Source organism: Paenibacillus sp. 1182 (assembly GCF_017833915.1).
GTDB classification, from domain to species: Bacteria; Bacillota; Bacilli; order Paenibacillales; family Paenibacillaceae; genus Paenibacillus; species Paenibacillus polymyxa_D.
Genome location: NZ_JAFICR010000005.1, coordinates 403,700 through 461,370 on the forward strand (window position 1 = coordinate 403,700; position 57,671 = coordinate 461,370).

At 46.5% G+C, this 57,671-nt stretch carries 53 protein-coding genes and 1 riboswitch (1 of these 54 cut by a window edge); of the genes, 36 read left to right on the forward strand and 17 right to left on the reverse strand.

Annotation, left to right across the window (positions count from 1 at the left end; translation table 11 throughout):
* Window positions 1-582: the 3' portion of an NAD(P)H-binding protein gene (locus JOD82_RS13225; RefSeq protein WP_069011272.1), read on the forward strand. Its footprint begins 306 nt before the window's first position; only the last 582 of its 888 coding nucleotides appear in the window; its start codon lies off the left edge, out of view; its stop codon occupies window positions 580-582.
* A gap of 482 nt (window positions 583-1,064) precedes the next feature.
* Here the strand turns inward: JOD82_RS13225 and JOD82_RS13230 are convergent, their stop codons facing one another.
* Both JOD82_RS13230 and JOD82_RS13235 read right to left on the reverse strand, forming a co-directional pair.
* The gene (locus tag JOD82_RS13230) at window positions 1,065-1,994 is read right to left on the reverse strand and encodes an AAA family ATPase (protein ID WP_090738462.1); all 930 of its coding nucleotides are present in this window, start codon (window positions 1,992-1,994) and stop codon (window positions 1,065-1,067) included.
* 346 nt (window positions 1,995-2,340) lie between these two features.
* Window positions 2,341-3,162, reverse strand: a complete 822-nt coding sequence (locus tag JOD82_RS13235; protein WP_069011274.1) for an AraC family transcriptional regulator — start codon at window positions 3,160-3,162, stop codon at window positions 2,341-2,343.
* Window positions 3,163-3,336: 174 nt separating this feature from the next.
* On the opposite strand from JOD82_RS13235, the gene JOD82_RS13240 reads away from it, so the two are divergent.
* A complete protein-coding gene (locus JOD82_RS13240) occupies window positions 3,337-5,529 on the forward strand; it encodes an alpha-galactosidase (RefSeq protein ID WP_069011275.1) in 2,193 nt (730 codons plus the stop codon).
* A gap of 24 nt (window positions 5,530-5,553) precedes the next feature.
* A complete protein-coding gene (locus tag JOD82_RS13245; RefSeq protein ID WP_069011276.1) occupies window positions 5,554-6,987 on the forward strand; it encodes a PTS transporter subunit EIIC in 1,434 nt (477 codons plus the stop codon).
* A gap of 181 nt (window positions 6,988-7,168) precedes the next feature.
* Here JOD82_RS13245 and JOD82_RS13250 read toward each other — a convergent pair whose 3' ends face one another.
* Both JOD82_RS13250 and JOD82_RS13255 read right to left on the reverse strand, forming a co-directional pair.
* Complete coding sequence (locus tag JOD82_RS13250) at window positions 7,169-7,660, reverse strand: DinB family protein (protein WP_069011277.1); 492 nt, start codon at window positions 7,658-7,660, stop codon at window positions 7,169-7,171.
* A 134-nt stretch (window positions 7,661-7,794) separates the two neighbouring features.
* Window positions 7,795-8,409: a superoxide dismutase gene (locus JOD82_RS13255; protein WP_029515786.1), complete on the reverse strand. Its 615-nt coding sequence runs from the start codon at window positions 8,407-8,409 to the stop codon at window positions 7,795-7,797.
* 520 nt (window positions 8,410-8,929) lie between these two features.
* Here JOD82_RS13255 and JOD82_RS13260 point away from each other — a divergent pair.
* The 7 genes from JOD82_RS13260 (at window position 8,930) to JOD82_RS13290 (ending at window position 14,409) form a co-directional block, all read left to right on the forward strand.
* Window positions 8,930-9,355, forward strand: a complete 426-nt coding sequence (locus tag JOD82_RS13260; protein ID WP_029515785.1) for a GNAT family N-acetyltransferase — start codon at window positions 8,930-8,932, stop codon at window positions 9,353-9,355.
* 131 nt (window positions 9,356-9,486) lie between these two features.
* Window positions 9,487-10,071, forward strand: coding sequence for a signal peptidase I (lepB, locus tag JOD82_RS13265; RefSeq protein WP_029515784.1), 585 nt, complete (start codon window positions 9,487-9,489; stop codon window positions 10,069-10,071).
* Between the two features lie 38 nt (window positions 10,072-10,109).
* Window positions 10,110-10,547, forward strand: a complete 438-nt coding sequence (gene rnhA, locus JOD82_RS13270; RefSeq protein WP_023986996.1) for a ribonuclease HI — start codon at window positions 10,110-10,112, stop codon at window positions 10,545-10,547.
* Between the two features lie 95 nt (window positions 10,548-10,642).
* Complete coding sequence (gene queG / locus JOD82_RS13275) at window positions 10,643-12,391, forward strand: tRNA epoxyqueuosine(34) reductase QueG (protein WP_209949421.1); 1,749 nt, start codon at window positions 10,643-10,645, stop codon at window positions 12,389-12,391.
* Window positions 12,392-12,498: 107 nt separating this feature from the next.
* Window positions 12,499-12,753, forward strand: coding sequence for a YneF family protein (locus JOD82_RS13280; RefSeq protein ID WP_013308742.1), 255 nt, complete (start codon window positions 12,499-12,501; stop codon window positions 12,751-12,753).
* Window positions 12,754-12,807: 54 nt separating this feature from the next.
* Complete coding sequence (folE, locus tag JOD82_RS13285) at window positions 12,808-13,401, forward strand: GTP cyclohydrolase I FolE (RefSeq protein WP_013308743.1); 594 nt, start codon at window positions 12,808-12,810, stop codon at window positions 13,399-13,401.
* 162 nt (window positions 13,402-13,563) lie between these two features.
* The gene (locus tag JOD82_RS13290; RefSeq protein ID WP_069011279.1) at window positions 13,564-14,409 is read left to right on the forward strand and encodes a lipoate--protein ligase family protein; all 846 of its coding nucleotides are present in this window, start codon (window positions 13,564-13,566) and stop codon (window positions 14,407-14,409) included.
* Window positions 14,410-14,613: 204 nt separating this feature from the next.
* On the opposite strand, the gene JOD82_RS13295 is transcribed toward JOD82_RS13290, so the two are convergent.
* Together JOD82_RS13295 and JOD82_RS13300 are read right to left on the reverse strand one after the other, a co-directional pair.
* Window positions 14,614-15,993, reverse strand: coding sequence for a Fe-Mn family superoxide dismutase (locus tag JOD82_RS13295; protein WP_029515780.1), 1,380 nt, complete (start codon window positions 15,991-15,993; stop codon window positions 14,614-14,616).
* A gap of 256 nt (window positions 15,994-16,249) precedes the next feature.
* Window positions 16,250-17,287 (reverse strand): alpha/beta hydrolase, encoded by a 1,038-nt coding sequence (locus JOD82_RS13300; RefSeq protein WP_029515779.1) that lies wholly within the window; start codon window positions 17,285-17,287, stop codon window positions 16,250-16,252.
* 300 nt (window positions 17,288-17,587) lie between these two features.
* Between JOD82_RS13300 and JOD82_RS13305 the strand changes: the two genes are divergently transcribed.
* Together JOD82_RS13305 and thiC are read left to right on the forward strand one after the other, a co-directional pair.
* The gene (locus JOD82_RS13305; RefSeq protein WP_039270658.1) at window positions 17,588-18,331 is read left to right on the forward strand and encodes an IclR family transcriptional regulator; all 744 of its coding nucleotides are present in this window, start codon (window positions 17,588-17,590) and stop codon (window positions 18,329-18,331) included.
* A gap of 155 nt (window positions 18,332-18,486) precedes the next feature.
* Window positions 18,487-18,599, forward strand: a riboswitch (TPP riboswitch).
* Between the two features lie 187 nt (window positions 18,600-18,786).
* On the forward strand, window positions 18,787-20,631 hold the full coding sequence (thiC, locus tag JOD82_RS13310; RefSeq protein WP_069011280.1) for a phosphomethylpyrimidine synthase ThiC: 1,845 nt from the start codon (window positions 18,787-18,789) through the stop codon (window positions 20,629-20,631).
* A 122-nt stretch (window positions 20,632-20,753) separates the two neighbouring features.
* Here thiC and JOD82_RS13315 read toward each other — a convergent pair whose 3' ends face one another.
* Window positions 20,754-20,906 carry a hypothetical protein gene (locus tag JOD82_RS13315; RefSeq protein ID WP_010348453.1) on the reverse strand — a complete coding sequence of 51 codons (153 nt, stop codon included), beginning with the start codon at window positions 20,904-20,906 and terminating at the stop codon, window positions 20,754-20,756.
* Window positions 20,907-21,414: 508 nt separating this feature from the next.
* Between JOD82_RS13315 and JOD82_RS13320 the strand changes: the two genes are divergently transcribed.
* The 3 genes from JOD82_RS13320 (at window position 21,415) to JOD82_RS13330 (ending at window position 23,605) form a co-directional block, all read left to right on the forward strand.
* A complete protein-coding gene (locus JOD82_RS13320) occupies window positions 21,415-22,251 on the forward strand; it encodes a YitT family protein (protein WP_029515776.1) in 837 nt (278 codons plus the stop codon).
* Window positions 22,252-22,574: 323 nt separating this feature from the next.
* Window positions 22,575-23,213 carry an SdpI family protein gene (locus JOD82_RS29620; RefSeq protein ID WP_069011281.1) on the forward strand — a complete coding sequence of 213 codons (639 nt, stop codon included), beginning with the start codon at window positions 22,575-22,577 and terminating at the stop codon, window positions 23,211-23,213.
* A gap of 44 nt (window positions 23,214-23,257) precedes the next feature.
* Window positions 23,258-23,605, forward strand: a complete 348-nt coding sequence (locus JOD82_RS13330) for a DUF1648 domain-containing protein (RefSeq protein WP_069011282.1) — start codon at window positions 23,258-23,260, stop codon at window positions 23,603-23,605.
* A 73-nt stretch (window positions 23,606-23,678) separates the two neighbouring features.
* Here the strand turns inward: JOD82_RS13330 and acnA are convergent, their stop codons facing one another.
* Complete coding sequence (gene acnA / locus JOD82_RS13335) at window positions 23,679-26,390, reverse strand: aconitate hydratase AcnA (protein ID WP_029515773.1); 2,712 nt, start codon at window positions 26,388-26,390, stop codon at window positions 23,679-23,681.
* A gap of 419 nt (window positions 26,391-26,809) precedes the next feature.
* Here acnA and JOD82_RS13340 point away from each other — a divergent pair, with 419 nt between their 5' ends.
* From JOD82_RS13340 to JOD82_RS13405, 14 genes are all read left to right on the forward strand, one after another.
* A complete protein-coding gene (locus JOD82_RS13340; RefSeq protein ID WP_069011283.1) occupies window positions 26,810-27,805 on the forward strand; it encodes an amidase domain-containing protein in 996 nt (331 codons plus the stop codon).
* A gap of 73 nt (window positions 27,806-27,878) precedes the next feature.
* The gene (locus JOD82_RS13345; protein ID WP_039270664.1) at window positions 27,879-28,967 is read left to right on the forward strand and encodes a D-alanine--D-alanine ligase; all 1,089 of its coding nucleotides are present in this window, start codon (window positions 27,879-27,881) and stop codon (window positions 28,965-28,967) included.
* Window positions 28,968-29,068: 101 nt separating this feature from the next.
* Complete coding sequence (locus tag JOD82_RS13350; RefSeq protein WP_013308754.1) at window positions 29,069-29,392, forward strand: hypothetical protein; 324 nt, start codon at window positions 29,069-29,071, stop codon at window positions 29,390-29,392.
* A 139-nt stretch (window positions 29,393-29,531) separates the two neighbouring features.
* Window positions 29,532-30,533 (forward strand): UV DNA damage repair endonuclease UvsE, encoded by a 1,002-nt coding sequence (gene uvsE, locus JOD82_RS13355; protein ID WP_069011284.1) that lies wholly within the window; start codon window positions 29,532-29,534, stop codon window positions 30,531-30,533.
* 174 nt (window positions 30,534-30,707) lie between these two features.
* Window positions 30,708-31,574, forward strand: coding sequence for an inositol monophosphatase family protein (locus JOD82_RS13360; protein ID WP_013308756.1), 867 nt, complete (start codon window positions 30,708-30,710; stop codon window positions 31,572-31,574).
* Between the two features lie 39 nt (window positions 31,575-31,613).
* Window positions 31,614-31,856, forward strand: coding sequence for a hypothetical protein (locus tag JOD82_RS13365; protein WP_029515768.1), 243 nt, complete (start codon window positions 31,614-31,616; stop codon window positions 31,854-31,856).
* A 124-nt stretch (window positions 31,857-31,980) separates the two neighbouring features.
* Window positions 31,981-33,711 carry a sensor histidine kinase gene (locus JOD82_RS13370; RefSeq protein WP_209018226.1) on the forward strand — a complete coding sequence of 577 codons (1,731 nt, stop codon included), beginning with the start codon at window positions 31,981-31,983 and terminating at the stop codon, window positions 33,709-33,711.
* Window positions 33,689-35,248: a response regulator transcription factor gene (locus JOD82_RS13375; RefSeq protein ID WP_029515766.1), complete on the forward strand. Its 1,560-nt coding sequence runs from the start codon at window positions 33,689-33,691 to the stop codon at window positions 35,246-35,248. The genes JOD82_RS13370 and JOD82_RS13375 overlap by 23 nt, the downstream gene beginning before the upstream one ends.
* A 175-nt stretch (window positions 35,249-35,423) precedes the next feature.
* Window positions 35,424-36,716: an ABC transporter substrate-binding protein gene (locus tag JOD82_RS13380; protein ID WP_069011286.1), complete on the forward strand. Its 1,293-nt coding sequence runs from the start codon at window positions 35,424-35,426 to the stop codon at window positions 36,714-36,716.
* 238 nt (window positions 36,717-36,954) lie between these two features.
* Window positions 36,955-37,863: a carbohydrate ABC transporter permease gene (locus JOD82_RS13385; RefSeq protein WP_023987015.1), complete on the forward strand. Its 909-nt coding sequence runs from the start codon at window positions 36,955-36,957 to the stop codon at window positions 37,861-37,863.
* A gap of 5 nt (window positions 37,864-37,868) precedes the next feature.
* Window positions 37,869-38,708: a carbohydrate ABC transporter permease gene (locus JOD82_RS13390; protein WP_209949423.1), complete on the forward strand. Its 840-nt coding sequence runs from the start codon at window positions 37,869-37,871 to the stop codon at window positions 38,706-38,708.
* Window positions 38,709-38,821: 113 nt separating this feature from the next.
* Complete coding sequence (locus JOD82_RS13395) at window positions 38,822-39,934, forward strand: rhamnogalacturonan acetylesterase (protein ID WP_209949448.1); 1,113 nt, start codon at window positions 38,822-38,824, stop codon at window positions 39,932-39,934.
* Between the two features lie 72 nt (window positions 39,935-40,006).
* On the forward strand, window positions 40,007-41,041 hold the full coding sequence (locus JOD82_RS13400; RefSeq protein WP_209949450.1) for a glycoside hydrolase family 88/105 protein: 1,035 nt from the start codon (window positions 40,007-40,009) through the stop codon (window positions 41,039-41,041).
* Window positions 41,042-41,094: 53 nt separating this feature from the next.
* Window positions 41,095-41,508, forward strand: coding sequence for a sensory rhodopsin transducer (locus tag JOD82_RS13405; protein ID WP_209949425.1), 414 nt, complete (start codon window positions 41,095-41,097; stop codon window positions 41,506-41,508).
* A 93-nt stretch (window positions 41,509-41,601) separates the two neighbouring features.
* Here JOD82_RS13405 and JOD82_RS13410 read toward each other — a convergent pair whose 3' ends face one another.
* From JOD82_RS13410 to JOD82_RS13420, 3 genes are all read right to left on the reverse strand, one after another.
* A complete protein-coding gene (locus JOD82_RS13410) occupies window positions 41,602-42,561 on the reverse strand; it encodes a DMT family transporter (RefSeq protein WP_209949427.1) in 960 nt (319 codons plus the stop codon).
* 208 nt (window positions 42,562-42,769) lie between these two features.
* A complete protein-coding gene (locus JOD82_RS13415) occupies window positions 42,770-44,086 on the reverse strand; it encodes a glutamate-1-semialdehyde 2,1-aminomutase (protein ID WP_269465967.1) in 1,317 nt (438 codons plus the stop codon).
* Between the two features lie 83 nt (window positions 44,087-44,169).
* Window positions 44,170-45,291, reverse strand: coding sequence for an LCP family protein (locus tag JOD82_RS13420; RefSeq protein ID WP_069291107.1), 1,122 nt, complete (start codon window positions 45,289-45,291; stop codon window positions 44,170-44,172).
* A 103-nt stretch (window positions 45,292-45,394) separates the two neighbouring features.
* Between JOD82_RS13420 and JOD82_RS13425 the strand changes: the two genes are divergently transcribed.
* The 4 genes from JOD82_RS13425 to bcp are packed head-to-tail and all read left to right on the forward strand — an operon-like array spanning window position 45,395 to window position 48,534.
* The gene (locus JOD82_RS13425) at window positions 45,395-46,435 is read left to right on the forward strand and encodes an ABC transporter ATP-binding protein (protein WP_028540997.1); all 1,041 of its coding nucleotides are present in this window, start codon (window positions 45,395-45,397) and stop codon (window positions 46,433-46,435) included.
* Window positions 46,428-47,222, forward strand: coding sequence for an ABC transporter permease (locus JOD82_RS13430; protein WP_053324641.1), 795 nt, complete (start codon window positions 46,428-46,430; stop codon window positions 47,220-47,222). Before JOD82_RS13425 ends, JOD82_RS13430 begins: the two co-directional genes overlap by 8 nt.
* 4 nt (window positions 47,223-47,226) lie before the next feature.
* Entirely contained in the window at window positions 47,227-48,015 is a 789-nt protein-coding gene (locus JOD82_RS13435; protein ID WP_025718032.1) for an ABC transporter permease, read from the forward strand.
* A gap of 42 nt (window positions 48,016-48,057) precedes the next feature.
* Complete coding sequence (gene bcp, locus JOD82_RS13440; protein WP_209949429.1) at window positions 48,058-48,534, forward strand: thioredoxin-dependent thiol peroxidase; 477 nt, start codon at window positions 48,058-48,060, stop codon at window positions 48,532-48,534.
* A 68-nt stretch (window positions 48,535-48,602) separates the two neighbouring features.
* Here the strand turns inward: bcp and JOD82_RS13445 are convergent, their stop codons facing one another.
* From JOD82_RS13445 to JOD82_RS13465, 5 genes are read right to left on the reverse strand one after another with little or no spacing between them, the layout of a single operon-like run.
* A complete protein-coding gene (locus tag JOD82_RS13445; protein ID WP_209949431.1) occupies window positions 48,603-49,718 on the reverse strand; it encodes a GerAB/ArcD/ProY family transporter in 1,116 nt (371 codons plus the stop codon).
* A gap of 17 nt (window positions 49,719-49,735) precedes the next feature.
* A complete protein-coding gene (locus JOD82_RS13450; protein WP_029515754.1) occupies window positions 49,736-49,972 on the reverse strand; it encodes a hypothetical protein in 237 nt (78 codons plus the stop codon).
* 29 nt (window positions 49,973-50,001) lie between these two features.
* On the reverse strand, window positions 50,002-51,111 hold the full coding sequence (locus JOD82_RS13455; RefSeq protein WP_209949433.1) for a GerAB/ArcD/ProY family transporter: 1,110 nt from the start codon (window positions 51,109-51,111) through the stop codon (window positions 50,002-50,004).
* A 5-nt stretch (window positions 51,112-51,116) separates the two neighbouring features.
* The gene (locus JOD82_RS13460; protein ID WP_209949435.1) at window positions 51,117-52,325 is read right to left on the reverse strand and encodes a Ger(x)C family spore germination protein; all 1,209 of its coding nucleotides are present in this window, start codon (window positions 52,323-52,325) and stop codon (window positions 51,117-51,119) included.
* Window positions 52,322-53,863, reverse strand: a complete 1,542-nt coding sequence (locus tag JOD82_RS13465; RefSeq protein WP_029515751.1) for a spore germination protein — start codon at window positions 53,861-53,863, stop codon at window positions 52,322-52,324. The genes JOD82_RS13460 and JOD82_RS13465 overlap by 4 nt, the downstream gene beginning before the upstream one ends.
* A 195-nt stretch (window positions 53,864-54,058) precedes the next feature.
* On the opposite strand from JOD82_RS13465, the gene JOD82_RS13470 reads away from it, so the two are divergent.
* Window positions 54,059-54,292, forward strand: coding sequence for a hypothetical protein (locus JOD82_RS13470; protein ID WP_029515750.1), 234 nt, complete (start codon window positions 54,059-54,061; stop codon window positions 54,290-54,292).
* A gap of 6 nt (window positions 54,293-54,298) precedes the next feature.
* Here the strand turns inward: JOD82_RS13470 and JOD82_RS13475 are convergent, their stop codons facing one another.
* Complete coding sequence (locus tag JOD82_RS13475) at window positions 54,299-54,955, reverse strand: DedA family protein (protein WP_029515749.1); 657 nt, start codon at window positions 54,953-54,955, stop codon at window positions 54,299-54,301.
* Between the two features lie 145 nt (window positions 54,956-55,100).
* Here JOD82_RS13475 and guaA point away from each other — a divergent pair, with 145 nt between their 5' ends.
* Window positions 55,101-56,639: a glutamine-hydrolyzing GMP synthase gene (guaA, locus tag JOD82_RS13480; RefSeq protein ID WP_013308777.1), complete on the forward strand. Its 1,539-nt coding sequence runs from the start codon at window positions 55,101-55,103 to the stop codon at window positions 56,637-56,639.
* 394 nt (window positions 56,640-57,033) lie between these two features.
* Window positions 57,034-57,651, forward strand: coding sequence for a peptidase E (locus JOD82_RS13485; protein ID WP_209949437.1), 618 nt, complete (start codon window positions 57,034-57,036; stop codon window positions 57,649-57,651).
* The last annotated feature ends 20 nt before the right edge of the window (window positions 57,652-57,671 follow it).

The window sequence follows — 57,671 nt, forward strand, 5'->3', positions numbered from 1 at the left end:
GTAAAAAACGTCGTCAACCTCAGCTCAGTCGGCGCCGACAACCCAAACGCCGGCATTCTCTACAGCTATCATTTTGCAGAAGAAGCGCTAAACTCGCTTGAAGACGTGAACGTTGTCCACATCCGCCCTGTCGGCTTTTACAGCAATCTTTTTGCCGACATGCAAAGCCTAAAAACCCAGCAGACCATCTTCAGCCCAATTTCAGTTGACATCCCACAAGGCTGGGTCAGCCCCGTTGATATCGCGGACGTCGCTTACGCCCTGATTTCTCACACCCCATCGGGTAAAAGTGCGAAGTTCATTGTTAGTGACTGGGCCACAGGTAACGACTGGCTCAATGCCCTTGCTGAGAATGGTATCGAGGCCAAATACCAACAAATCACCGTTGAAGCTCTTGCTGAGAATATGAAAAAAATCGGCTTCCACGAAAACACTGCCAATGCCTTTGCCCAAATGAACCGCGCCTGCGAGAACGCCGACGAGTTCTACGTCAGCCTCCGTGCCACCGACTACCACCTCGGTAAAGTCAAGGTCGAAGACTTTGCAAAAGTTTTTGCAGATGTGTATATTAAATCTGTTTAAACAGCGAGAATATTGTTTAACCTGCGGATGAGAACGCGCCTAAGTGCGCTATTTCTTTCGATAACTTGAGACCTCGAATAGGGTTTACTATGACTTGGTTTTGACATATAAAGAACAAAGCTCGCTGAAGTGACAGCGAGCTTTGTTCTTTATTGATGAATGCGCACAAAAAAATAACCTTACCTGTGATAAGGTTCATATCGATTGACTTTAAACTAATCTGCTCGTTAGCTTAATTAAATAGCGTCAGTCTAATGTAGTGTAGTGCTTAGGAGAAAGAAAATAAGCCCATCACTTTGATTTGGAGGTTAAATCATTTCCAATTAATAAAGGGATAGGCTCTCTTTGGTATTAAATAAGGCGTGGTAAAAGCCAATTTATTGAGCTATCGTTTCCCCGTTAGCGTAATCAGCGATAAATAAATAAGCTCAAATTTTTTTTAATATACGCGGCGGATATATTTTTGTTCAAATCTTGTTTCTTTACTTATTGTGTAGAAACAGCCCTTTATGCTTATTGAAAAAATCAAAGTACACTTTTGGGTTTTCTAATTCCCACCATTGCTTTATGTCGACTGGATTAGCTTCTAAATCATATATTTTTGTAAACTCCATCGCCAGTAAAAACGGTGAGTGCGTTGCAATGATAAATTGACATCCGCAATAGTGAGCCATTTCCTCTATCATTTTGACAAGTTCAAGCTGCATTTTAGGAGATAGACTGTTCTCCGGTTCATCCAAACAATATAATGTGTCATTTTTAAATTTGGAATTAAAATAACTCAGGGCTGTCTCCCCATTGCTGTTCAGTTTAATTTCGGTGCCGGCGACTCTGCGAATAAACTCCCTGCGTGAAATTGATTTTTTTCTTGAGAGCACCTGTAACCTCAATGCTTCATAATCATCCATGCTATTCATTTTCACTGTATTGCCGAATTTCAGATTTCCCCATTCCGATCTTATATCTTCTGTGCTATCCACGATTTCATCGTTGTTTGTGCGGACTGTAAGCATATAATCAAAAATATCGTCACTTGTGATTATCCTACTTCCATTTGGAATTCGATGTTTAAATCCCTCGTCGTCAAGTCCAAGTTCAAATTTACAATGTTCAACATATGAACTGAACAATTCACTTGAATTGAATGGTGCAATACGATTTAGTTCCAATTTATTCGCTATGAGATTTAGAAGTGTGCTTTTCCCCGAGCCGTTTCCTCCATATAAAATTGTGATTTTTGAAAAGCTCAATTCGGAAAACCGATTTTTTGAGAAAATGCCACATGGGTAAGTTTCGTCGACATATCCAAACCTACCGCCATTGTATGCCATTCTTTGTTCTATCAATGAGGATTCTTCATCTATAGGCAATATGAATTTATCTAAATACATTTTCATTCCTCCGTAATTCATCTAACCTGCTCTTATGTTTTCTCTTCCGTTTCAATTTGAAGTTTTCAACTAGTAAACCTCCCTCAATAATGTGGGAGCTTCCTCTTCTAAAAGCATTGATTGCTCAATCCCCTTCCATTCATAGTCGATGTAGGTATTATAGCAGACGAAATCTACTTATCTTATCTTGGTTGTGCTAATCTGCTCGTTAGCTTAATGAAGCAACGTCAGTCTAATACTTTATTTTTCAGTCTAGAACTTTATTATCTTTTGACAATAGCGACAGTATGGACATGAGGTTGATCCATACTACCGCTATTTTTTGTTTCTGGAACGAATATGCCTAACTTACTTGCGAGCGAAGGTGTTATTTTGGAGAATTTTTTCGGTATTCGGATGGAGTTACCTTGTTGACCGTTTTGAACATTTTGGAGAAAAGGAGTACATCTTTATACCCTACAGACCGAGCAATATCTCCGATTTTAAGGGAAGTATTTCTTAATAGGGAGCACGATTTTTCAATCCTCAAATGCAATAAAAATTCCTGCGGTGACTTATTTAGTTGCTGTTTAAATAAACGATGCAAATACGAACGGTCAATTGAAATGTACTTGGCAATATCACTTACGGTAATGAAGTGTGAATAGTTTTGTTGAATGAAGAGAAGCGCTTCTTTAATATACCGCTGCTGTCTTACCTCAGGGTTGACTTCCTGATTAGGGTAAAGATCAAACATCAGATACAGAAATTCATACAGCTTGGATGCAAGCAACAGGTCCTTGTTGGTTTTCAGCGTAGAAGAAACCACGATGCTCTCCATACAGCGGGCAAGGCTGCCCTCCGCTTCAAACCGGAAAATGGGATTGTCCCTATGGATACAGGTCCGGCTTAGATATTCTTTTGCTTGCACCCCATTAAAACCAATCCAGGCATATTCCCATGGGTCGAGCTCATCCGCTTCGTAGTAAATTAAAACTTTCGGTTCAATAAAGAAAGCATCGTTTTTCTCCAAATGATAGATTTTATCGTTGACTTTAAAGATCCCTTTTCCTTTTAAAATAAAATGCACCATATACCCGCTTCGAATGGCTGGACCATAAGAGTGTTTGCTGGTACAGCTCTCTTTGCCACATGTGTATAGATTGAGATCCAGATTGTTATAGGAATGATTGGAAAAATGCGAACTCATTTGGTTTCACCCCTTAATTCATCTCTGCATATTATCACACTGTTTCATATAGAGTCTACATTATTCCATATAATTATTAAAACTATTCAATTATTATTAGAATGTAAACGATAAGCAAACAACATAATTTATAATTTTGGGAAATCGTACTATTAGCGCTATAAGGGGGTTGCTATGGCTATATACATCGATAAAGAGAAGCTTCTATTCCATTTACAAGGTAGCAATACAAGTTATGTCATGCAGGTTATACGAGGTGGTTATTTATCCCATTTGTATTGGGGAAAGAAAATTCAGAACTATCGGGGGAGCAATAAAATCATCTTTATGGATAGAGGATTTTCGCCCAATCCCGATGGCGAGGATCGAGCCTTTTCACTGGATACCATCCCGCAAGAATATCCGTCATTTGGGAATAGCGATTTCAGGATTCCTGCGTATCAGATTCAATTGGAGAATGGTTCTACCGTGACCGATTTCCGGTATAAAGAACATCGGGTTTTCCAAGGCAAACCAAAATTGAAAGGGCTTCCTTCTACGTATGCAGAGGATGATGGCGAAGTAGCAACACTGGAAATCGTCCTTGAAGACCCATTAATTGATGTAAAGGTTGTACTATCCTATAGCCTATATCAAAAGCGGGATGTCATTACCCGTTCAGTCCGTTTCGAGAATGAAGGTCGGCAACAGCTAAAACTGCTTAGAGCGTTAAGTGCTAGTGTGGATTTCCGTGATGATGAATACGAGCTCATTACCTTGTACGGTGCGCATAATAATGAGAAAAATATAGCAAGGCGAAAAATTGTACCCGGAATTCAAATGGTAGACAGCTGCCGTGGAGCTAGCAGCCCTCAACAGGCACCCTTTATGGCACTTGTAAGAAAAGGGACAGATGAAGAACAGGGTGAAGTGTACGCCTTTAATCTGGTGTATAGCGGGAACTTTACGGCCCAGACTCAGGTAGATTCCTATCGGAACACAAGAATCACGATGGGGATTAATCCTTTTGATTTTACATGGCTGCTTGAACCAGAGGAATCGTTCCAAACGCCAGAAGTGGTCATGGTATACACCGAAAATGGCTTGGGCGGTATGTCGAGAATTTATCATGATTTATACAGGAACAGATTATGCCGTGGGCCTTTTCGTGACAAGGAGCGGCCGATCCTGATTAATAACTGGGAAGCTACCTACTTTAACTTTGATGCCAACAAGATTGAGCAGTTGGCGAAGGAAGCTCAAAGTGTGGGAGTGGAGCTGTTTGTATTGGATGATGGGTGGTTTGGAAAACGAGATGATGACAATACTTCATTAGGCGATTGGGTGGTGGATCGTCGCAAACTTCCAGATGGATTGCCGGATCTTGCAAACCGCATTCGAAATCTGGGTATGGAGTTTGGTTTGTGGTTTGAACCTGAAATGGTATCCATAGACAGCGACTTATACAGAAAGCATCCCGATTGGTGTATCCATGTCCCTGATCGTCCGTATACGTTGGGAAGAAATCAGCTGATGTTGGATTTATCGAGGAAGGAAGTGTGTGAATACGTTATTAAATCGGTTTCCGATATTTTATCGGATGTTCCAATTACTTATGTAAAATGGGACATGAATCGTCACATGACGGATGTGGGTTCGGCAGCCTTGCCACCTGAGAGACAAAGGGAGACTGCGCATCGTTATATCCTGGGACTCTATAATATTATGGAAGAGCTTACATCAAAGTTCCCCAATGTCTTATTCGAGAGCTGTTCTAGCGGAGGAGGCCGTTTTGATGCCGGCATGCTCTATTACATGCCTCAGACCTGGACGAGCGATAATACGGATGCCATTTGCCGACTGAAAATTCAATGGGGAACAAGTCTTGTCTACCCGCCAATTACCATGGGGGCACACGTTTCCACAGTACCCAACCATCAAGTGGGTAGAATAACTCCCTTGGAGACAAGAGGTTATGTCGCCATGGCCGGGAATTTAGGATATGAGCTGGATTTGACGACATTAACCATTGAAGAAAAAGAAGTGGTGAAAAAACAGATAGCTCTATATAAAGAAATGAGATCGCTCATTCAGTTTGGAAATTTTTACAGAATGATTAATCCGTTTGATGAAAATGAAGCCGCATGGAGCTTTGTGTCAGAGGATCAAACGGAAATGGCGGCCAGCTATTTCAAGGTTTTATCCCAACCCGCTGCCGCGATTAAAACGTTAAAATTCAAAGGTTTGAATCCAGACTACGTTTATAGAAATGTAGAAACCGGTGAGCTGTTCGGCGGTGATGAATTAATGCATGTTGGCATAACGCTTGCCAGGGTGAAGCAGGACTTTTTAGGCATGTTCTGGAGATTTGTTAAAGAAGAGATCTGATTCAGCTAGAGGAGGGTTTACTAGATGGAAGCAAAAGAAAAGCGGTATAAGCACATTTCTCAAGAAATTTTAAAATATATCGGTGGTGAAGAGAACATTATCGGTGTGGCCCATTGTGCCACAAGATTAAGAATTGTACTTGAGGACAATGAAAAAGCGGAATTAAAGAAGATTGAAGATATTGATCTGGTTAAAGGTGTTTTCATAGCGGGGGATCAACTGCAGATCATTTTTGGAGCAGGGTTGGTCAATAATATATATGCCGTGTTCTCCAAACTGACCGGAACAGAAGATATGTCATTAAGTGATGTCAAATCAAAGTCCGCACAAAAGCAAAATCCTTTTCAAAAAGCCATTAAATCGCTGTCAGATGTCTTCATTGAGATCATGCCGGGAATTCTCGCCGCCGCATTGTTAATGGGGATAACCGGGCTGTTAGGTCAGAAGGGGTTATTTGGTCCTAAATCGATTGTGGAGATGTATCCAATTTTTCAAGGGATTAATCGCTTTGTTCAAATCGTTTCCACGGGTATTTTCACCATCCTGCCGCTGCTTGTTGTTTATTCTGCAACCAAGAGATATGGCGGTCGTCCTATTCTGGGGCTTGTGCTGGGTGCGATTATGCTGCATCCGGCCCTGGCGGATGCCTTTGAGGTAGCTAAAGGGAGTCAAAATCCGGAATCGATCAGTCTTTTTGGCCTTCCCGTACAGTTGGTTGGATTTCAGGGTGGTATTATTATTGCTCTGATGATGGGGTATGTGGTAGCCAAATTGGATCAATTTTTTAACAAAAAGGTTCCAGACATGATTAAATTATTTTTGGCTCCTTTGCTGACGGTCTTTGTTTCTTCCCTGCTATTGTTCACGATTATCGGCCCTCTTGGGCGAGAGTTGGCCAGTCTGGTCACCGTTTCGCTGCTTTGGATGACGCAAAATCTTGGAATATTCGGTTTTATGTTTTTTGCAGGCATTCAGCAGATCATTGTTATTACAGGCTTACATCATGTTATGGGTGCGGTAGAAGCGCAGCTGTTAACCGATACAGGCAGAAATTTTATCAACCCATTGGCATCAGTAGCTTTGATGGCTCAAGGGGGCGCCGTTTTGGGGTATATTCTTTTGAATCGCAAAGACACTAAAGTTAAAGAATTGGGTTACTCTGCATTCGGGTCTGTACTTTTTGGAATCTCGGAACCAGCGATCTTTGGGGTCACTTTAAAGTATAAGTTCCCCTTAGTTGCTGGATGCCTCGGAGGAATGGTTGCGGGAGCATATGTATATTTAAGTAAACTGACAGCCATAGGATTCGGAACCACGGCTCTTCCGGGCTTTGCAATTGCAGCGTCGGATAATCACGGTCATATCAATTATCTTATCGCTCATCTTATTGCCCTGTTATGTGGAGCATTATTTACATTGGCTTACGGTGCTATCAAGAGCAAGAGGTCACGAGCCTGAACCAAAAGAACATTAGCAGGTTGAAAAAATTAAGCTTTTATGAAAACGGTTAAAGGAGAGAATATTTGTGGAATGGACAAGAGAGCATAGATGAAAAAATTAAAAGGGCCGTCCTCCGTCGTTATAAACGACCGAGGATGGCCCTAAGTTTTACATAGGTATGCATGTACATTCGTTAAAGCTAATCGATGCCACCATCGCTTTCAATCAGCCCTTTGCCGATTACATTGGCCGAAACCGGAGGCTTGCCGAGCTCCCGAGACCATATGGACAATTGCCCAATATGGTGGATTTGGTGGGCAATGACATGGCGCATCACCTCGCCCCAGGCATCCATTACAATTCTGCCGTCCGGGAGGTGATCTTCAAACCTTTTCCGTTCCAGACCATCATGCCAGGCGAGCACGAACGGCTCGACATCGAGTCGAAACTTCCCATCCAGCTCACGGACCTTGTCGAGCGTATCATACAGAGAGAAGTCCTCCTGAAAGTCGGGTTTGCCCTGAATCGTTTGAATCCAGCTCCACTCCACGTCAACGATATGGAAGAGTGTCTTTAGAATGCCGCCGACTCCGCCGACGCGTTGTTTCAGTAATTCCTCCTGCGACACCTCTTCACACCAGCGGTACCATTGTTCCCGAATCAACCAGTTGTAACGAAAAAAAGTCTGCATCCATCAACCTCCAGAGCCATATTTGAGAATCATCTCCACCAGTTTACCATAGGATGCCAAAAGGGCTGTCTCATTCGTAGAAAATCTACTTTTGAGACAGCCCTTTATTATAGGATTAGAATGTTGCTACTGGCTTATTTCTTTGCAGCCGCGTAACGTTTGTTGACTTCATCCCAGTTGATTACATTGTAGAAAGCTGAAATGTAGTCTGGGCGTTTGTTTTGATATTTCAGGTAGTAAGCATGCTCCCAAACGTCCAGTCCAAGTACCGGAGTCAGACCTTCAAACAGCGGGCTATCTTGGTTTGGAGTGCTAGTGATCGCCAGTTTGCCGTCTTTGCCGACAACCAACCAAGCCCAGCCGCTACCAAAACGAGTTGTAGCTGCTTTAGTGAAGTCTTCTTTAAATTTGTCATAGCCGCCCAGTTCATTGTTGATTGCTTCAGCAATTGCACCTGTTGGCTGTCCGCCACCGTTAGGACCGATAACTTCCCAGAACAGGCTGTGGTTGTGATGTCCACCACCGTTATTGCGAACCGCAGTGCGGATGCTTTCTGGAACGCTGTCCAGATTAGAGATCAGATCCTCCAGGCTTTTGCTTTGCAGTTCGGGAGCGCTCTCCAGAGCTGCGTTCAAGTTTGTAACATATGTGTTATGGTGACGATCATGGTGAATTTCCATTGTCTGTGCATCAATGTGCGGTTCCAGTGCGTCTTTTGCGTAAGGAAGTTCTGGTAATTGAAATGCCATAGTAAATCCCTCCTGGTTATATGGTTGGGTAAGTGTTCCTATGTAATAATACCCTCGACAGTTATATTAAACCGCATTCAGCCTATTTAATCAACATTTTTGTTTGTAAAATAGCAAACTGGGCAATACGGCCTGGTAGCTAGCATGTCCAAAAACCCGCTTGAAATACACAATATATAGGTAATAAGAGGTAAATTGTGAACATTAAAATGTAAACGCTTTATATACAGCGCTTACATGAGAAAAAGGGATGTATTCCGTCAAAAAGTATGGTTTAATGGTCAAGGAAGCAGAAATTTCGGCTTTTTTGTCGTCTGCTATAATCTGTCATGTCTATGACATGACGAACTTGAGGGCATACACCCTTTTCCTGTTCTTCATTTCATATATAGCAGATCGTATGCATTTTTATCATAATGCCTTGTGATTAACACCATGATAAGAAATTTAAGGATTTATGTAAAAATGACGGTGCTGTCTCAATTTTTTTATTATGCTTACGAAAAGGGAGATATTACTTATGCACGTTCGTTCCTTTCAATTAAGTGATGTGAACTCAGTAACGGAACTCATGCAAATTGCCTTGTCAGAGGAGTGCTACAAAGAGACGGTGAAAGCATTTGCCCGTCAGCTTTCGTGGGATTCCGGTTTGATTATCGTTGCAGAAGAAGAGGGAGAGATCGTGGGTGCTTTGATCGGCACGATCGATCAGAATGATGGTTGTTACTATCGTATCGCTATTCACCCGGATCGTCGTCGGATGGGAATCGGCAAATCGCTTGTGGAGTCCATGGAGCAGCGTTTTCAGCAACGTAAGGTTAGCCGTATTTGGGTAGCAGGGGACAAGCATAACAGTGTGGCCATGCCTTTGTACGAAGCGATGGGCTATGGAGCAAGCCAGATTTTACAGGCTTTTCAGAAGCTGAGTATTTTGGCGCCTCATTAATTGGGAATCGAAATAAAGAGAATTGAATAACATTAAGTATAATATTTACATTTAGAGCATATCTGAGTAACCGTTGCAATCGGGTACGGGATATGCTTTTCTATTTATAACAGGGTTGAGGAGGTTTAATTATGGACGCTTTGGCTCCTTCGTCAGGCCCGCCTCCCTCGCCGGAAACGTCCAAACAAGCAGGTCGCTCTGGTTACATACGCGATTGGTTAGTCACTCTTCTGATCGCTATGGTCGTCTTGCTGCTTCTGAACCTGTTTGTATTTAACTTGTCCACGGTTAGAGGACATTCGATGCAGCCGACGCTAATGGAAAGCCAGCATTTGTTCGTTAACAAGCTGGTTTATAATTTTCATGATCCGGGCAGGGGGGACATTGTGATTTTAAAAGATCCCGATTCCAAGCTGTCGAGCCCAAGATTTTTAGTGAAAAGAGTCATAGGTATTCCCGGAGATGTAATCCGAGTTGAACATAATCATTTGTATGTGAACGGTGAACTGCTAAATGAACCTTACACCAACTCTGACGTGGAGGATGGTGATTATGGTCCTTTTACGGTGGAGCCGGGGCACTTTTTTGTCATGGGAGATAATCGCCATACTGCAGCAAGCAAGGATAGCCGCTATTTTGGCAGCATTAAATCTCAAGATTTACTGGGACGTGCAGAATTTATATTTTGGCCGATATCTGAGTGGAAGTGGCTATAGAGCAACTAAAGTCTGAAATCAAGGAAAGGAAGAGGATGATGAAAGAAGTGATGGTATATACCGACGGTGCTTGTTCGGGAAATCCGGGTCCTGGGGGCTGGGGGATCGTTCTGCTGTATGGGGAGCATCGTAAGGAGCTGTCAGGTGCCGAGAAAATGACGACAAACAACCGTATGGAGATTAAGTCCGTGATTGAAGCACTGAAGCTGCTCAAGGAGCCTTGCCATGTGAAAGTACACAGTGACTCTGCCTATGTCGTCAATTGCTTCAAACAGGGCTGGATTAAGAACTGGCTTCGTAATGGCTGGCGCAACAGTAAAAATCAGCCAGTGGAGAATAAGGAATTATGGGAAGAGCTGTGGGAACTGATGGGTAAGCATGAGGTTGAATATGTGAAGGTTAAGGGGCACAGTGACAACGAACTGAATAATCGTTGTGATTTTCTAGCGACCAGTGCTGTTAAAAATTTACGGTAGCATCTGCTGCTATTTTCTGTTGAAATTTGAGATATGAGAATTTTGCAAATTCTCATATCTGTAATGATAAAAAGTGGAAGAGAGGTGAGTATCGGATGCAACGCGGATTGACTCAGGCGGCTGCCGGAACCGCTTCGACTTGGGCTTCGCTCAAGCAGGAAATTATTGAGGCGGCTCCAGGGCTGGGTATCGACTCCATCGGGTTCGCATCCGCCGACCCCTTTCTGTCTCTGAAAGCTATATTGGAAGAGCATCGTGCGAAAGGCTATGAATCCGGCTTTGAGGAGCCAGATATTGATAAGCGGATCTACCCGGAGCTGTATGGCTCACAGCCTGCATCTCTGATTGCTATTGCAGTGGCGTATCCTTCCAAAATGAAGGACCCGCCGAAGTCGGACAAGGGGAAGTACCGTGGTATTTTGGCCCGTTCAGCCTGGGGGAAAGATTATCATCTGGTACTACGCGAAGCGATGGAAAAGCTTGAGGCTTTTATAAGCGAGCGGGTGCCTGATGCCATTATGAAAAACATGGTGGATACCGGAGAATTGTCGGATCGGGCCGTTGCGGAACGGGCAGGGATTGGCTTTAGCGGCAAAAATACGATGATGATTTCACCGACGCTGGGTTCATGGATCTATCTAGGTGAGCTGTTGACGAACATTCCTTTCCAGCCAGATGAACCGGTAACGGAGGGTTGCGGCGAGTGTACCAAATGTTTGGATGCCTGTCCTACGGGCGCGCTTGTGGGTCCTGGACAGCTGAATGCCCAACGGTGTGTGTCCTTTTTGACGCAAACGAAGGGCTTTCTGGATGAGGAGTTTATGCGGAAGATAGGGAATCGGCTGTATGGATGTGATACCTGCCAAATGGTATGCCCTAAAAATCGGGGTCTCAACTGGGATCACCATCCCGAGCTTACACCCGATCCTGAAATTGTGAAGCCGTTGCTGCTGCCGTTATTGGATTTGAGCAATCGCGAATTTAAAGACCGATTTGGTCAAAGTGCGGCGGCCTGGCGGGGGAAGAAGCCGATTCAACGCAATGCAGTCATTGGTCTTGGCAATTTCAAGGATGTTAGCGCGGTGCCCAAATTGACGGAGGTTTTATTGGATGATCCGCGTCCCGAGCTGCGAGGCACGGCGGCGTGGGCTTTGAGTCGAATAGGAGGGGAAAACGCTATGACAGCGATCAAGCAAGCATCAGAGAAGGAACAACATGAGCAAGTACGCGAAATGATCGCACAGGCGCATTCCAAGCTAGAGGAACAAGAGCAGGCAGAAGAGCTAAAGGCATCTGAATTATCAAAATCAGAAGTAACGGCCGGGGATTCACAGAGTCCAACCACCATTTATTATGATGAGATGGAGACACCTGTGGGCACGTTAACGCTGTGCGCTACGGATCGGGGGCTGTGCCGAATAGACTATGGCGTTTTTCATGCGAAGGAAGCACTGCTTCAGCAATGGGCCCGAACATGGATTGGGGAATATGTCTATGTGCAGGAGCCGGAAAAGCTGCGCGAAGCTGCGGACCAACTGCGTGAGTATTTTGCCGGAGAACGGCGGGAATTTAGTATAGCTTATGATTTGAGAGGGACTCCTTTTCAAGAGCAGGTGTGGCGTGCACTGCAAAATATTCCGTACGGACAAAGTGTGTCCTACAAAGATATTGCGGAATCGATCGGACGAGCCAAGGCAGTACGTGCTGTGGGTGGAGCCAATAACAAAAATCCGTTACCCATTCTGTTTCCATGTCACCGAGTATCGGGTGCTAACGGAAGTTTGGTCGGTTATGCTGGAGGCTTGCCAGTCAAGACGAAGTTGCTGGATTTGGAGAAACAATAAGGACATATGTTTGCAAAAAGTGATTTGCTAGCTGTCCCATGTTTTGCTATGATAGGTTCGTGTGTAATTCAAGATGTTTCATATAAATATACAGAGGTGACGACTTCGTGGTGTGGAATATTGTCATTCCGATTATTACCCTGATTGCTGGTTTGGTTGGGGGATTTTTCATCGGTGCTTATTATCTTCGTAAACAGCTTGAGAAGATGCAAAACGACCCTGAAACGCTGCAAAAAATGGCTAAACAGATGGGTTACAACCTGAATGGGAAACAAATGCAAAAAGCCCAGCAGATGATGAAGAACCAACAGTTCTCCAAAAATCAGCCTGGTCCGCGTAAAAATCAGGGCCGTCGGAAATAATGAGCAACGTGAGTACGGATGCCGCATGAGGTTGCTGCATAGAGGAGGATTACTGTGGCTGGCGTAAAAGATTATATTAACCGCAAAGCTGCGGATAACCGGGATAAAATCGAGTACCATGTGGAGCAGATTTTACAACTGATCGGTGAGGACCCCAAGCGTGAAGGGTTGTTGGAAACACCGGCACGCGTTGCGCGCATGTATGAGGAAATATTTGCGGGTTATGAGGTTGATCCCCGGGATGCGCTGGGTGTGACATTTGACGAGAATCACGAGGAGCTTGTGATCGTGAAGGACATCGTCTATTACAGCCAGTGTGAGCACCATATGGCTCCTTTCTTCGGAAAAGTGCATATCGGCTATGTACCCAGCGGCAAAATTGTAGGATTGAGCAAGCTTGCACGCCTGGTAGAGGCAGTGACCCGCCGATTGCAGGTACAGGAGCGTATTACTTCACAGATCGCTGATATTTTAAATGAAGCGGTCTCCGCTCACGGGGTTATGGTAGTCGTAGAAGGCGAGCACCTGTGCATGTGTGCAAGAGGTGTCAAAAAGCCTGGTAGCAAAACAGTAACGTCTGCGGTACGCGGTACGTTTCGTGATGATGCAGCGCAGCGCGCAGAGTTTCTGTCGCTGCTTAAGGATTGATCGAACATCGCAAGACGTTTATGTGATGAACAAAAAAGGGTGGTTTACGCATAGGCGTAGCCACCTTTTTTTGTTAACATCAGATATAAACGACGGGATAGCCGCCTTAAAATTACGATTAGCCTATGGATAACAGTTATTTTTATAGATAGGGGATAACGTATGGAGAATGTACATAGATCAACAGAAAAAACAACAGCTTTGCCTGAGTTGCAGTGGTTTGAAGCACCACTTGCGGACACTCAGGAGGACGTTTTGTCTCCGCTGGCTTGGGAGGAGCTGGCCTGTCGGCAAGTAGGGAAAGGAGCTGCACCCATTTTGCATCTTTGGCGGCATCCGTCAGCGCTTGTGATCGGTCACCGGGACCGCAGGCTCTCTTACGCCCCACAAGCGATGGAGCGAGTGCGCAACGCGGGAACTTCGGTATGCGTACGCCCCTCAGGTGGAGCAGCCGTCATGCTGGACAGGGGGGTGCTGAACCTGTCCTTGATCCTGCCGAATCCACAGCGGGCCATCAGCCTGCATGAAGATTTTCGGCTCATGGCAGCGCTAATTGCCGATGCGCTGGTTCCGTGGTCTGGCGAGGCGCAGACCGGAGAAATCCCCGGGTCCTTCTGTCCCGGGGATTACGATGTCAGCGTCCGGGGCCGCAAGTTTTGCGGCATTGCACAGCGACGTCAAGCCAAGGCGTATATCATCACAGCCTTCGTGATGATTGAGGGCAGCGGTGCAGAGCGTGCACAGGCGGTACAGCAATTCTATACAGAGGCAGCCGGAGATACTTCGACAGGCGTGCAGCAGCAGGATTACCCCCGGGTGAATCCAGCAACGATGGGTAGCCTGGCAGAGCTGGCTGGAGTGCCGTCTGTTGAGGCGTACACGGCATCTTTGCGCCGTGTCGTCGAGAGCCAGACAGCCATTTCACCTGCCGATAGCTGGCTGGTACAACCGGAAGGATGGACCGAACAAATGGCAGCGCTCAGAGAGCTATACGATTTGCAGGTGTAGTTTGTCTTTAGCTTAGAAGCCTATTAGTGCGTGTTCAAAAAGTCGGCTTTTCAGGACCGAGAAAGTTGGATGAAGCTAGGGACTGAGTAGCGGAGCGTAGACAGATCTACGTGAGCAACGGAAGGCCCGGCTGAATTCAAGATTCGACGTCGAATCCGCTTCTTGAATAGCTTCGTTATGGAAAGACGACTTTTTGAACAACCTCTAGAAGGGTTGCCATCTCAGCTTGGAGGCTTGATCGTAGCGTGCTTCCACTTCAGGCCAGTTAACGACATGCCACCAATCCTCAATGTATTTGTTGCGCTCGTTTTGATGCTTTAAGTAATATGCGTGTTCCCACACATCTATCGCCAGCAGCGGAATGGACTCCCATTGAGTCAGATTCTGGTGCTTTTCGGCCTGCAAAATTTCAAGCCGTCCCGCGCGCGGACTCCATACCAGGATCGCCCAGCCGCCACCCTCGACCTTTTCGGCTGCCGAACTGAATTGTTTTTTGAATGCATCGTAGCTGCCAAAATCTTTTTTAATCTGTTCAGCCAGCGGTCCGCTTGGGTTTCCACCGCCTTGAGGACTCATGATCGTCCAAAAAAGAGTATGCAGATAATGGCCTGCGCCGTTGAATGCCAGTTCGCGTTCCCAATGTTTTACGAGATCAAAATTACCTGTTTTTCGGGCTTCTTCCAGCTTCTTTTCCGCTTTATTCAGGTCATTCACATAGCTCAAATGATGCTTGTCATGGTGAATGCGCATCGTTTTTTCATCAATATACGGTTCAAGCGCATTATAGGGGTAAGGGAGCGGTGGGAGTCGATGTCCTCCAATAGGAACCGACCGGCCGATTGAGGTTTTTTCCGTTGCCGAAGGTTGAGCCTGGCTGGATTTGACGCCTTTAGTCGTCCATGTGCCTTCTCCCCTTATGCCTGCCTGACGTTCTCGAAACGCTTCCTCTGGGTAATTCTCACCCTCTGTCGCTACATGATACAACCCAGCAGCCCTTGCGATGGAGCCAGGTTCTTGAAAGGGGGTTGTCGAGATCAGGAAATATTGGCTTTCATGTGCCGCGTGTAATACAACTCCAGCGGATTTTGGCTGCTGACGCAATGCATGACTGTGCTCGCTCAGCAGACCGAGCTGCCGTACATACTCCTGTGACTGGCGGTTTGCGGTTTGTAGCAAATCGTCCAATCGACGATTTAATTCTTGTGAGTCAGGCTGAGCGTTTAATGCTGACTCTGACGATGGCATCTTTACAGATGATGATGCGTCTAATCCCCTTGACTGTTTTGGAGGTTCAGTGAATTCGTGTGTATGTGCTTGTGGGGCAGCCGACAGCTGTTTCCATTCCTGATGCCACGCCTGATCTGCCGGATCAAGTGCGCTCCGTTGCTCTTCAAGCAACTCTATGGCGGTGCGTTCCGTCTGTTCGAATACAGTCCGCCAATCATCCAGCAGCCGTACATAAGTAGGCTCCAGTCCCTCGGTAGCGGATTTAATCACTTCCACATGCCAACTTTCCTGCTGCTTCCAATGCCGAATTTCCTCCAGCACACGTAAGGGCAGGAAAGACCCATAAGTACTCAGCATCGTTTTATACCTCCCGTATCCCACTATGGCTATCCGGCGGATCTGGCAGATCTGCCCTGGATGCATACGTACCCAGTATATTCGCTGTCCTATCGGGAATATGTCTATGAACTCGCTTAATTTGGTCACATCTGTTACGTAGAACAAGAATACCATGGTAAACGAAAAAGAAGCCCAGCTACGGCACGGGTTAGTGTCCGTAGGCAGGCTTCTTCAAGGTGAAGAATTAAATACAGTTTTTTTGAAAAATAATTCTTTACTTTGTAGTCGTTTGTTTGTGGGCATCAGCGATCGTTTTCTTGTCCTCCAGCTCCTGTACACTGCTTAGAAACGTCGATACCCGCCGTAGATATTCACGGGGATGCTCTCTGAAAATAAGCTCATGTATTCCGTTTTTGACAATCCATACACTGGAAAGTGGGTTGGTTTGATTGGCAGCGAGCTTTTCCGCAATAGGATAAGGAGCCTTTTCATCCTGTGTACCATGCACAAACATGATCGGGAACGGATAGTTTTCCTTTTTAACCTCCTGATATGGAATCTGATGCAAGCTGGTGCCGTTCAAGACTGGAAACAGCAACTCCAGAATTTCCAAAGACGGATGTCTTGGCAGGTTAATTTGATTGTGAATGTTATGGTACAGCGTATCCGGCTCCAACAGGAAAGTGCTGTCCAAAATCATTGCGTCCACATCCTTGGTTTGCAAGCCCGCCTGAAGAGCGGTTCCTGCCCCCATGGAGAAGCCCCATACGATAATCTCCGACGAGCCGCGTTGCTTCGCAAGCTGGATCGCTCCGAGAAGCTGCTGGGATTCCGCTTTGCCTCCGGTTGCGACTGATTTGCTGTTTTGTGACGCGAATCCATAATCGAACATGACCACATTAAAGTTCAAACTGTGGGCATAATGCGCCAGATCATACATGGGAATCCAGCTTTCTTCGCGGTTAGCTCCATAACCATGGCTGAAAATAATCGTTTTCCGCGATTGATCCGCCGGGATATACCAGCCTTGTACCATGCGGCTACCATCCTTGGCAGGGAAGCTGACTTCCTCATAAGGCATGTTTTTGGCCTGCATCGGATTAGAGTACAGCGGCGCGACGGTAGGATTCGTAAGTACCCATGCGATGTAAGCATGCAAGGCAATAAAACAAAACAACAGAAAAAAAACGACCGACAGCAGCAGAGCAATCACAACGTGCTTGAACCGCAGCAGACGGGGATTAAAGAGTGGGGTGGACGGCTCCTGAACAGCGGTCTGTAGCTGAGAGTTGCGCTGGGATGTAGAAATCATGTAAGAGCCTCCTTATATAAAATTGATCTTCGTTTCAATAGAATTTAGGTATAATTCCACTTGAAAATGATAGTGTATATCCGTATAGATACCTATTATCGTATGATGGGGGTTATCCAAAGTCAACGCCTGAACCGGAAAAGTAAAAATGATGCAAAGAATTGTCGATGTTTGTTCTCGTTCTGTAATATGGTTGTCACAAAAACATCGGTTTACAGTAGCCGCGACTATTCTATATAATTTATGTAACCATGTTTCATAGTGTGAAACGAATATGGATACAAGAGGAGCGGTTCACGAATGGAAGACCGTAAATTAACCGTTCGCGCTGTAGAGCGTGCACTTGATATATTGCTGTGTTTTACCGCAGATTCGGATCTTGGCCTAACGGAGATTGCCTCCAAAATTGGTCTACATAAAAGCACGGTTCATCGGCTGCTGACTACGTTGGAGGATCGGGGCTTTGTCGTTCGGAATGCCGAAACGGAAAAATATCGACTTGGCTTCCGCATTTGGGAGCTATCCACACATTTGTCCCAAAGTGACGAGCCGGCGGTGTTGTTACAGCCTGCAATGGAAGGACTGCGTGACCGTCTGGGCGAAACGGTCAGCTTGTACTTACGGGACGGCAGCATGCGTATTCGCATACAAGCCGTGCAGAGCAATCAGGCGATCCGCAGGGTTGCGCCTGTGGGTGCGCGTATGCCGCTGGCTGTAGGAGCCTCCAGTAAGGTGCTGGCTGCCTTTATGCCGCCGCAGGAGCTGGAAGCCCTGCTAAGCGGGAATGAATGGCCGCCCTCGGTAGACGCGGAGGTCTATAAAGCCCAGCTGCAGGACATTCGCGAGAAGGGCTATGCGACCAGCTATGAAGAACGGGAGCCAGGGGCCGCTGCTGTGGCAGCACCAATTGTGAACCGGAAGGGACAGGTCACTGCGGCTTTATCTGTATCCGGTCCGGTCAGTCGGCTTGCACCCGAGACGCTACATGACTTTGCTCCGATTTTGATCGAAGCGGCGAAGGAAATGGGGCTTATGCTTCCGTAACAAGAATGAATGCAGTTGAAGCAAGCAAAGTGATTTGGTGAGGAGCGTCTTCTTGCTAAATGGAACCTAGAAGGGTTGCCAAAGCCATAAATTTGAAGTAGTCTGATAAGGATGGCGGGATGTCTGTTATGTCCGCCTCATGTGAATAGAAGTATCGCAGTTACTGGGGGAGCCTGTAATGCCGGGCTGAGATGGAATCGTGTAAGATTCCGGACCCTTTGCACCTGATCTGGATCATACCAGCGTAGGGAAGTAATCGGCCATTGAAATGTATACGCAGCTGCTGTCTACGGTGACGCATTGGAATAGGATTATTCCACATGTGCACGGTCTGGATAGCTGCCTCGTTAGATTAGCCGGTTCCCTCGGGAACCGGCTTTTTTGCATAGATCAGCGCCACCCTGGGAATGGTTCCGGATCGGTGTGTCATTTCATCGAAACAGGAGGAATGGACAATGAAGCCGACAGAAGTAGAAGGAACAAAAGGAACAGAATTTAAATCAGCAGAAGTAAGGTTGGCAGGAACAAGGGAAGTTGGGGTAGAGAAGACAAACGGGGAGCAAGCCAGTGGGGTAACGCCCTTTCCAGGGAGCCGTAAGGTATATATTCAAGGCTCGCGGCCGGACATTGCCGTCCCAGAGCGGGAAATTGCTCTTCATCCTACACATACGCCGCAGGGCACGGAGCATCATGAGCCATTGCGTGTGTACGATACGAGCGGTCCCATGACTGACGAAGCCTATCAGGTCGATATCCGTCAGGGCCTGCCTCCATTACGGCGAGCTTGGGCACTGGAACGGGGCGATGTGGAGGCTTACGAGGGACGCGCCGTCAAACCGGAGGATAATGGACTGAAACCTGGCTCCAAACGGGAGACAGTTGAATTTCCCGGCGTGACCAACCGTCCGCTTCGTGCTTCGCAAGGTCGTACAGTGACGCAAATGCATTATGCACGGCAAGGGATCATTACGCCCGAAATGGAATTTGCGGCGATCCGCGAAGGGGTGGAGCCTGAGTTTGTACGGCAGGAATTGGCGGCTGGACGAGCCATTTTGCCTTCGAATATCAATCACCCGGAAAGTGAGCCGATGGTCATTGGGCGTCATTTTCACGTGAAGATCAATGCGAACATTGGTAATTCTGCGGTTACCTCCTCGATTGAGGAGGAAGTGGAGAAAATGACCTGGGCTGTGCGTTGGGGCTCGGATACAGTTATGGACCTATCCACAGGCCGTAATATCCATACCACACGTGAATGGATCATTCGGAATTCTCCTGTACCGATTGGAACTGTGCCGCTGTATCAGGCACTTGAAAAGGTGAACGGCGAAGCAGAAGCGCTGACGTGGGAGTTGTATCGCGATACGCTGATCGAGCAGGCGGAGCAGGGAGTGGACTATTTTACAATTCATGCGGGTGTATTGCTGCGGTATATACCGATGACGGCGAATAGAATGACGGGAATTGTGTCCCGTGGCGGGTCGATCATGGCAGCCTGGTGCCTTGCGCACCATCAGGAGAATTTTTTGTATACACATTTTGAAGAAATCTGCGAAATTATGAAAGCCTATGATGTGGCCTTTTCTCTCGGGGATGGTCTACGTCCAGGTAGTATCTATGATGCGAATGATGAAGCACAGTTTGCAGAGCTGGAAACGTTGGGCGAGCTAACGCAAATCGCATGGAAGCATGATGTTCAGGTCATGATTGAGGGGCCGGGACATGTCCCTATGCATAAAATCAAAGAGAATGTGGATTTGCAAATGGAGATTTGTAAGGAAGCTCCTTTCTATACCTTGGGACCGCTCACGACGGATATTGCCCCCGGATATGATCATATTACCTCAGCCATCGGGGCGGCGATGATCGGTTGGTTCGGGACGTCCATGCTGTGCTATGTTACGCCTAAGGAGCATTTGGGTCTTCCGAATAAGGATGATGTCCGTGAGGGTGTCATTACCTACAAAATTGCGGCACATGCTGCCGATCTGGCGAAGGGCCATCCACGGGCGCAGCAGCGGGATGATGCTTTGTCCAAGGCACGCTTTGAGTTCCGCTGGCGGGATCAGTTCAATCTGTCGCTTGATCCCGAGCGGGCCTTGTCCTACCATGATGAAACGCTACCAGCAGAGGGAGCCAAGGAAGCACATTTTTGCTCGATGTGCGGCCCCAAATTTTGTAGTATGCGCATCACGCAGGACATTCGCGCCTATGCAGCGGATAAGGGGCTGAACACCGAAGAAGCAGTGGCCGCTGGGATGCGTGAGAAGGCAGAGCAGTATCGGGATGGCGGTCAGTAAAACGAATGTGTGAGTTTAGGAACGCATGAATCAAAAAAAGCCGTGGTTCTCTACAGTCGATGTAGGAAACTACGGCTTTTTGGCTTATGTAAAGCGAGTCATGCAACCGGATAAACGGCGCCTTATTTTTTACCCATTTTTTCATTCAAAATGTCCTGAAAGCTGAGCTTCTTCTCCGAGCTATCTTCTTTCTTCTGCATACTCACCGCGTTGGCACGTTGGTATTGGTGGTGAAAGGGCATCAGGGTGTGGACGGTTAAGTTCATTGTATTCATGTAGATCATTCCTCCAATTCCATATTGTCAAATTCAGATTGAGTTGCTTTGGACGTCTGTATAGGACTATTTGTATGTACTTGATGTCGCAATGCTATGTAGGTTGCTTGGTTATGTTTCAATCATTATACCCACATTTATTCAAAGTAAAACGCTTTTGACATAAAACAGGAAGATGGTCATGTGTGTTCAAAATGCCGATTAGGAGGATGGTCGTTTTAGGGGAAAATGTGCCTAGGTCTAAAACAAGGGCTTGAGGCCCGTTGTCTTAGTTTAGTAGTCGGGATTGTGTTTTTTTGTCGAATAACCTTGTAAAAGGAGGGTTTTGCGGACTCCTCAAGTCAGGATTGAGGCAGTCTGGTGGCGAATTAAAGTGTCAAAGTTGTATTGACTTTATGTTTGGTAGTAGATACCATGAACTGGTTGTCAGCGTATTTTGACAACAAGAGTCAGCCAATCGATCTGGCGATTCATCCTTTGAAATGTTAGAGAGAGGATTAGAGCATATATGAAAAAATGTATTGCAGACATCGCATTTATTATTCTGGGTGCGTTTTTTTTCGCGCTAGCTGTTAATCTGTTTGTGATCCCGAATGAGTTTGGCGAGGGGGGCGTTACAGGGGTCACAATCATCCTGTACTACCTGTTTCAGTGGTCTCCCTCGATCGTTAATCTGGTGATTAATGGCTTGCTGCTGATTGTCGGATATAAATTTTTAGACAAGAGAACGACCTTGTACACTATCATTGCGGTCGCTTTTAACTCGCTGTTTTTACATTTAACAGTCAACTGGCGGATTGATTCGCATGAGCCGACGATTAATGCCGTATTTGCCGGAGTTTTGGTGGGGGTTGGCATAGGCCTAATCGTACGGGTAGGCGGCACTACGGCGGGTACGGTCATTTTAGCACGGATTGCCAACAAGTATCTGGATTGGAATATCAGTTATGGCCTGCTGTTTTTTGATTTGATTGTCGCATTCTCTTCCTATTTTATTATTGGCCCGGAGAAATTGATGCTAACTATCGTTATTTTGTACGTTGGTACGAAGGTGATGGACTTTATGATCGAAGGACTGAACCCCAAAAAAGCGGTCATGATTATTTCGGAGCACCAAGATAAAATTGCCGAGATGGTCATTACGAAAATGGATCGTGGAGTTACTGTCCTGTCAGGCCACGGTTATTACACTAAAAATCCAAAAGAAGTGCTGTATATCGTCATTAGTAAACAAGAGGTATCGGCGCTTAAAAAGATAGTGAAAGCCATCGACACAGCAGCGTTTATCACCATTCATGACGTGCGGGACGTGTTCGGAGAAGGTTTTCTGGATATTTCGAAGTAACTGGTGGTGTGAAGGTAAGGTTATAGGAGAATAGGGTAGGAAGTCGGTCCTGAGGGATCGGCTTTTTTGCTTTGAGATGTTTATTTTAATAATCGAAATAGGTAGATAGATAATAACTTCTTTTCGAAACAGAAGAAAAGCTATTTTTTGTAAAAAAATATTGTGAATGTGACTTTGATCTCTTATTTTTTTGAAAAATATGCATTATGATCTGACAATAATATATATTTTATTAAAATATATTCATTTTTTATAATGAAGTATTATAAATACACTTACTTCTAAAATCAACTGAGAAACAGTTCCAAGTGAGGTTGTTTTGAGTGGAGAATAACTATGATTTAAAAAAAGAATTTAAAAAGCCGTGGATTCAGATTTCTATTTTATTTATTATATTGCATTTTATAAATTCATTTATTATATTGCCTTCAATGAACCCGCTAAAGCTCCCTTTAGCTTTTTTTATTGTGTCATCAGGAGCGATGATTATCTCTTTTCTTATTGTTGTCTTGTATCCAAAATTCTCGAAACATAGAGAACAATTTTCTGAAAATAATTTGGTTCCATATCGTAAAATATGTTCCAGTGTGTTTGTTGTTCTAAATTTTATTTTTCTTTTTTTAATGTTACTGTATTCAAATGCTATTTACTTCAGTCCCTTAAATATAGTTTTATTGGTTTCAGCGATATCGCACTTAACAGTAGGTATCACATTCACTAAATTAACACCTAACCGTTTAATTGGTTTGAAGTTCCCATGGCTGCTTTCGAATGAAAAGGCATGGAAGAAGACGCATCGTATCTCTGCTTATATTTGGATAGCCTTTGGCTTAATCGGGATCGCTATAGGATTAGGACAAGAAGTTAATGTGTGTATGGTGCTCGCTTCTTGTTTACCGACGATGATTAGTTTTGTTACTTCTCTCTTTCTAAGCCATAGGTATAAAAATATAGACTGCTGATATCTGTATAATGCGGATCGATTTGGCATATTAGGGGGATTTCCATGAGAAGTAAATTAAATTTTTCTAATGTATTGTCTTTTCTTATTTCTGTTTTGCCTTTCATTATCTACCTTTTCATGTATCCGAGAATGCCTAGGAATGTAGCAATCCACTACAATTTCAATGATGTGGCTGACCGTTTTGTTGACAAATCCTCCCCTGAGGTATGGTTGTTGTGTGGAATTAGCCTCATATCTTTTATAATTATGCTTATGCTCCAACCCTATTTCAGTCGTCAGTTCAAGAGCGAAGAAGGCTCTGCAATCATGGAAAGCCTGCCTGGTCTCTTCACACTTCTTATAACCCTCGTATTTGCAATCTTGGGTATATGTTTTCTTTTAAAGGCTTGAAGCATGTAAAAAATCCCCTCTCAATGTGCAGTTTCCACTGCATTTGGAGGGGATTTTGTTATTTATACGCTCTTTACTCTTGAATCATTTGACGCAATACGGTTTGCAGAATACCACCGTTGTGGTAGTAGTCGATATCGACGGTGCTGTCCAGACGGGCAATTACCGGGAATTCGAACTTTGTGCCATCCTCGCGTTTAGCCACAACTGTAAGCTCTTGACCAGGCTTCACGTCATTGTTAATGCCGAGGATGTCGAAGGTTTCGCGGCCATTGAGGCCCAAGCTGGACCAGCCATAGCCCTCCTGGAATTGCAGAGGCAGTACACCCATGCCGACTAGGTTACTGCGGTGAATCCGCTCGAAGCTTTCGGCAATGACAGCCTTAACGCCCAGCAGAAGCGTACCTTTGGCCGCCCAGTCACGAGAGCTGCCTGTGCCGTATTCCTTACCAGCGATGACGATCAGGTTCTGATCGGCTGCCTGATATTTCATGGACGCATCATAGATGGACATTTCCTCATCCGTTGGCAAGTATTTGGTCACGCCGCCTTCAGTACCTGGAGCCACATTGTTGCGGATACGGATGTTGGCGAATGTACCGCGCATCATGACCTCGTGGTTACCGCGACGGGAGCCGTAGGAGTTGAAATCCTTGCGTTCCACGCCATGCTCCTTCAAGTACAGTCCTGCCGGGCTGGAAGGAGCAATGTTGCCTGCTGGTGAGATATGGTCCGTCGTGACCGAATCATTCAACAGGGCAAGCACACGGGCATTACGGATTTCCTTGATATCCTGCACGCCATCCTGAAGTTTTTCAAAGAATGGTGGATTTTGAATATAAGTTGATTTTTCATCCCATTCATACAGTTCGCCTTCAGGAACCGGAATGGAGTTCCATTTTTCATTGGCAGTAAATACATTTTCATATTTGCGACGGAACATATCCGGGCTGAGAGACAGGCTGATGGCTTCCTTGATTTCCTCGGAAGTGGGCCAAATGTCTTTCAGGTAGACAGGCTGATTGTCCTGATCGTAACCGAGCGGATCATTCACCAAATCAATGTTCACTGTACCTGCCAGCGCATAAGCGACAACCAGTGGCGGTGAGCCGAGATAGTTGGCTTTGACCTGCGCATGCACACGGCCTTCAAAGTTCCGGTTACCGGAAATAACTGCGCCAACCGTTAAATCATGGTCTGTGATAGCTTGACTCACTTCGTCAGGAAGTGGGCCGGAGTTACCGATACAGGTTGCGCAGCCGTAGCCTGCTACATGGAAGCCGAGGGCTTCGAGCGGTCCGATTAATCCCGCTTTTTGCAGGTATTCCGTCACGACGAGGGAGCCTGGCGTCAAGCTTGTTTTAACATAGCCTGGCTTTTTGAGCCCACGCTGCACTGCCTTTTTGGCCAGCAAGCCCGCACCGAGCATAACGCTTGGATTGGAGGTATTCGTGCAGCTTGTGATAGCCGCAATAACGACTGCTCCTGTACCTAACTCGCTGGTGGAGCCGTCCGGATGGGTCAGCGGAATCTTCTGTGCGATTTTTTCATCGCTCAGTCCATAGCCGCCCTTGTCCACCGGGGTACGAATAATGCCTTCAAACGTTTCTTTCATGCGGCCAAGCTCAACACGGTCCTGCGGACGTTTGGGTCCGGCGAGACTCGGTACAACCGAAGCTAGATCCAGCTCAATGGTATCGCTGAACACAGGGTCCGGTGTATCGGATGTGCGGAACATGCCTTGGGCCTTGTAATATTCCTCTACGAGGCTTACTTGCTCATCGGAACGTCCAGTGCTGCGCAGGTAGGCCAGTGTTTCCGCATCGACCGGGAAGAAACCAATCGTTGCGCCGTATTCCGGTGCCATGTTGGCAACTGTCGCACGGTCAGCCAAGCTGATGTTAGCCAGACCAGGCCCGTAAAACTCTACGAATTTGCCGACTACGCCTTTTTTACGCAGCATTTGTGTAACAGTGAGCGCCAGATCGGTGGCGGTAGAGCCTTCCGTCAGACTGCCTGTCAGCTTGAAGCCAATCACATCGGGAGTGACAAAATACAGCGGTTGCCCCAGCATACCCGCCTCTGCCTCAATCCCGCCGACACCCCAGCCAACAACACCAAGGCCGTTAATCATCGTGGTATGGGAGTCTGTTCCTACGAGGGAATCTGGAAAGACGACCGTTTCACCGTCAATGGTTTTGGTAGCGGCAACGGAGGCGAGATATTCCAGATTGACCTGATGGACGATACCTGTGGATGGCGGAACGGCGCGGAAGTTGTTGAACGCCGTTTGCGCCCAGCGCAGAAAACGGTACCGCTCCTCGTTACGTTCAAACTCTACATTAATGTTGTAATCCAGCGCATCACTGGTACCGAAAGCATCGACCATGACCGAGTGGTCGATAACGAGATCGACGGGAACGAGCGGATTGATTTGCTTCGGGTCCCCGCCTGCTTTTTTCACCGTATCACGCATAGCTGCCAAATCGACAACTACGGGGACACCGGTAAAATCCTGTAGCACGATGCGTGCAGGAATGAACGGAATCTCCTTGTTGGTGTCCCGATCCTCAGCCCAGCCTGTCAGCTGCTGTACATGTTCTTCAGTGATGGCGCGTCCGTCAAATTGGCGAACCGCGGCTTCCAGCAACACTTTAATGGAGAAAGGCAGCTTGGCGATACCGCTTTTTCCTTGTTCCTCCAGTGCCTTAAGACTGTAGTAGCGATAAGGCTTCCCGTTAACTTCCAGACTACGGGCGATGGAGAATTGATCTTTTCCTGACATAAGTATTACCTCCTTGAAGTGAATGCTTGGGGGAAAATAGGGATGTCGTTTTTTCGACGTCTTGCCCAGTTGGTTTAAATTGGTTGCGTTCTCAATTACATCTTCAGTGCTTCATAACGTGTTAGAGGTTGTGATGAATGCAATTTGTTTCATTAGATGAAACATGATTTCAAAATGATTGCTTTTGGATTAAGTATACCGTTTTCAGGCAGTTCCGTAAAGTTTTTTTGGCCTAAATGATGCCTTGCAGATTGGAAAATAAAACGTTCCGCTCCCTCGCGTTTCGATGTTCATACCAAGCTTTAGAGATTCATACTTATAGATAGAGAGCATATCAGACCAGAGAGGGAAAAAGGAAGTTCTACATCATTCCGGTTATCCCCGGAAAAGGATAGCGGGACGAATTTGGAGGGATAGGGATGGGGGAGCGGGAATGGAAACAGGCCCTTTTTGCTTACGTGAATCAATACAATCGCAGTGAAGTCAATGGTGTACCGCAGCCAGATGAGTATCTGGAGGTGGGCCAGCGGATGGAACGAGCAGCACGTGCGGCCAGATTGGAGCAGTGGTACAACGAACGGGATGCTGTTCCCCTACGCAGCGAGACACGCGCCAAGCCGCTACGAATGGTGCAGGATACGCCGGATGAGGCTGTGGTAGATGTACAACTGCATGTCCGACTCTTTTATGAGAAGGGCGGGATGACTCACCGGGAGGATCGGATTGAACGGGAGCGTCTGACGTTCACACGCGAGGGTGAAGCCTGGCAGGTAGCGAGAATTGAGCGAGATCCGGCAGAAAGGAAGCCAGCGGGGGGAGAGGTTCCTTTTGAACAGGCTTCGTTTAATCAGGGAGGGAGTTTGCCGCTGCTGAATCGCGGTGTGCTGGGCTTTGGTTCGTCCGCACGTCCCAGCCGATATCGCCGTGAAGAAGCAGCGGCTTATGCAGATCAGTGGTGGGATAGCTTTAACCCGGAGTTTGAAGGTTTTGATGTGGATTGCACCAATTATATCTCGCAATGCCTCTTTGCAGGGGGCGCACCGATCCACTATACTGGTAAAAGAGAATCGGGCTGGTGGTATAAAGGACGGGTCGCCGGACGTGAGCTGTGGAGCTACAGTTGGGCAGTTTCCAACAGTCTGGAGCGGTATTTGGGCTCCAGCTCATGGGGTTTGACTGCTGAGCAGGTGAGTCGACCGGAGCAGCTCATGCTGGGGGACGTCATTTTTTACGATTGGGATGGTGACGGAACCTTTCAGCACAGCACGGTGGTAACGGCCTTTGATGCGGGCGGCATGCCGCTAGTCAATGCGCATACGGTAAGCTCCAGACATCGTTATTGGGACTATAAAAATTCGTATGCGTGGACCGACAACACGGTATATCGCTTTTATCACATCGCCGACTATTTTTAAATGAGATGATGGATAACAGGTATAGTGACGCAAATCAGTCATAATGACGAAAGTAGGAAAGCGGAGGATAGGCATGGCAAATCAAAAATTGACCGTAGGGCTGGTGTACGGTGGCAAATCGGGCGAACATGAGGTTTCGCTGCAAACGGCGTATGCGGTAATGAACGCATTTAACTATGAGAAATACGAGATTATTCCTTTTTATATTACGAAGGCTGGCGATTGGCGTAGAGGGGCGCTATTAAGCGCTCCTCTGGCTTCTGTAGAGCAATTGAAGCTGGAACGTGCAGAGGGCGGTACCAAGGCGGCATTAGATACGTTGTTCGGCAAGCTGTACGGAGAGCAGACGCTGGATGTGCTGTTTCCGTTGCTGCACGGCACCTTTGGCGAGGACGGAACGATTCAGGGTCTGTTCGAAATGGCGGATATGCCTTATGTCGGTGCAGGAGTGTTGGCTTCGGCAGCAGGTATGGATAAAGGCGTCATGAAGAAGCTGTTTGAGCATGCAGGATTGCCGCAAGTGAAATACTGTTATTTTAATAGTACACAGTGGGCCCAAACCAGTCATGATCTGGTACGTAATATGGAAACCGAGCTAGGTTATCCTTGCTTTGTCAAACCGGCCAATCTGGGATCAAGTGTCGGTATTTCCAAAGCCAGCAACCGAGAAGAGCTGGAAAAGGCTGTAGATCTGGCTTTGCAATTTGACCTGAAGGTGATTGTCGAGGAGTACGTCGATGCCCGTGAGATTGAGGTCAGCGTACTTGGCAATGACGAGCCGATTGCCTCGGTACCGGGTGAAATTGTATCGTCGAGTGATTATTATGATTATGCTGCCAAATATACGGATGGCCAATCGGAAATGCTTATTCCGGCACCGTTGGATGAGGAAGTGGCAGATCGTATTCGTGAAGCCGCATTACAAGCATTCCGCGCGCTGGAAGGCTGCGGGATTTCCCGTGCCGATTTCTTCGTCAGACGCTCGGACGGACATATTCTTATTAATGAAGTGAATACGATGCCTGGTTTTACACCGTTCAGTATGTATCCATTATTGTGGAGAGAAACCGGCGTATCCTATGCAAGTCTGCTGGACCGCATGATTGCTCTTGCACTGGAGCGTTATGAGCGCAGGTCCGCATTGCACTACGAGAACTCATAAAAGAAACAAAGGGGAGCTGATCACTCTCCTTTTTGTTCATATATATGGCACTTACTTGAGCATTTCACTAAACCCTTAATGATGAAAGGTGGCGGCTACACATGGGCTTTCAAACTGAATTTAACTCCGTATGCAAATTCAAGAGCGAACAAGAACTTTACGAACTGCTGGAATACGGACGTGGCAAAATGGTTAAATCCGGGCTGCGCGTGTTTCCGACAGGCCAGAAGGTCATCGCTTACAGCGTGGACAACGTGGCAGTAGCCATCGTGCAGATTGTGGGCTGTATCGCCGAAATTAATTTCCAGGGCGATGAAGTGACCGAAGTTGAAATGATCCTCATTCGTAAGCTGAATGATGAGGAATCAAGAATTCAGACCGCATTGGCGGATGAAATGTTTTTTGGAGCACAGCAGCAATCCTAGCTGTTTGCTTCTTGCAATTTGTGCGATAACACCGAATCAGCATGTGCTTTTCCGGGTATGATCAGTAGAAAAGGGTTTTAGGTCACAGAACGAAAGCGGCCTTACCATCTACTGCGAACTACTGAAAGGAAGACACCCTATGATCGTAAGGTTAGGTTATGTAGCCATGTCGGTTACCGTGCAAAATGCATCCCCCTCTAAAACCATGACGATGGCCAGCTTTAACAAGATTGGAGACCGAGAAGCTGCGATCCGCAAGCTAGAACGGATAGCAGCTGAAAATCTCCATAATACATTGAGGCTGCTGCGCCATAATCGCGCGAGTGATATCCAGGTCTATCGTTTCTCATCCAAGCTGATTCCGCTCGCGACCCATCAGGATCTGCGGGATTGGAACCCGTTTCAGGCGCTTGCTGCTGACTTTGCAGAGGTTGGGAACTATGTCAAGGCGAATAGGATGAGGGTATCGTTTCACCCCGATCATTTTACAGTGTTAAGCACTCCCCGTCCTGAGGTGTTGGAGAGCTCCATTAATGACTTGAAGTACCACAAAGCGATGCTGGAGGCCATGGGGCTCGGTGCCGAAGCCAAGAACAACATTCATATTGGTGGTGCATACGGAGATAAGGTGACCTCAGGCCAGCGTTTTGTAGAGCAGGTTAGTGCTCTGGATCTTTCGTTAAGAGAACGGTTGACGCTGGAAAATGATGATAAAACATTCAATGCGGTGGAAACACTGGAAGCTTGCAAAATAACGGGCTTGCCGATGGTTCTCGATATTCATCATCAATGGGTCAATAACGAGGGTGAGAAGCCGTGGGAGCTATGGCCGGACATATTGAATACCTGGAAAGGGGAATTGGCCCAAGCCGGATCTTCTACTGATCATCCATTGCCGCCCAAAATTCATGCCTCCAGTCCCAAAAGTGAAAAAGACCCTCGTGGTCATGCAGACGGTGTTCTGGTGGAGCCGTTGCTGACCTTTCTGCGCAATATTGCTGGATATACGGATCGGATTGATGTCATGCTTGAAGCCAAGCTTAAGGATGAAGCGTTATTCGGATTGATGAATGAACTGCGCCTTCAGGAAGATAATGGGGTCAAAGTGCTGGATGGGGCTTCCGTAGAAATTATGCCTTAGAAAGTAGTATTTTGCGGATAAATCTCTCATTTGGGGAAACTTTATGCAGTTTATTGTGTATACTAGAATGTGTAAACTAGCAAACTTGTACTGAAACAGAGATGGTTAAGAGACTGTGCTGTAGGCCAGCTTCGTAAACCACGTAACAATGATATAGAAAGTAGAGTGAACACGTTGAACGAACATGAAAACGAAAAGGTTCCCTATATCGTATCAGGAAAAAGCTATACTGCCGTGGCTATTAACGCGGCATCCAAAGCCGGGGAATGGATTAAGAGCAGGCTGGGAACTGTTGAACATTTGAATACCAAACAGTCTCCTACGGATCTAGTGACCGAGGTAGATAAAGGTGCAGAACAGATGATTCGCAGACTGATTCTGACCCATTTTCCCGATCATGCGATTTTGGGTGAAGAGGGTGTAGAGCCGGGAGCCGAAGCTTCGGCCCGCGCACTAGAGGCTGCCCGTGAAGAGGAATATTTATGGATTATTGATCCGGTAGATGGCACGACCAATTTTGTACACAGTCTGCCGTATTACAGTGTGTCCATTGCCTTGGCCCATCGTGGAGAGGTGATTGTCGGGGTTATTTATGATCCGTCCCGTGATGAAATGTTTGTAGCGGAAAAAGGAAAAGGCGCATATGTACATGGTAATCGCATGCAAGCCTCAAGAGAAGAAACACTGGGAGATAGTCTGGTGTGCATCGGCTTCCCGCCAGATCGTACGTATGCACAACCGCTAAATATGAAAATCACGCAGGTTCTTACACCTCAGGTACGCGGCATTCGGGCGCTGGGCTCGGCAGCATTGCATCTGGCTTATGTGGCGTCGGGACGGTTATCGGCCTATTGCGAAATTGGTTTGAATGCGTGGGATGTAGCAGCGGGCGCTTTGCTGGTGCAGGAATCAGGCGGTACCATTACCGATACATTGGGCAGACCTTATGACCTGAGTGTACGGCATATTGCAGCTACGAATACAGCTATTCATTCTCAACTTATTCAAGTGCTGAAAGAAGCAGACGCAACCGGGTTATAATTCTACGTAGGGACCATCACCCTAAAGGAGGAAATCGCGATGAGTCAATCCGAAGAATTGGAACGCCAGCTCAGTGAACTGCTGACGGAAGGCGAAATTCGTGAGAATGAGGCCCAAAAGCGGGAACGGCTCAGCCCTAAATATGAGGTGCGGGTTCAGACTCATATCGATCCCATTGTTGAGGAAACGCGTAAATACCGGAGTATGGCACGGGAACTTGATGACCGATACGACGAATATATGAGCAAGGCGGACAAATCGAAACCAACCGATCAACGCTAAGCAAATGCAAATACCTCTTGCCGAATGACCAAGGCATGGGGTATTTTGTATGTTATAAAGGAGGCGACAATCACTGATTACCTACTTTAAAAGCGCTTACAAAAATGCTGGAATCCATCATAAAATGGTACTGCTGATCACGGTGCTTATGCTGGTTAATTTTGCAGTTGTTGCAGTCATACTTAAGTACGTATTTCACATTTATGATAATCAAATGTACAAAAAAACATCCGAAGTACTCAATATTTCTTCAATCGGTATAGAAAATGAGCTGAAGGATGTGGAAAAAGTTACTTTCAAGGTAACAACGGACGAGCAGCTTCAACGTTATTTGCTGCAATTGGAAAAAGAGAAATCCCCTTATGCCAAAATGGTGCTGCGTAAAAAAATAACGAATAGGCTCGTCGCCTTTGCCGGCTCTGAAACCTATGTCTATTCTATGATGGTCATCGACAAAGAGGGACAGGTCATGAGTGCGGGCAACCGCGAAGGTATTCCCCAAGAGCTTCGATCCACCCTGTCGGAGCTGGCAGACGAACATGACGGTTCCAATGCATGGTATGCCGCAGGTCATTCCTCCTTGCTGGCAGCTCGGCAGTTCAAATCCTTTACCGATTCCAATTTTACGCTGAATGGGCTCGGAACGCTTGCGATTCGTGTACGAATTGACCGGATTGTAGCGGACCGTGTGCAAACCTCCGGTCGTGACGGACAACTGATGATTACAGATGGAAGGCGGATGATTTATCCCGAAACACCACTTTTGAGTGAGAGTGATATTCAGGCCGAGCTGGGCCGGAAGCAGCCATACGGGATTGCGACCTACTCAGGAGGAACCTTTTTCGCTGCTCAAATCAAATCTTCTTATACGGATTGGACGTATTTGCATATGACCCCCTTCGATGATATGTTTCGCAGCATTACGATTATCAAAGAAGTTGTAAGCGCTATTTTTGTCATTATGCTTCTTATCGCATTGGCTCTGGGGGCTAGATTGTCAGGGAGCATTACCAAACCGATCGTTCAATTAATCCAGAACATGCGTAAAATAGAAAAAGGCGATCTCGACCGTTTGGAAGAGGAAGCACTTGGTGCGGTCCCCCTTTCCACACAGGATGAGGTAGGCTTGCTTCATCGAACGTACAAGAAAATGATTCGCCGCATTCGTGAGCTCATTAATGAGAATGTTGCCAAGCAGCTATTACTGCGGGAAACAGAGCTAAAGGCGCTCCAGGCCCAGATTAATCCACATTTTTTATACAATACATTAGAGTCCGTGAACTGGCTCGCCAAGGCCAATAAACAGGACCGGATTTCAGAGATGGTGGAAGCACTTGCTTTTCTACTGCGCAGTGCGGTCAGTTTTGAGGAGCAGCTAATTCCGCTTCGAAAAGAGCTGGATATTGTAAGGAGCTACGTAACGATCCAAAAAACACGTTTTGATGAACGTCTCGTTTTCCATCTGGATATTCCGGAAGAACTGATGGATGCACAAATTCCGAAGCTAACGCTTCAGCCCTTGGTGGAGAATGCCATTCATTATGCGCTGGAGCCGCGAATTGAACCCTGTCAGATTGCTATTATTGCGAGAGAAAGCGAGGGTGCTCTATTTCTGCGAGTTGAAGATGACGGACCGGGAATGACGCCGGATTTCTTGGAAAAGCTGCGAAGCGGGCAGGTTACGACTCGTGGGCAGGGCATTGGACTTACGAATATTCAGGAACGGATTAACCTGACATTTGGTACACCTTGGGGGATAGAGCTGCATAGCGAGTCAGGAACAGGAACGTCGATTCATGTCTGTATTCCATATGTGAAAGGGGATCAGGGTCGTGTACAAGGTGCTACTGGTTGATGATGAGCGTATGATTTTGGAAGGCATATCACAGGTGGTTGATTGGGGGAAAGCGGGCACGAGATTGGTTGGCACGGCACGTAACGGGATTGAGGCTTATGATCAGATTCAAGCCAGCCCACCTGATTTTGTGATTAGCGACATCTCTATGCCAGGACTAGACGGTATCGGACTCGTTGCCAAAACGACGGAGCATTTTCCAGACGTCCGTTTCATTCTGTTGTCTGGCTACAAAGATTTTGATTATGCCTGTCGGGCCATGCAATACGGGGTGAAGCACTACTTGTTGAAGCCATGCAATGAGCGGCAAATTCATGAGGCTCTGACCGAGTTGGGACAGGAGCGGGAGGAGCAGGAAGAACGCAAGCAGTTTGTAAACCGGATGAAGCTAGATTTTCAGCGTATGCTGCCCCATGTGAAGGAACACTTTTTGAAGGAGTTTATTTCCTATAAAACTTACGGTAGCCGCGATATCGCATTTTATGAGCGGTTATTCGGAATTGAATTGCAAGATAAGCAGGTTCGAATGCTGCTGCTGCGGGTGGAGGAATCCCATGAGCCGGAGCATCTGTTTGCATTGCAAAATATAGCGGCAGATTTGATGGATGATGTCTTGCTCAGTACGACCATGCAGGGGCAATTGCTCATCGTGCTGGAAAGCGAGGATGATACGTCACGGTTTATGAAACAGATTGAAGCGGTACGTGCGACATTTCATCGCTTTTACAAGCTGGAGGTAACGGTCGCAGTTAGTGAGTCGGATAGTATGCAGCATTCACGGGGGATGTACCGGGAGACACTGCATTGTATGAATCACCGTTTTTACACCGGGGAGGGCAGTCTGATTACGAAGGAGGATTTAGCGGCTGAGGATACCCGGGAGATGGCAGATTTGGAGCTGGACGAGGAGAAGTTCGGTCTGCTGATCAAGGCTGGAAATACGGTGGAGGTTGCACAGGAAGTGGATAGGTTGTTCGGTATTCTGTCCCGTATGAAGCTGGAAATCTCCGTGACCCGCTCCTATGTGCTTCAACTCTATGCTGCTATGATCCGTATATGTCCTGAAGAGGAGCGTGCGGCGTTTACGAGCCGAATGGTGGTGCTGGCAGAGCAAAAAACGCTGGCATGTCTCAAATCTTTTGTACAGGAAGCTGCCGAACGAATGACCGCAATCTATTATAAAAGTAATGTGTATCGCCAATCTTCTACCGTTGATAAAATGATCACTATTATTGAGCAAAACTATAGAAAATCCGATTTGTCGCTGAACGGAGTGGCAGGTCAAATGCTGTATATGAATTCCGACTACTTAGGGAAGATTTTCAAAAAGGTGACGGGGGAAAACTTCTCACACTACGTCAATCGTTATCGGATCGAACGTGCGGCTGAGCATATTCGAGAGACAGGAGATGTAAAGGTGTTTGAGCTGGCCGAATGGTTCGGCTTCGGCGGGAACGCGCAATATTTTAGCCAGGTGTTCAAAAAATGGGCGGGTATGACGCCTTCCGAGTACATTAAATCACATGAACGGGGATGAGCTGATGGAGTCCCACTGTTTTTTAAACCCAGGAAACCTGATTTGTGTATTCCAATGCTTCTCAGCTTTTGGGAAAATAACAACAGGAGCTAATGTAAACGCTATCAAAAATGCGTAAATACGTTGTCACTTGTAATTTGGCTCCTTTCTAGAACAGCGAAAAGGGGAGAGATAGGTGGGCAAAAAGGGATGGTTTCTGATTATAGCTATGCTGCTCGTTTTGACGACAGCATGTAGCGGAGCGGACGGCGGCGGCAATTCGGGCACAAGTGCAGACGGGAAAGTAAAGTTACGTATCGCTTGGTGGGGATCGGATACGCGTCATGAATACACGCAGAAGGTCGTTGATTTGTATAAGCAGAAAAATCCTAATGTAACGATCGATGTGGAATATGCCTCTTTTGATGACTATTGGAAAAAGCTCGCCCCACAGGCTGCGGCTAATCAGTTACCGGATATCGTGCAAATGGACATTTCGTACATTAGCCAATATGCAAAAAATGGTCAACTGGAGGATCTCGCGCCTTACTTAAATCAAAAAATTCAGGTCGCTGACGTGAACGAAAATGTACTCAGTACCGGCGTAATAGCAGGAAAGCAATATGGTATTCCAACAGGTGTCAATGTTCTGGGTTTCCAGTATGATCCGGCGTTGCTCAAGAAAGCAGGTATAGATAAAATTCCTGATAACTGGACATGGGATCAATACAAAGAACTGGCTTTAAAGGCAGCTTCCAATAAAGTATATTTTGACAGCTCGATGGCTGCCGATATTTTCTTCCACTACTATTTGCGTACGCAAGGAAAGACTCTCTACAATGCGGAAGGAACAGGCTTGGGATATGACGACGATAAGCTGTTTGTTGACTTCTTCAGCGGATTGGCTGATCTGATTAAGAAGGGAGCGACTCCGCCTCCTGAAATCATGAACCAGACCAAGGGGATTCTTGAGGAATCCGATATCGTAAAAGGAACAGGCATCGGTATTTGGCAGTGGTCCAATCAGTATGTGGGCTTACAGCAGGTTGTTAACCGCCCCATGGCACTGGCTCCAATGTTTGGGCCGAATATGGAAAAAGGCGTATACATGCAGCCTACGATGTACTGGACGGTTGCTTCCCGTTCACAGGTGAAGGATGAGGCCGCAAAGTTTATTGATTTCTGGATGAATGATGTAGAAGCGAATAAATTGATTAAAGGCGAACGTGGCGTGCCGATTTCCTCCAAAATCAAGGAGGCTGTTGCGCCAGAGTTGAGCGAGCCTACGAAGCAGGTGTTTGAATTTGTAGCTTCCATGGAGCCGAAGGCTTCTCCAATGAGCCCGCCGCCGCCAGTCGGATCGCCGGAAGTGATTGCGACTCTGACCGATTATATTGAACAGGTCAATTTCGGACAGATGACACCAGAAGACGCAGCGGCCAAATTCCGGGCTGATGCGAATACTATCCTTGCGAATAACAAGCAATAATGAGCGCAATGTGACCTTTAGGATATCTGACACTGTTTTAGCATAAGATCGATATGATCGAAGGAACGTTTCGTTAAGTTAACCGTGCGTAGTCCAAAGCATGATTGCGCACGGTTGATTGGACGAACCGACTGCATAAGCACCCTTTGCAGACATCACAATATTATTCACATAACAACGAATTATTAATATTATAAAGTTTTGCTAATTCTTTAAAATGCAACAGAAGGGAGGCTTGATGAGCTTGCGAAATCATCAGAGCTTGAAAGCCAATATGACCGGATATGCGTTTATCAGCCCGTTTATTGTGGGCTTTCTGGCGTTTACGTTAATTCCAATGTTTATTTCGCTGTATCTGTCCTTTACCACCTACAACCTGTTCACCCCGCCCAAATGGATTGGTCTGGGTAACTTCGAAAAAATGTTCACAGGCGACCCGAAATACTGGAATTCGATCAGGGTCACGTTTACGTATGTATTGGTCGGTGTACCGTTGCGACTGATTTTCGCGCTGTTTGTGGCTATGATTTTGAATACCAAGTCGCGTATGGTCGGCACCTATCGGACGATGTACTATCTACCGTCGATTATCGGGGGCAGTGTTGCGGTATCCATTATGTGGCGGAACATTTTCAGTAATAACGGCATAGTGAACAGCCTGCTTTCGACCTTAGGGGCGACTCCGGTGAAGTGGTTTGGTGACCCGGATGCTTCGCTTACGATGCTAATCACCTTGTCCGTATGGCAATTTGGCTCCTCCATGCTGATTTTTCTGGCAGGTTTGAAGAACATTCCTGTTGAATTGTACGAGGCGTCCAGTGTAGATGGCGCTAAGCCAGTACGAAAATTTTTCAGTATTACGCTACCGTTGCTTAGCCCCATTATTCTATTTAATCTGATTATGCAGACGATCAGTGCCTTTATGACCTTCGTCCCGGCTTATGTTATTTCTAAGGGCGAAGGAGGCCCGATGGATGGAACGATGCTGCATTCACTGTATCTGTTCCGACAGGCGTTTATGTTCAGCAACATGGGATATGCGGCAGCCATGGCTTGGGTCATGCTCATTATGATTGGGATACTGACAGCGATTTTATTTATAACCTCCAGATACTGGGTATTTTATGAAACGGAAAAGGGGCGCTGATACCGATGACATGGAAAACGGTCAAATGGCCAATTTATCACATACTCGTTGCTGCACTGGCGCTCCTGATGCTGTATCCCGTTTTTTGGATGCTGTTCAGCTCGTTTAAAGAAAGTCGGACGATATTCGTCACGGCATCCTCGCTTTTCCCTACTGAATGGATCTGGCAAAACTATGTAACAGGCTGGAAAGGGACAACTGGCTACAACTTTGGCACGTACATTCTGAACTCGCTCACGATCGTGGTGATTTCAACGATTGGAGCTGTGCTTTCCTCCTCATTGATCGCATTTGGCTTTGCACGCTTGAAATTCAAAGGGCGTAACTTGTGGTTTGCTTTGATGATGGTGACGCTTATGCTACCAGGGGATGTGGTACTGGTACCGCAATATATTATTTTCACCAAGCTCGGTTGGATCAATACGATCTTACCGTTGGTGGTACCCTCCTTTTTCGGGATGCCGTTCTTCATCTTCCTGATGGTGCAGTTTATACGAACGATTCCAGCAGAGTTGGATGAAGCGGCGACGATTGACGGATGCGGCAAGTTCCGGCTGTATTTCAGAATTATTTTACCCTTACTTAAATCGTCGTTGGCTACAGCGGCAATCTTCTCTTTCTACTGGAAGTGGGAGGATTTGCTTGGTCCGGTACTGTATCTGAATTCGCCGGAGAAATATACCGTATCTATTGCACTCAAGATGTTCCTCGACAGCGAGTCGGCTTCCAACTGGGGAGGAATGTTCGCGATGTCTATCCTAAGCCTGCTTCCAGTTATCGCTGTATTCTTCGCATTCCAGAAGCAAATTGTAGAAGGAATGAGTACGAGTGGTTTGAAGGGTTAAGATCCAAAATCCATAGCGTGAGGATATGAAGCTTACGAGTGGAAATGGAAGGCATCCGGGTTTGTACGATTGAATGGACGGGATTTGAGGGCGATGGCTGAGAGGTGAGTAAATTGTGGAAGTTTGATTTTGGTCCGGGGGAGCCTGCGGATGGCTACAAAGGAGTGCCTCCGGATTGCTTATATACAACTGAACAGGGCTATGGCTTCGAGACTACGGAGCATGTGTACGGTCGAAAAAGGCAGAGTGCAGCCAAGGAGGCACGCACGCGGCTACGAAGCAGCTTTTGTATTCCACTGAACGCTGCATTTGTTGCAGATGTGCCAGACGGGATGTATCTCGTCACCGTACTGGTCGGCGATTCACAGGCGGAAACGCTCACGCGATTCAAGGCTGGTGAAGGCAAGCACATGCTTCCCCCAGTACACACGCTGCCGGGCCAGTTCACCGAAGCCCTGTTTGCGGTGCCAGTCCGGGGTGGCAAGCTACGCCTCACCGTGTCAGGCACCGCGCCGCGGCTCAATGCGCTGGAGATTGCGCCAGCGCCACAGACCCTCCGGCTATTCCTAGCCGGAGATTCCACGGTTACGGATCAGGACGCATTCGGCTATCCGTATACTGGCTGGGGCCAGGCTTTGCCCGCCCTGTTCAAGCATGATGTCTGCGTGGATAATCATGCCGTATCGGGACGAAGCTCCAAAAGCTTCGTGGACGAAGGAAGGCTGGATGTCATTTTGGGCGAAATAAAGGCAGGAGATTTCCTGTTCATCCAGTTCGGTCATAATGATCAGAAGCCTGATCCAGAGCGGGCTACAGAGCCTTTTACAACCTACAAGGAGCATCTTCGCCTCTACATCGACGGCGCAAGAAGCCATGGGGCAACCCCGGTACTGGTCACGCCCGTACATCGTCGCTATTTTAACGAGGATGGTACGCTATCTGACACACATGGTGACTATGTAACAGCGGTTCGTGAGCTGGCGGAAGAAGCGAATGCGCCGCTAATTGATTTGTCTGCCCGCACACAGGAGTTATATGAGCAGCTAGGTCCCGAAGAGAGTAAAGAGCTTTTTATGTGGCTACTGCCTGGTGAATACATGAACTTTTCCAGCGGCTTAGAGGATAACACGCATTTTCATGAGAATGGCGCGGTTCGTATTGCAGACATGGTGGTGGATGCTGTGAAGGAACTGGATTTGCAACCGCTGCGCATGTATTTACGTTGAAGGATGACCTTTTCATGTACGGGCGTCAAGGAGGTAACTCACGTGAAACTTACCAAAGGGGGAGACGTGGAAATGCCTGCATTGATTTTTGATGAAGAACAAGTTAAGCAGGTGATCGACCGGGTCGTAGAACGCACATTTCAAATGCACTACAGCTGGGATTGGCCGGGTGGAGTCGCCTTTTACGGAGTATGCGAAGCGTATGAAGCGACAGGGAACGAAAAGTATTTGACCAAGCTGAAAGAATGGGTTGACGAAAATATCGAGGATGGACTTCCATCTCTCTCGGTGAACGGCGTTTCTGTCGGGCACTGTTTGTTGACGCTTTATCAGGCCACAGGTGAGCAAAAATACCTTGATATTGCCATCGAGATGGCAGAATTTTTGGCCCAAAAAGCGGAGCGGTTTGCCGACGGCATTTTCCAGCATACGGTGAATTCACTTCATGATGTATTTCCGCAGCAAGCATGGGTGGATACGATGTTTATGGCCGGTTATTACTTGCTGCGCATCGGTCATCTGTTGGGCAACAAGGAGTATTGGGAGGATGGGGTTCGTCAATATCACGGGCATGAAGAATTTTTGCAGGACCCGGATACGAATCTGTATTATCACGGATGGGATCATGCGAATCAAAGCCGGATGTCAGGAATATATTGGGCGCGCGGCAATTCATGGGCAGCCCTCACGATGGCAAAAGCGCTGAAATTGGTGGAGGTGCAGCATCCATCTTATATGATCATCGACGGCTCGCTGCGTGACCAGCTCAATGCGCTGGTGCGGCTGCAATCCCCGGAAGGGCTGTGGCATACGGTGCTGAACGATGATACCTCTTATCTGGAAACCTCGGGCTCGGCAGGAATTGCGACTGCCTTGCTTATGCAAGGAAGATTGTTTAACAAATACACCCAAAAGGCGATCGACGGTATTCTTTCCCGCATTAAGGACGACGGCACAGTAACGGGGGTATCCGCTGGAACTGCTGTGATGAACGATATTGACGGCTATCGAAACGTTCCGTACAAACGCCTTCAGGGCTGGGGGCAGGGATTGGCGCTTGCTTTTCTGGCTCAACTGTTGCGTACCAAGGAGAATCCGTACGGCTAGAAGAAGGGGCATAGGGAAACGAAAGTATTCATAGGTCAAAGGAGGTCGATAGCATGGGAGATACTGAACTTTCTCAGGAGCTTTCTCATGAAAAAGTAGCTAATCAGCCGCGAGGCAGCCTATTCTGGGTTATCCCCGATGGGTATATTCCACCGGAAAGCCGGGGAGGGCTGCTCAGTCATGAGAGTATATGCGTGCTGAATTGTGGGAGCCGTGTGGCAAATCTGAGTATAGACATCTATTTTGAAGACCGCGAGCCATTGGAGGGATTGATCGAGGTGGTGGAAGGAAGACGAACCCGTCATATCCGAACAGCCTCGTTGGAGAAATCCGGCGAGCAGATTCCGGTAGGTATTCCTTACGCAATTACGGTCACTAGCGATGTGCCCATCATCGTACAATATAGCAGATTGGACACGACACAGCCGGAATTGGCGTTAATGAGTGTCATGGCGTACCCTATCTAATGCGACGAAGACTAAGAAATGAAAAAAGAAATCTCCTGGCTGGAATTGCGCAGCTTGGAGATTTCTTTTTTTTAGGCAAATGAGTGTCTATTTTTAGCCCGTTTTTTGTGATTTTGCCGAAGTTGTTTTGATCGGCGTGAAGTTTTTTCGTCCTCCGAAATTGGTACCCAGAACGCCGATGATGATTATCACAGCCCCAATAATGTGATAGTAGGCGAGTTGCTCCTTCAAAATATAAGCACCCGCAATCATGGAAATGAGGGTGGATAAATTACCGATCACACTCATTTTGGAGGCTTCGATCCACTTCAAGGCAAAGCTCGATAACAGCGAGGTGACGAGGGTAGACAGAATGCCCAGATAAACCAGTGCCATCCAATAACCAGGCTTCACCAGTGGAGCGGTATAGGCGCTCATGGAGCCGTCTATGGCATGATATCCCAGTGCCACCACGTTAAAAACGATACATCCCAAAATAGAGGTAACGTAGGTCAATTCCATTGGGTTGTACTTTTGTGTTAAGGGTCGTGCCAGCACATTATAGCCGGATAGGCATATCGCAGAAAGCACGAGCAGAAGAATACCGCCATAGCTACTGGATGCTAGCGGTGCTCCGCTTTTCATCACAAATATAAAAACCACGCCAAAGACAGAGAGCAGTAAGGAAATCTTCTGGACTACCGTTGTACGCTCTTTAATAAAATAGGAAGCTAACAGCAGCGTAAAGATGGGAACGGTTGCTTGGATAATTCCACCTTCCGATGAAGAAGTGCTCATCAGCCCGAAGGCTTGCAGTGGAAAATACACTAATGGCGAGAGCAGCGCCAGTGGTAAAATGCGCAGAATGTCACGCATCTTGATGTTGATCTTGATCCAACCGAGCAACACGGGAATGGTCAAAGCGATAAATGACAGCGCAAAGCGATGGGCAATCACATCCAGCGGGCTTGCCTCTGTGACTGTCAATTTTACAAATAAAAATGAAAATCCAAGTATAGCTGCATAGCTGAGAGCTGCCAGATAGGCGGCTCCATTTCTGGAACGACTGTGCATAATAAACCTCCGTAATCATGACCTTAACCTGTTGTTCTCTCAATATACCCGGATGGCACAACCTGATACAATCCATAAAATCTGCAACTGTACGGGTACAGTTGTGAAATGGAAAAAAGCCGGAACGAAGTCCCAGAGGTCGAATACCCTTCCCTAAGACTACTTCCAGCTCTTATCATAATTCATATTCTATCACTTACTGCTGGGTTTACTTCCCTTGTGACATCGCCCGGAACGAATCGTCCGCCGCTTCCAGCGTAGCATCCACATCTTCGTCGGTATGCGCTGTTGTGAGGAACCAGGCTTCGTACTTGGATGGTGCCAGATGAATACCGCGATCCAGCATGTGACGGAAGAAGGATGCGAATGCTTCGCTATCCGTATCCTGCGCCTGTGCGTAATTCGTGATCGGATGATCACAGAAATGCGTCGAGAAGGCTCCACGAATACGGTTGATCGTCAATGGCACGCCGTAACGTTCAGCAGAGGACTGAATACCGTCCGTCAGCCTCACGGCCAGACGTTCCATCTCTTCGTACACGCCTTCCCCTTGAAGGACTTCAAGGCAGGCGATGCCTGACGAGATGGACGCCGGGTTGCCCGCCATCGTACCCGCCTGATAAGCCGGGCCGAGTGGGGCAACCTGCTCCATGATGTGCTTGCTGCCGCCGTAGGCACCAATCGGCAGACCACCGCCCATGATTTTGCCCAGCGCGGTCAAATCTGGCTGAATCGCATCATGGTTGTCCAAACCTGCATACGTTTGGGTGGAACCGAAGTGGAATCGGAATGCGGTAATGACCTCGTCATAAATGACGAGTGAGCCGTTCGCACGCGCCATCGAGCAGAGCCCTTCCAGATAGCCTGGCTGCGGCATAACCATGCCGAAATTACCGACAATCGGCTCAACCATGACTGCCGCCACATCGTCGCTCCAACGCTCCAAGGCTTGGCGCAACGCGTCGAGATCATTGAATGGCACGGTAATAACCTCGCTCGCAATGTTGGTCGTAATGCCTGCGCTGTCCGGTATGCCCAGTGTGGAAGGACCGGAGCCTGCGGCTACAAGTACCAGATCCGAGTGACCGTGGTAGCAGCCGGCGAATTTGATGATCTTGTTCCGCCCAGTATAGGCCCGTGCCACACGAATCGTCGTCATAACCGCTTCTGTGCCAGAATTCACAAACCGGACCTTGTCCATGGAGGGAATTGCTTCCTTCAGCATCTTGGCCAGTTTAATTTCCAAGACTGTTGAGGTTCCGTACAATACGCCGTTCGCAGCCGCTTCGCTGATGGCCTTGGTAATATGGGGATGGGCGTGTCCGGTAATAATAGGGCCATAAGCCGCCAAATAGTCGATATATCGATTATCATCCTCATCCCAGAAATGAGCACCTTTAGCGCGTTTCATGAATACTGGAGCGCCGCCGCCCACAGCTTTAAAGGAGCGTGAAGGGCTGTTAACGCCCCCGACAATATGCTCCAGGGCTTCTTTATATAGTGCTTCGGAGTTTTCCCGTTTCATCATCAAAAACTTCCTTTCCGTTCATTAAAATAGGGTATACACACGCCAAAGGGCAGCGTTCACGGCTGCCCCTGCATACATCATTATAGCTCTTTTTGACCTGTCTTTGTTGTTGATTGTGTGGAAGCATCCTCATTACTGGTTTTACTGCCCCCTGTAAAAGAAGCTTTATCCTTCTTGGTAGACGATGCACTGTCTGGCTGTTTCGTTTCGTTCTGATCCTTGTTTTGTTCCTGTGTTTGTGTGGGTGGATTATTAAATATATCCTGCACATACGTTTTCAGTTCTTCCGGATCGCGGACAGTAAGAACTGCCGCGCCGCCCACATTCTCTTCTCCGAGCATCTTCATCGGTGGAACCTGTTCGCTGCCTGCAAAGTTGCTTTGGTACCCCACATTTGCCAGCTTCCACATATCGTTAACACTGAGATTCGTGTCGATGTACGGGTTAACCTGCTCTAAAATATTCGGCAAGTTAGCGATGGAAGTCGTGGTCTGCATTTTCTGGGCTACGGCTTCCAAGAATGCCCGTTGCCGTCCTGATCGGGAGAAGTCGGACATTGCATCGTGGCGGAACCGCACATATTGAAGCGCCGTATTGCCATCTAGATGCTGCATGCCCTTTTTCAAATCAATATCGTACTGATGTTTATCCGCATTACTTGTATAATGCATATCCTTTTCCACTTCAAAATCAATCCCGCCTACGGCATCCACCAGTTTGATAAAGCCCTGGAAATCCGTGTACACATAATATTGCACCGGGATGCCTAACAGGTCGCCAGCCGTCTTCATGGCCGTGTTGGGTCCGTGAGTAATGGCAGTGTTAATTCGATTTTTTCCATAGCCGGGAATATCCACGTACGTATCACGCAAAATAGAGAACAGGTGGATTTTTTTCTTAACGGGGTCCAGTGATACAACCATCATGCTGTCTGATCGGGGGACTTCCCCTTTCTGGATACCGCGCCCATCGACACCCATCAGTAAAATGTTAACCATATCGGTACCTTCCCACTTGGGTGGTTCTGGCGTACGAACCTGATCGACCTGCTTTACATTTTTGAAGGGGGAGTTAGCGCCCTCTTTATGCAGATTATCCAGCTGATTATAAATGGATGTAAAATAGTACACGGCAAAGCCGACAATCGCGACGATTACCACGGCTAGAACCGACCATATCGTCCTTTTGGTTCTGCTTGTCATGGATGCTCTCCCTTTCGCTTTTCAGTTCATTACATTATAATTTCTTTTTGGAGCACAATCAATTTAACTATGGATTTTACAAATCCTGATTGAGAGGTATAACATGCTGGCAATTGATGTGCAGGATCTGCGCAAAACATTTAAGGTTCAAAAAAATCGCGAGGGCTTAAAAGGTGCCTTCCTTGATTTATTCGCCCGCGAATACAACGAGGTAGCCGCGGTCAAAGATATATCCTTCCGTATTCCGCAAGGAGAAATATGCGGTTATATCGGTGAGAACGGCGCCGGAAAGTCCACCACGATTAAGATGCTGACAGGCATTCTCGTGCCGACATCGGGACATCTCAAGGTGGGCGGTTATGTCCCCTATGAGGAACGCGAGAAATTTGTAGGCAACATTGGCGTTGTTTTCGGTCAGCGCAGTCAGCTTTGGTGGGACATCGGTGTGATCGAGTCTTTTCAACTACTGCGGAAAGTATATCAGGTTCCGGCTACGGACTTCAAACGTAGGCTGGATGAGCTGGTAGAGAGGCTGCAATTGCAGGATCTGCTAAGCCGCCCGGTACGCAAGCTTAGTCTCGGGCAAAGGATGCGCTGTGAGCTGGTAGCTGCCTTGCTGCACAATCCGTCTATTGTTTTTCTGGACGAGCCGACCATTGGGCTTGATATTATGGTGAAATCCGAAATCCGCGAGTTTCTGAAGGACATGAACCGGGATCACGGTACGACTATTTTGCTGACGACCCATGATTTGCAGGATATTGAAGCGCTGTGCTCGCGCGTCATTATGCTGGATGATGGAAATATCATTTATGATGGTGGTCTGGAGGATCTGAAGGCGCGTTGGGGGACAGGTCGAGAAGTACGGTTCCAGTTCGGCACATCGACCCAATTGGAGCAATTACAGGCATGGACTGCTGATATGCCACTGGCTTGGACGATGGATAATGATTTGGCTGCCAAGGTATGGATTCCTCTTCATATTAATGTATCGGATGTGCTCGCTTGCGTAGTCGGTCGCACGGACATTACGGATATCAAAATCATTGAAACCAACACGGATGATATCGTCCGCAGTATCTATCAGTCTGGCTCGGCTGAACGCCAGGGCAATCCGATAGTGGAGGCTAAAGTTCATGCTTAGCGTATACACCGATTTTATTCGTATCCGATTTCTCACGATGCTTGCGTATCGTGTGAACTATTATTCAGGAATCCTTATTTATTGCATGAATATTGGCGTGTATTATTTCACATACAAAGCGATATATGGCGATGCGGGTAGCATTGGAGGCTTTACCGCTGCTCAGATGACGACGTATGTAGCAGTATCGTGGATGGCGAGGGCCTTTTATTTCAACAATTTGGATCGTGAAATCTCGACGGATATACGTGATGGAAGCATCGCTATTCAGATGATCCGACCTTATAACTATGTACTTGTTAAATTTATGCAAGGACTCGGCGAGGGAATGTTCCGTTTTCTGTTGTTTATGATTCCAGGTATGGCGATTGCGATGCTGCTATTTCCGGTGAAGCTTCCCACGGATCCGGTAGCCTGGGTTGGTTTTCTGGTCATGCTGTTTTTCAGCTTTATGATCAACACTCAGATCAATATTATTACTGGATTAACGGCCTTTTTTATCGAAAATAATGAGGGCATGATGCGTATGAAGCGCGTAGTTGTAGATCTGTTTTCTGGATTGATTTTGCCAATTAGTTTGTTCCCAGGCTGGCTGGCGACAATCGCCCAATGGATGCCGTTTCAGGCAATTACCTATTTGCCGGGCTCTGTATTTACGGGACGTGTAAAAGGCGTTGGCATTTGGAATGTACTGGGTATCCAAATCATTTGGCTGGTCGTTCTGCTCGTGCCGATGATCATCATTTGGCGACTGGCGCGCAGACGTCTGTTCGTGCAGGGAGGGTAAGCCGATGATGTACTATTTGGGTCTCATTAGCGAATATTTAAAAAATTACATGAAGTCACGGCTCACCTATCGGGCCGACTTTTGGGTAGAAGTTATTTCAGATCTGTTGTTTCAGGCCACGAATCTTATTTTTATCCTGGTTATTTTTATGCACACAGACAGTTTGGGTGGCTGGAGTGAAAATGAAGTCGTGTTCGTTTATGGATTTTTTATGGTTCCTTACGGACTATTCAGCTGTTTCGTCAACCTTTGGAACTTTAGCGAGCGTTATATTGTAAAAGGTGAACTCGACCGGGTAATGACCCGTCCTGCGTATAATCTGTTCCAGATTTTCCTTGAAAATGTGGACCCGCCCGCACTGGTCGGCTCAGTGATCGGTCTGATTATTATGGGGATCAGCGGGGCACAGATGGACTTGGCTATGGAGTGGTGGTTCATACCGGCGCTGATCATTTTGAGCCTAAGTGCCGTGGCGATCTATACAGGGATATACACCATATTGACTTCCCTTTCGTTTTTTTCGGATGCGCCGACAGGAATTATTCCGCTCATGTACAATATTCAGGGCTACGGACGTTATCCAGTAACGATCTATAACCGAGCCATTCAGGTTGTGCTAACTTGGATACTACCGTTTGCTTTTGTTGGCGTATATCCAGCCTCCCTGTTCCTTCACCGAGAGGACATGCGCCATATGGCGCTCTTAACTCCTGTGATGGGAATTGTCTTTCTGACCTTGGGCTTACTGGCATGGAACTGGGGAATTCGCCGCTACAGAGGGGCAGGCTCATAGGTCAGGTTATATAAGAACCCCCACAAGATAGGAGATGATGAGATGTCCGCGGCATTTACCGTTATTGGACAAGCGGCACCGGATTTTGAATTGCCTGGCAGTGAGGGAAAGCATGTTAAGCTGTCAGATTATCGAGGCAGTAGGGTGTTGATATATTTCTATCCCAAGGACTTGACCTCTAGCTGCTCGACACAGGCTTGTGATTTTCGGGATAAACATACGGAGTTTGAAGGTTTGAACACGGTGATTCTGGGGATAAGCCCTGATCCACTCAAGCAGCATGACAAGTTTATTGCCAAGTACGGACTCCCTTTTCAGTTGTTATCTGATGAAGAGCGTCAGGTCGCTGAGACGTATGGTGTATGGCAGCAAAAACAGATGTACGGCAAGCAGTACATGGGCATTGTTCGGTCTACGTTCCTTATTGATGAAAATGGTATCTTAGTTCACGAATGGCGTGGTTTAAGAGTAAAAGGGCACATTGATGCTGCGCTGGCATACATTCAGGATATGGCGTAAGTGAAGAACAAAAAAACCTTTTGGAATCGGATTATGCTTCTTTAAGCATCGGTTTCAAAAGGTTTTTGTTAATTTTTGGATACGTCCTGTCGATGCTTCCACTTTTGCTTGCAGAAATAAACACCCCATAAAACAAGCGGAATGATCAAGCCGTTTGTATAATGCCAGGTAGACATGGGATAAACAAGAGTTCTTACATAATAAAACACATTTGGGGTTATCAAAATGGTCATACCAAACACAAGCGCTCCTGCGGGGATGACAAAGGAGCGGATATTAGAAATTCGGAATAGCTGGGTTGTTCCGAAAGTAAACGCGTAAAAGAAAAGGACACCTTTGAAATAGGCAGCAAGTGCCCAGGTTAAAGTTACTAACGATTCAACTCGTGTAATATAATTGAGCTCGTTAATCTTTGTTGTGAGAGCAGAAGAAATGTATGGACTATAATTGGTCACAAAGGGACCAACGACAAGGAGAGAGAGAAGCAGAAACACGCTAATCAGGAATCCGCCTATAAGAGAGGCGAGCAACATGTCCTTTTTAAAATGGGCTTTTTTGTTTACATAAGGAAAAACCATGAGCATAATAGACATTTCGGCAAAAGGCATAGCCACGCCTGGAACCATTCCTTTAGCAACAGGAGCTAACCCGTTTTCCAAAACAGGCCGTACATTAGAAAGCTGAATTTGTGGCAGGAGTGCAAGGATCAGACCAGAGAAGATTAATATATATGCTGGTAATAGCATCTCGCTAACACGACCGAAAACTTCAATTCCCATTAGCGCAGTAAGCACCATTAGGGAAATTCCCATAACGAGCAGGACATGCAGAGGGGTTTGTACAAATAACTGGGTAGTCAGGTAATCGCCTACCTCTCTAGCAATAAGAGCGGTGTTCATTAAAAAATAATACAAATACCAGCAGGAGACAATGGTTCCGAATACAGGCCCGAAAATTTTACGGATCGCTTCAATAAGTGTAAGGCCCGGGTAGAGTTCATGGACACGAAGGAGCACGTAAATAATAATTAAACCTAACGGTATGGACAGTATAGAGCTGATCCAGGCATCCTGATGAGCAATATGCGTAATCATAGTCGGATAAATTAAGAGCATATCCCCGATTAAACACATAAACATAAGGACAGTCACTTGCCGAACACTGATACGTTCTTTTTTTGACATTTGTGGCTGCCTCCCTTCTAAAAGCCAAATACATGTGAAATAAAAGCGTTAACAGGGTTATAGATGATCTCTATCAGAATCAGCGGACTTGGCGTAACCTCTAATTTGGCAGCAAGAATACTAAGCCATGTGCCTAATCCGAGCATAACGATGTACACGAACATATCCTTAAAGCGATGCTTTCGGTACAAGCCTGGCAAATCTTTGGCAGCGATGGCTAAGCCGATACAGATAATGATAGTGGTAATCAGCATGTCGATGCTCCTTCCTTTGAGGGTGAGGCTCAACCAGATCCCAGGCTATGATTGCCTTTCGATCTCAACTTGTATACGACAAGCAGCAGTAAAGGCAGGACAACGGAATCCGTCAAATCCCAATAAATCCAAGCGTGGACGATCGTATCTAGATAATAAGTAATGTTGGGTGCCGACACGATAATCAGACCAAACAGGATCATAAAGCTAGGGCCAAGAAAGGTCCGTACATTGTCTAATCGCAGTAGCTGAGTCATTCCTAAGGTAAAGGCATAGAAGTGTAAAATGGTTTTAACAAAGGTAGTGATAATCCAGGCTATGCTCATCATGGATTCAACTCTCTGTAAGAAATTTCCTATGTTGATTTTTTTAGATAGCGTATAAGAGGTATACACACTATGTTCGGTTACAAAAGGGCCCAGAACCATGAGAGAAACCAAGAGTAGTACGCTTAACAGAACGCTGGCAGTAAGTCCGGCTAGCAAAACCGATTTTTTTAGACCCGGTTTTTTGTTCACATAGGGAAAAATCATGAGTAAAAAAGCTAATTCTCCGAATGGGTAGGACAGTGCAAATAGGCTGCCTTCCATAATCTTGGGAATACCTAGCTCCAGCATAGGCTTAAGCTGCTGACTTTCACATTGGGGAAGCAAGCACAGGATTAAAAACAAAGTGAAAGCCAAGCATAATGGTAATAAGATTTGAGCCGTACGAGCAATAGGCTCTAATCCCATATACATCCCCCACATAAGCGCAAGAATTAAGAGTAAATTGATAACAGGCAGAGGCGTCATAACATAAGTCTGGCTGTTCATAAAATCCCCGACCTCTCTTAAATAAATCGCGGAATTCATTAATAAATGGAACAAATACCATATCGAGATGAGGGAGCCTAGCCACGGTCCCAAAATTCTCTGGCAGAGTTGAATAAAGGTGAGATCAGGATATAGCTGATGTACCCGCAGGAGTAGCAGTAATACAGCCAATCCTGCTGGGATACTTAGGAATGAGCTGATCCAGGCATCCTGCTTGGATATGCTTGTAATGAGGGAGGGATACACCAATACGCAGTCTCCGATAATACTCAAAAATACGAGTACGGCTATATTTCTGATGCTGATACGCCCTTTCTCCTCCACCCAGCTCACTCCTTCATTTGTTTTTGGAATGATTCAAACAAGGAACCAATTTTTTTAATCTTTGTCTGTGCCTTATATTCAATCTGTAAGTCCATAAATGGATTTTCTTTTTCTTCTTTTAGTCTTTTCCAAAGCTCGGGTTTGGACTGGTGAATCAGTTGACCAAAGCCGAAAATGTCTGACTTAAACTCATGCCGAACGGTCTCTACGGAATGTTTCATAATTTCAACAATTTTTTCATTGCTTGCGGCTTCAATTTCTTTAATATCGTCCATACTGTCTAGCTTCATATGCTGGCAGTTGACTTCTCGTACTGTGCTGTTGTTGGTAACTGATATAGAGATAACAGGTTCTCCATCACGAATGATTACTTTTTTTTGAGTGTCGCTACTCAAGGTTAATAGGGCAATGTTACCCCCACCCTGACAATCGGTGTGCCCCGTTGTAGACTCCACTTTATCCCTGATGTAACTGAGCCCTTTACTGTCAAGTTCATTGATCCATCCCAGCAATCGGTCTTTTTTGAATACACCATTACCCGAAAACCGCAATATGGTTTCAGGCGATATACTTTTGGTGGCATCCATACCTTTTTCATTGGTCGACTCTATATCTCCCACAGCTTCCAATGCGGGCAGAGTGGACTGGATGTCGGGATTAACCAGATCGCTAAGAAGTTGATCCATGGTTACTTTGGTAGCAGGAGCCCAGGTTTTGGTTAAGGTATCTAACGAAGCAAATAATTTATTTGCCGGCAACTTTTCCATTGGAGTGGGGATCTTTAACATCGTAGAAGCCTTGTTATTCTTGGCTATCGCAATATAAAAGTCACTTCTTGTGAAAGGCTCTCGCATCATGGCTTCAATCGCATCAGCAATTCCCTTTCTCGCATACTCCTCACCTAAAATCAGCATACGAATATGAGATAAGTAAATGGCGCGCGGACTTGTATTCGTCATTTTTTCAATGGCCTCTTGAATCGTGGGTGCAGTGGCCTGATAAGTAACGACTGGAGGGCCTGCACTTGGTGAAGATTTGGAAGCTACAGCAGAAGGAATGACCACCTGAGCGGTTACCTGATACTGGTCTCCTTCTATATCCACACCGATCCCAATAGCTATGCCCAGCTCATTTAATTCTTGGCGATCCCAGCAACCACCTAACAGTAATGCAATCAGGCCCCAGACGAAGAACAAATGTATGGTCTGCTTCATGGTTGATCCCTTCTGGTTTTTGATTTATTACCGATCCGTCTTTTTTTCGTTTTTTGGCGGATCGTATTTTGGATAGAGATGGATTGAGGACGCTTCGTCATATGAGGCCAAGGCAAGCGAAACAGCGTATCTTTCATATCGCTTTCCACATAGGGGCCAAACGGACTCATGTAAGATACTCCAAACGATCTCAGACTGGTCAAGTGCAGCAAAACTACGATTAACCCCATCAATATTCCAAGAAGCCCAAAGGCTGCGGCTAGCATCATTAAGGCGAAGCGTATAATACGAACCGCTATCGACAGGCCGTTTTCTGGAATAACATAGCTGGAGATGGCGGTGATTGACACGATAATGACCATAGCCGCCGAGACAACCCCCGCATCCACGGCTGCTTGCCCAATGACCAATGTGCCTACAATAGATACAGCCTGTCCGACTGTCCTCGGAATTCGGACTCCTGCTTCACGCAAAATTTCATAAGTAATTTCCATGAGCATCGCCTCGACAAAGGCTGGAAACGGTACGCCTTCCCTTTGTGCAGCGAGACTGACCAATAAGTTTGTAGGAATCATCTCTTGATGAAAGGTAGTTACCGCGATATAAACTGCCGGTGCAAGCAAAGCGATAAAAAAGGAAAAGAAACGCAGCAAACGCAGCAACGTGCTGATATCAGCACGTTGGTAATAATCCTCTGCCGACTGGAAAAATTGCACGAATAGCGCAGGAATCAACAGAACAAAGGGTGTCCCGTCCACCAAGATAGCAATCCGCCCCTCCAACAGGCTGGCAGCGACCGAATCCGGACGCTCGCTGTTATAAATGGTGGGAAACGGAGTGAAGGATTCATCCTGAATTTCCTCTTCGATGTAACCCCCTTCCAAAATTCCGTCAATATCAATTCGGTCCAAACGTTCTCTCAGTTCCTGAATAACCCCTTCGTCAGCAATTCCTTTGATATACATCACGGACACATTGGTATGAGTGACTTGACCGATCTGTCTTGTTTCCATCCACAGGCGCGGATCGCGGATTCGCCTACGAATTAGAGCGGTATTGGTACGTAAATTTTCGGTAAAAGCCTCCATTGGACCCCGTACGACACTTTGGGATTGGGGTTCGCTAACACTGCGATCCTCCCAACCGACCGCATCAATCCATATGCCCTTGGCGTATCCGTCCAGCAAAATGATAATACCGCCAGATAGCATCTGGTTGAATAAGGCATCCATTTCGTCCACACTACCTGAGTTACCTGCAATCAAAACTTGATTCTTCAAATAGTCGAATGGTTCTGCGCCCTCCGGTACATGATGTTCATTTACTCGCATCAATGAACGGAGAACGGAATCATGGAGCAATTGAGTATTGACCAGACCATCAATATAAAATAGAGCTGCTGGCCATTTTTGCATCCATAATAGCTCTTTAATGATTACATCTCCGCTGTTTCCAAAGGAGCTTTCGATATGATTCACATTATCCTTCAAGTTAGAGGACACATGAGTAAGTGGACAACTTTTATTCTGATTTGGCATACGTAAAATCCTCCGATATTGGAGTTTGTTGGCTTAGTATGCTCTGAATATATGAATTTATGCCTTGCGATTATAGAAACGAATGCAGTCTGACATTCGCGATTTGCTCCGGTGAAGGGAGGAGTGGTATGTCTTTTGTTGCTGGGGATTTTACTTATGGATTAAGCGGTAGTTGGCTTGCGGGGTAGGGGCCATTTGTCTGGATACATTATTAATACGGGAGACCCCATTGTATTTACAGGGTCCATTGTTGGGCATGCTGACGGCGTAGAGTCAAGGAATCATCGGAGTTCTATGCTTGGTGCAGGGGTGGCGATTGAAATGATGGAGCCGCGTACGTTGGGTTTGGCTGGAGGTGCGGGGTTTATTGTGATATCTATCGTGATTTTGATGTATTATGCAAGGACTCGTAGCCGCAAGGCAGCATGAGTGTGATTACTTCGTGTCATCCTTGTTGCTGGTTTTCACCGACTTTTCGGATTTGCGTAGCGAGCTAAATAGGAAGCTTCTCCACCGGTAAATAATATACAGCAGGATTATGAACCCAACGACTCCCGCAATTCGCAGTGCATACAGCTCTACCAAATGGAAAATGGCATCCCATTGGGGACCAAACAGCTTGCCGATGCTTAGAAAGAGGATGACCCAGAATAAAGCGCCGCTGTAAGCATATAAGACAAATTTACGGAAAGAAAGAACAATAATTCCGGCAAAATAACCGGTAAAATGCCTGACACCGGGGATGAAATATCCAAGGAAAATAAGCCAGTATCCATATCGTTGAAACCATTTTTGTGTTTTCTGAAGCTTGTCCGGCGATAACAAAACCCATTTACCATATTTCTGAATAAAGGGGAGTCCAGCCCACTTTCCGATAAAGTAGGTAATAGTCATACCGATGGTCGTGCCCAAAAAAGCTAGCAGCATCAGTTTACCGAAATCCAGGGTACCGGCATAGGAGAGATATCCCGCATAAGCCATGGTGGTTTCCCCGGGAAATGGTAAAGCAATAAACTCAAGCAGCAAGCCGAAAAAAAGGACGCCGTAGCCGTATTCTTCGAACAATTGCGCGATCCACTTCAGCACATCCATCGTTTACACTCCTACGAACAGATTGAGTATTTTAGAATCAATTCATTTTAACAATCTTTTCATGCCCACTCAACTCCGGTTGATTTCTTGACGTCTTGTTTTATCGTTGCGTATAATGAAACGAACAATTGAGGGAGGCACGGTAATGAATAAGCCTAATGAAATCGTTGTAGTTCTTGATTTTGGAGGACAATACAACCAGTTAATCGCAAGAAGAATTCGGGATCTCGGCGTATATAGCGAGCTCCTTCCATACAATACGCCTGCGGAGAAGCTGAGAGAGCTGGCGCCAAAAGGGATTGTTTTCTCAGGCGGACCTTCCAGCGTATATACAGACAATGCTCCTCAGGTGGATCGGGCAATTTATGACCTGGGCATTCCTATCTTTGGTATTTGTTATGGCATGCAGCTGATGGCTCACCAACTGGATGGTAAGGTAGAACGTGCGGGCAAGCGTGAGTATGGCAAAGCAGACGTGCAATTCAATCAGGATGCCCGCTTGGCTAAAGGACTGGATTCTCGTCAAACCGTATGGATGAGCCATGGGGATCACGTAACAGATCTGCCAACCGGCTTTACACTGGATGCAGGAACAGAGAGTGCGCCGATTGCCGCGATGAGTAACCTGGAGCGGAATCTGTATGCGGTGCAATTCCATCCAGAGGTACGTCATTCCGTTCAAGGTAACGAGATGATCAGCAACTTCCTATATGAAGTGTGCGGTTGTGAAGGCAACTGGACGATGGAGTCGTTCATTGAAGATCAGATTCGCGAGATTCGTCAACAGGTAGGCGACAAAAAAGTATTGTGTGCTTTAAGTGGTGGCGTGGATTCTTCCGTTGTAGCGATGCTTATTCACAAAGCGATCGGTGACCAACTGACGTGTATGTTCATAGACCATGGATTGCTGCGCAAGGGTGAAGCCGAAAGTGTAATGGAGACGTTCGTTGGTAAATTTGATATGAAAGTTGTCAAAATTGACGCACGTGAGCGCTTCTTGTCCAAGCTGGCAGGAGTCGATGATCCGGAACAAAAACGTAAAATCATTGGTAACGAGTTTATCTATGTGTTCGAGGAAGAATCTTCTCAATTTGACGATTTTACTTTCCTGGCACAAGGTACGCTGTATACGGATATTGTAGAGAGCGGAACTGCAACGGCACAGACCATTAAATCCCATCATAATGTGGGTGGTTTGCCGGAGAACATGAAGTTCAAGCTGATCGAGCCGTTGAATGCCCTGTTCAAGGACGAAGTGCGTAAAGTCGGCGAAGAATGTGGACTGCCAGCTGAGATTGTATGGCGTCAACCATTCCCAGGTCCGGGTCTTGCCATTCGTGTACTGGGCGAAGTGACAGAGGACAAGCTAACCATTGTTCGTGAGTCGGATTACATTTTGCGTGAGGAGATTGCTAAAGCCGGTCTGGACCGGGAAATCTGGCAATACTTCACCGCTTTGCCGAATATGAAGAGTGTTGGCGTTATGGGCGATGCTCGTACGTATTCTTACACCGTAGGTATTCGTGCAGTAACCTCCATCGACGGTATGACTGCTGACTGGGCGCGTATCCCTTGGGATGTGCTGGAGAAAATCTCCGTTCGTATCGTAAACGAAGTGGATAACGTGAATCGTATCGTGTACGATATTACTTCCAAACCACCAGCTACGATTGAGTGGGAATAAGCGTGGAGACTTCCGCGCCGTAACCATGAATCCTTTAAGATTTACCAATACAACATCAGGACTCCTCCGTATCGGCGAAGTATCGCTATGCGGTGGGAGTCTTTTTTACGGGGGCAAGCAAGGACGAGATATGAAGTCATTTGTTGTTGCAAAACGGAATATGAAGTTGAAAAAAGGAGATATTATTCAATGGTAATGTATCTCCTTTTTTATATGGTTTTATTAGATTCAAGCTATAAATAGTTTAAATCAAGTATGAAATTAAACGTTCACCTCTTTTTCATGTCATGCTCTAATGGTGTCATGTTTTGATACTAATATATTTTATAATGTACCTAGATTAAAGTGTTACATATCTCGTTTCATTAAACGTTGTTCTAAGGAGAATAAAGAGATGAAAAAATTATTTCTATCGTCCTCATTTAAGGATGTTGCACCATGCTTAGTCCATTTCGCTGGTGAAAACTTAGAAGGAAAAAAAGTCACCTTCATCCCAACCGCGAGTATTCCAGAGAAAGTTAAGTTTTATGTGAATTCAGGGAAAAAAGCATTAGAGAATTTAGGATTAGTCGTGGATGAAATCGAAATCAGCACAGCACCATTGAATGAAATAGAGAGTAAAATTAGAGAAAATGACTATATTTATATTACCGGAGGCAACACATTTTATTTACTTCAAGAGTTAAGAAGAACCGGGGCTGACAAAATCATTGCTGATGAAGTTAATGCAGGGAAGTTATACATAGGTGAATCGGCAGGTTCGATGATTTTATCACCGAATATCGAATATGCCCGACTTATGGACAATGTGCAGGAAGCGCCTGCTTTGGATTCCTTTGTTGCGCTCGGGATCATTGAATTCTACCCAGTCCCCCACCATACGAACATCCCGTTTAAAAAAGCGGTGGAGAGCATCATTGAGGAATATGGCAGCCAATTAAATTTATATCCAATCAGCAACGCGGAAGTTATTTTGGTTGAAGGTGATAGGATAAAAGTCGAGAATGCATGACTTCATTAAAAAAAGGTAAT

Excerpts from the sequence above, each read along its gene's own strand:
- JOD82_RS13405 (WP_209949425.1), top strand. The coding sequence starts at position 41,095 with ATGGGAGATACTGAACTTTCTCAGGAGCTTTCTCATGAAAAAGTAGCT.
- rnhA (WP_023986996.1), top strand. The coding sequence starts at position 10,110 with ATGAAAGAAGTGATGGTATATACCGACGGTGCTTGTTCGGGAAATCCG.
- JOD82_RS13365 (WP_029515768.1), top strand. The coding sequence starts at position 31,614 with ATGAGTCAATCCGAAGAATTGGAACGCCAGCTCAGTGAACTGCTGACG.
- JOD82_RS13475 (WP_029515749.1), bottom strand. The coding sequence starts at position 54,955 with ATGGATGTGCTGAAGTGGATCGCGCAATTGTTCGAAGAATACGGCTAC.
- JOD82_RS13370 (WP_209018226.1), top strand. The coding sequence starts at position 31,981 with ATGGTACTGCTGATCACGGTGCTTATGCTGGTTAATTTTGCAGTTGTT.
- JOD82_RS13245 (WP_069011276.1), top strand. The coding sequence starts at position 5,554 with ATGGAAGCAAAAGAAAAGCGGTATAAGCACATTTCTCAAGAAATTTTA.
- JOD82_RS13425 (WP_028540997.1), top strand. The coding sequence starts at position 45,395 with ATGCTGGCAATTGATGTGCAGGATCTGCGCAAAACATTTAAGGTTCAA.
- acnA (WP_029515773.1), bottom strand. The coding sequence starts at position 26,390 with ATGTCAGGAAAAGATCAATTCTCCATCGCCCGTAGTCTGGAAGTTAAC.
- JOD82_RS13290 (WP_069011279.1), top strand. The coding sequence starts at position 13,564 with ATGGAGAATGTACATAGATCAACAGAAAAAACAACAGCTTTGCCTGAG.
- JOD82_RS13340 (WP_069011283.1), top strand. The coding sequence starts at position 26,810 with ATGGGGGAGCGGGAATGGAAACAGGCCCTTTTTGCTTACGTGAATCAA.
- JOD82_RS13385 (WP_023987015.1), top strand. The coding sequence starts at position 36,955 with ATGAGCTTGCGAAATCATCAGAGCTTGAAAGCCAATATGACCGGATAT.
- uvsE (WP_069011284.1), top strand. The coding sequence starts at position 29,532 with ATGATCGTAAGGTTAGGTTATGTAGCCATGTCGGTTACCGTGCAAAAT.
- JOD82_RS13295 (WP_029515780.1), bottom strand. The coding sequence starts at position 15,993 with ATGCTGAGTACTTATGGGTCTTTCCTGCCCTTACGTGTGCTGGAGGAA.
- queG (WP_209949421.1), top strand. The coding sequence starts at position 10,643 with ATGCAACGCGGATTGACTCAGGCGGCTGCCGGAACCGCTTCGACTTGG.
- JOD82_RS13400 (WP_209949450.1), top strand. The coding sequence starts at position 40,007 with ATGCCTGCATTGATTTTTGATGAAGAACAAGTTAAGCAGGTGATCGAC.
- JOD82_RS13410 (WP_209949427.1), bottom strand. The coding sequence starts at position 42,561 with ATGCACAGTCGTTCCAGAAATGGAGCCGCCTATCTGGCAGCTCTCAGC.
- JOD82_RS13330 (WP_069011282.1), top strand. The coding sequence starts at position 23,258 with ATGAGAAGTAAATTAAATTTTTCTAATGTATTGTCTTTTCTTATTTCT.
- JOD82_RS13305 (WP_039270658.1), top strand. The coding sequence starts at position 17,588 with ATGGAAGACCGTAAATTAACCGTTCGCGCTGTAGAGCGTGCACTTGAT.
- JOD82_RS13250 (WP_069011277.1), bottom strand. The coding sequence starts at position 7,660 with ATGCAGACTTTTTTTCGTTACAACTGGTTGATTCGGGAACAATGGTAC.
- JOD82_RS13450 (WP_029515754.1), bottom strand. The coding sequence starts at position 49,972 with ATGCTGATTACCACTATCATTATCTGTATCGGCTTAGCCATCGCTGCC.
- JOD82_RS13420 (WP_069291107.1), bottom strand. The coding sequence starts at position 45,291 with ATGACAAGCAGAACCAAAAGGACGATATGGTCGGTTCTAGCCGTGGTA.
- JOD82_RS13255 (WP_029515786.1), bottom strand. The coding sequence starts at position 8,409 with ATGGCATTTCAATTACCAGAACTTCCTTACGCAAAAGACGCACTGGAA.
- JOD82_RS13320 (WP_029515776.1), top strand. The coding sequence starts at position 21,415 with ATGAAAAAATGTATTGCAGACATCGCATTTATTATTCTGGGTGCGTTT.
- JOD82_RS13415 (WP_269465967.1), bottom strand. The coding sequence starts at position 44,086 with ATGAAACGGGAAAACTCCGAAGCACTATATAAAGAAGCCCTGGAGCAT.
- JOD82_RS13260 (WP_029515785.1), top strand. The coding sequence starts at position 8,930 with ATGCACGTTCGTTCCTTTCAATTAAGTGATGTGAACTCAGTAACGGAA.
- JOD82_RS13345 (WP_039270664.1), top strand. The coding sequence starts at position 27,879 with ATGGCAAATCAAAAATTGACCGTAGGGCTGGTGTACGGTGGCAAATCG.
- JOD82_RS13430 (WP_053324641.1), top strand. The coding sequence starts at position 46,428 with ATGCTTAGCGTATACACCGATTTTATTCGTATCCGATTTCTCACGATG.
- JOD82_RS13390 (WP_209949423.1), top strand. The coding sequence starts at position 37,869 with ATGACATGGAAAACGGTCAAATGGCCAATTTATCACATACTCGTTGCT.
- thiC (WP_069011280.1), top strand. The coding sequence starts at position 18,787 with ATGAAGCCGACAGAAGTAGAAGGAACAAAAGGAACAGAATTTAAATCA.
- JOD82_RS13465 (WP_029515751.1), bottom strand. The coding sequence starts at position 53,863 with ATGCCAAATCAGAATAAAAGTTGTCCACTTACTCATGTGTCCTCTAAC.
- JOD82_RS13240 (WP_069011275.1), top strand. The coding sequence starts at position 3,337 with ATGGCTATATACATCGATAAAGAGAAGCTTCTATTCCATTTACAAGGT.
- bcp (WP_209949429.1), top strand. The coding sequence starts at position 48,058 with ATGTCCGCGGCATTTACCGTTATTGGACAAGCGGCACCGGATTTTGAA.
- JOD82_RS13230 (WP_090738462.1), bottom strand. The coding sequence starts at position 1,994 with ATGAATTACGGAGGAATGAAAATGTATTTAGATAAATTCATATTGCCT.
- guaA (WP_013308777.1), top strand. The coding sequence starts at position 55,101 with ATGAATAAGCCTAATGAAATCGTTGTAGTTCTTGATTTTGGAGGACAA.
- JOD82_RS13435 (WP_025718032.1), top strand. The coding sequence starts at position 47,227 with ATGATGTACTATTTGGGTCTCATTAGCGAATATTTAAAAAATTACATG.
- JOD82_RS13315 (WP_010348453.1), bottom strand. The coding sequence starts at position 20,906 with ATGAATACAATGAACTTAACCGTCCACACCCTGATGCCCTTTCACCAC.
- JOD82_RS13350 (WP_013308754.1), top strand. The coding sequence starts at position 29,069 with ATGGGCTTTCAAACTGAATTTAACTCCGTATGCAAATTCAAGAGCGAA.
- JOD82_RS13460 (WP_209949435.1), bottom strand. The coding sequence starts at position 52,325 with ATGAAGCAGACCATACATTTGTTCTTCGTCTGGGGCCTGATTGCATTA.
- JOD82_RS13485 (WP_209949437.1), top strand. The coding sequence starts at position 57,034 with ATGAAAAAATTATTTCTATCGTCCTCATTTAAGGATGTTGCACCATGC.
- JOD82_RS13445 (WP_209949431.1), bottom strand. The coding sequence starts at position 49,718 with ATGTCAAAAAAAGAACGTATCAGTGTTCGGCAAGTGACTGTCCTTATG.
- JOD82_RS13300 (WP_029515779.1), bottom strand. The coding sequence starts at position 17,287 with ATGATTTCTACATCCCAGCGCAACTCTCAGCTACAGACCGCTGTTCAG.
- JOD82_RS13235 (WP_069011274.1), bottom strand. The coding sequence starts at position 3,162 with ATGAGTTCGCATTTTTCCAATCATTCCTATAACAATCTGGATCTCAAT.
- lepB (WP_029515784.1), top strand. The coding sequence starts at position 9,487 with ATGGACGCTTTGGCTCCTTCGTCAGGCCCGCCTCCCTCGCCGGAAACG.